This window comes from Formosa haliotis (genome assembly GCF_001685485.1).
Classification (GTDB): Bacteria; Bacteroidota; Bacteroidia; order Flavobacteriales; family Flavobacteriaceae; genus Formosa; species Formosa haliotis.
On record NZ_BDEL01000001.1, the window covers coordinates 346029 to 403699 of the forward strand.

Below are 57671 nucleotides of genomic sequence, written 5' to 3' on the forward strand. Positions count from 1 at the left end.
TGATGAAATTGTGGAAGCTAAAAAAGAAGCGTCTGATGATGATGCTCAGCCCACTTTATTTTAAAAAATAACATATTTATTTATAAAAGTATCGTATTAAAAACATTAGGTTTTTGATACGATACTTTTTTGCTTTACTATATTTCAATTTATAAGTCTTACCATAATTTGAATACGTAAAACTAGTTGTTTACACCTAAGCCGTGAGAAAACATTTATTGAAGCTATTTAAATGAAGATTCAAAGTTAATGCAGCTGTCTGCGAATGACTTAAAATTTAAAATCTCAGACACTGTAATCCAGATCGAAATTCTAATTATTCAGCACGTTTAGCCATGCCTTTTTGTTTTAAATCTTCGCCTACATAAGAATACTCAAAAGTATAAGAATCTGCTGTTGTGGTTAGTATTTTTAAATGGATATCTTTTCGTTCAACCCGATTTTTCGGATTAATAGTTTTAAAAATAACTTCGCAATCATTAATCCATCGTACTTCAGAAGAGTCTTTCTTACCTTGATAAGTTTCTATTTGTAAATCGTCTGTTCTGTTAAATTCAGACTTATAGATTTTTCCATCAATTTCAATCTCGCTATAAAAATGACCAGTTTTAAAGTCAGAGCAATTGCGCTCAACTTCGTAACAACTTACCATAGATGCAGCCAAAAGAAAAAGAATGAAGTATTTCATAGAGAGAATTAATTTGGCGTAAAAATACTAAAGTTATATCAATTAGATTTTAAAATATATTAGAATTAAACCGGAATAGTTGGAGTAATTCGAAATTCAATTGAAAGGGGTTTTGTGTTCCGTATTTTATTAGAAAATAGTGTCCGGTTTAAAATTACTTCGCATTTTCAAAATTTTTAAAGCTACCATCGGTATAAAAAATAACTATACGTTCTATTTGCTTAGATTCGTCTGTATTTAAAATCTGATTCGGAATTTGATTTGAGGGCGTTTCTTGGGGGTTACTCAATTTAGAAATAGGCTCGGAGGGATTAGAAAATAAATCTGGAGAATTCACTTTTTTCGATTCAGCAGGGAAGTTGCCTTTCCCATTTAGCAACCAATATAATTCTACTTCAGGAAAAGTAGATAATACTTTCATAACAAAATCTAAACTCGGTTTATTTCTTCCAGATAAAATGTGTGAGATAGATGAGCGCTGTACACCAATTTTTTCAGAGAAAGAAGAGGCTGATTCTCCGTAAAAATCGATAACCTTTTGTAGGCGTTTTGAGAATTCATCACTGTTTATCATTGTAAACTTAGTTTTAAATATTTATTGATTACAAATGTAACAAAAAGTACGATACATTTAACAATTAGTATGAAATTAACCAATAATTATATAATTTTAAGCTTTATATAATACTATTTAATGTACTGAAAACTTGTTATTTAAGCATTTTATATTTGGATTTGGATTAAACCCTAATTTTAAGAGTCATTTTTGATACAAAAGACTTAATGAATGTATATAAATGTATACAACTTTGTTGTAAAACCTTGTTTACATTTGTAAATATATAATTGTTTACATTTGTATCATAATAAAAAAAGCATGAATATTACAGATATTACTCAGCTCTATAATCGTAATAAGGAGCCATTATTAAACGGTCGTTATATAACCAATTCTCATATTAAACCTCTTCTAGAAAATTTAGAAGCGCCATTTGAAGTTTCAGAAATCGGAACTTCTGTTTTAGGGAAACCAATTTCTGCTATTAAAATTGGTCAAGGACAGAAACGGATCTTATTGTGGTCTCAAATGCACGGTAACGAATCGACAACAACCAAAGCTCTTTTCGATTTTATAAACGTTCTTAAAGATTCGAGTCAATCTTTGGCCTATATTACAGAAGTTTGTACGTTTTATATTATACCTATCTTAAATCCAGACGGTGCAGAAGCTTATACTAGATTAAATGCAACGCCTGTAGATTTAAATCGTGATGCTCAAACTTTATCTCAGCCAGAAAGTAAAGTGCTGAGAGCAGTTTATAACGACTTTAAACCTCATTATTGTTTTAATTTACATGGACAACGTACAATTTTTAGTGCGGGTTCTACAAACAAAACGGCTACCGTGTCGTTTTTATCGCCTGCACAAGACGAAAATAGATCGATTACCGATTCTAGAAAAATTGGAATGGATATTATTGCCGAAATGAATTCTACGCTTCAGCAGTTAATTCCAGGTAAGGTTGGGAGGTACGATGATTCTTTTAATATAAATTGTGTAGGAGACAGTTTTCAGTCCTTTAATGTGCCAACTATATTATTTGAAGCGGGACATTTTGAAAATGATTACGATAGAGATATTACCCGATTCTATATTTTTAGTTCGTATGTAACAGCTTTTAATTATATCGCAACATCAGATGTTTCTGGGGCTAATTACAATGAATATTTTAAAATTCCAGAAAACGATAAGTGCTTTTACGACATCATAATTCGTGATGCAAATGTAGGTACAGAAGAAAATCCGGAGATTTTAGATGTAGGTATCCTGTTTGTTGAAAAATTAATTAACAAAACTATTGCGTTTTCTGCAAAGGTTGAAACCATTGCATTATTATCAAAATTTTATGGTCATAAAGAGATTAATGCTAATAAAATGAGGGTGTTAGCACCTCATGAAGAAGCAGTGGTAGCAGGTGCCGAAATCGATTTCGTTACAATTGGGAATGGTAAATTTTTATTAAAATTGTGAAAACGTTAATAATTTGATAAGAATATTATATAAAAATGTATTATTTTTGCTGTAAAGAACAAAAAGTACAGATATGGCAAAATTTAAATTAGACGAAATAGATCATCAAATTCTTGATATGTTAATCGACAATACGAGAGTTCCTTTTACAGATATCGCAAAAAAATTATTGATTTCGGCGGGTACTGTGCATGTTAGAGTTAAGAAAATGGAAGATGCAGGTATTATACAAGGGTCTTCTTTAACTTTAGATTATAAGAAATTAGGATACTCTTTTATTGCTTATATAGGAGTGTATTTAAACAACACATCGCAAACAACATTTGTTTTAGAGCGTATAAACGAATTACCTTTTGTAACAGTAGCACATATTACTACTGGCAAATTTAATATTTTCTGTAAAATTAGAGCACGTAATACTGCACATGCCAAAGATGTTATCTTTATGATTGATGATATTGAAGGTGTTTACAGAACAGAAACAATGATTTCTTTAGAAGAAAGTATTAACGATAAAAAGCGTTTAATGCATTACATTTTTAAAGAACTTTAATGAGATCTTTATAGTTTATAAAAAAAGAGCCAATTGTTTAACAATTGGCTCTTTTTTATTCATCATCATCGGTACAAACTACATCTGCACTTAATGTGGTGTCTTCGTTATCTGGGTAATCTATAATGACGTGACCAAGACTATTAATTTCTAAATCTTCAGTATTGTCGAATTTCGCCATGGTGTAATGGAGTTTGCAACTCACTTTAACCAAATAAATGGCATCATCTGTTTTTACTTCTACAGCTTCAATGGTTTCATTTCTGTGGTTATCAAACTTTATAATATCATTATCACTATAACCATCAGGGAATTTTTCTGTTAGTGTAGATAGAATTTCTGGCGTTAGTTTTTTGTAATCAACAATAATTTTTTTCATCTTAAATAGATTTAGATGTTAAATAGTATTGCTAAAATTTGCTTTATTTTGGGTGTTTTAAATTTACAAATTATTTTTATTTAAAGCATCTCGTTATAATAATTTAACGCTTCAATTATTAAATCGTTAGGCACTAAACAATCGATTTGAGTATCTCCTATAGATTTTAGTAGTACAAAATTTACGTTACCGTGAGAATTCTTCTTGTCGTATTTTAAAAGTTCAATAATAGGTTCGTAATCCTCTTCATTAATCCTTACATCGTCGTATATGTTATTAATTACATCTTTAATTTCTGTGTTCTCGGCTTCACTTAAACCAGAAAGTTTAGAAGATATATAAGATTCTAAAATCATACCAATAGCAATCGCTTCGCCATGAAGTAAATCTTTTTTGTGAGGATGGCTTAAAAAATAAGATTCAACGGCATGCCCAAGGGTGTGTCCGTAATTTAAGGTTTTTCTTAAGCCATTTTCGTGAGGATCAATATCTACAACGTGTTTTTTAATTTGAATAGATTCGTAGATTAACTCGTCTAAATGTTCAACATTTAAATCGGACATTGATTTAAACTTGTCCCAATACAATTTATCTTGTATTAACCCGTGTTTAAGCATCTCTGCAAGCCCCGAACGCATTTCGGTTTGCGGTAATGTTTTTAAATATTCAGGATCTATAATAACCATTTGTGGCGTGTTAATAACTCCAATTTGGTTTTTTAATGCACCTAAATCTACACCGGTTTTTCCTCCAACAGAAGCATCAACCATGGATAATAGAGTAGTAGGTACGTTTATAAAAGCAATACCTCGTTTAAATGTAGAAGCTACAAAACCACCTAAATCTGTAATTACTCCACCTCCTAAATTAATAACTAAACTTTTTCTATCTGCACCTAGCTCGGAAAGTACATTCCAAACACCTACACAAGTTTCAATTGTTTTGTTTATTTCGCCAGATTCAATTTCAATAATTTCTATTGTAGCCGATGTATTTATCGATTCTAATAAATGTGGTAAGCAAAGTTCGTGTGTGTTTTCGTCTACGATTATAAAAATGCGAGAAGGATTGTTTTCTTTTATATACTCGTTTACAGCATGATATGCGCTTGAATTAAAGTGGATTTTATAGGTTTTCGTTTCGATAGTTTTCATAAAAAAAGTGTCATAAAAAATAGCCGTGAAAATAAGGAGATTTTTGGGAAAAAGTAAGTTTAGCTTGATTATATTTGCAAAAATTTTCAGATTTAATGATAGAGAACTCCATTTTTGATAATACTGAAATTGCTTTTGCATTAAAAAGCGATTCTGAATTGGAAAGAGCCTATTTTCTTTTCAAAATGATTTCAATAGAGCCTTTAGTGCGTATTGGAACGGCCGCGACTAATTTTGCTATTAAAGCAAAGTTACCTGTAGAAGGGTTAATAAGGGCAACAGTATTCGATCATTTTTGTGGTGGCGTTAATGAAGAGAATTGCTTGCCAGTTATCGATAAAATGTTCGAAAAAGGTGTAAGTTCTGTTTTAGATTATTCTGTTGAAGGAAAAGAAACTGAAGCCGAATTTGATAAAGCCCTAAACATTACTTTAAAAATTATAAGTTTTGTAGACGAACGTAAATCTATGCCTATTGCGGTTTTTAAACCGTCGGGATTTGGTAGAATTGCCTTGTACGAAAAGATTGGAAATAAAGAGACTTTAACGGCAAAAGAGGCAGAAGAGTGGGCTCGTGTTTTAAATCGATTTGAAACCGTTTGTGCAGCAGCAAAAAAGCATGATATAGAATTATTAATTGACGCCGAAGAGAGCTGGATGCAAGATGCTGCCGATGATTTAATTACCGATTTAATGCGAAAATTTAACACCGAAAAACCGGTGGTTTATAATACCCTACAAATGTATCGTCATGATCGGTTAGACTTTTTAAAGCAACAACATGCTTTAGCGAAAGCAGAAGGTTTTTATTTAGGATATAAGTTGGTTCGTGGAGCCTATATGGAGAAAGAAAATGAACGTGCTGAGAAATTGGGTTACCCAAGTCCGATTTGCGAAAGTAAAGAAGCAACCGATAATAATTTTAATGCAGCCGTTGTTTATATGTTAGATCATTTAGAAGATATGTCGCTCTTTAATGGTACGCATAATGAATACAGTTCATATTTATTAATGGATTTAATGAAACAAAAAGGAATTGCTAATTCCGATAATCGTGTTTGGTTTGGTCAGCTTTACGGGATGAGCGATCATATCAGTTTTAATTTATCTCATTTAGGTTATAATGTCGCTAAGTATGTGCCTTTTGGCCCCGTTAAAGATGTGATGCCATATCTTATTAGACGGGCAGAAGAAAACACTTCTGTAGCCGGGCAAACCGGACGTGAGTTGGCCTTGTTATCTAAAGAGAAAAAGAGAAGGAAAGCGGAACATTAATTTCTGCTTTTTCTATATTGATATTTATAAGAACGTCCCACATTTATATTAAAATGTGGGACGTTCTTCTTCTTATAAAATTTCAAACCTTTCTTTATGCTAGTGAATTATACGTAAAGTAAATAGTATTGGTCCGGTATTGATATTTCATAATCAGCTATATTTGTTTTTATTAACCAAATGAGTTGTTTTGAATATTATAATTATTCTGGGTATTATTTTTTTTCCACTAGTTTTTGCTCTATACTACTCTAAGAAGGAGAAAAAGCGAGATGAAAAAAAGATTATAAGAATAAGGCCTCATAGAGGGTACATGCTATTATTAATATTAGTCCAATTTTGTTGGTTTGCTATAGGAATGACTATTTTATTTTTTTCAGTAAAAGGAATAATTAAAATAGTACTTTATGATTACTCTTTGCCAACATTATTTGGGTTAATTATTCTGTCAATTCTGGCTTTCTTTAGTGTTTTTATGATTCCATTTTTTTTAGTGCTTGTAAATCATTTATGGGTCGATTTGAATAAAAATATGTATTACAACGTAGAAGAAAAAATACTAAACATTGATGGAAATGCAATTAATTTATTGTCGGACACTCTAAGAATTACTATTTACAAACCAACACTTTGGATTATTAATCCAATTGTATCCAATAATTTGCGATGGAAAAATTATGATCTGAATAGAAAAATTGAATTTTCAGATCATTTTAAAACTTTTGAAATATCAAAACTGAATTATATTCCTAATGACTTAAATCAAATGATTCTAAAGAATAAAAATTTGAAAATTATCCGAAAAAAATTTAATTGGATGAAGCCTGGACTTTAGAACTCCAATTTCTCACCCTGTTCAGGGAAAATTAAATTTAAACCCAAATCGTTTTGATCTTGTAATTGCTTTTTTATCGCTGTCATATTTTCAACAGGAAGTTTTAAATGCGTAATTATAGTATTAAAACCAGTTAGCGCTTTTTTACCTGTTAAATCCTGTAAGACTTTGAGTTCTTTATAAAACCAATTTGGGGTTAAGTGCCCAAATAAAGCGGTGTCTGCTTGATGATTCGGGAAAGAAACTTCAATAAACATGGCACGTAATTTTTTGCTTTTTATTAGTGGAGCAATCACTTTCCAAAGATTTTTAAGGTCGGCGCTTTTTTCAATGGCATCAGGGCCAGTATCTCCTAAATATAAAATATAATCCTCGTTTTTTCGAATTAAGAAAGCTGTGCTTCTAAACGGATTAACATGACTAAGAGGAAATGGGGTTACCCACATATCGGTATTTGAAATCGGAATTTCTTCTAAAAGATTTAAGGTTTTAAAATGATAGCGTTTAATTTGAAATCCAGGACCTTCATCTCCAAAATTAGCCCAAGTTTCGCCATTAAAATAATGATTTTGCATCATGGCCATGCATTCTTGTGTAGCATATATTGTTTTGGGTGAATCGGCAGGAGAATTAATAATAAGGCCAGACACATGATCTAAATGCGCATGTGAGATTAAATAACCTTTTATATAATCTTGTAAAACTGTAGATGTTGGAACATTGAAAACCTTGTTAGCAACCGACTTTTCAATGCCAGCATGAATTGTACCGGCATCTAAACATACATATTTTGAGGATTGAATAGGGGCGACTAAATATGCAGATAAATTACTCTCATCCACACCTCCTTTTACACCTAAAGGAACAACTTGAAATACTGGTGATTGTTGAGCGAAAAGGGTGTTGCAGCCAATAAAAAAACAACATAGGTAGTAAACAAAAGATTTCATTTAAGAATAAGTTTATAGTTTATCAATCCCTTAAACGGTACATTTAATCAAGTAGCTTAATATCTTCGATAGTAGCCGTTTCATCGCAGTTTTTTACAATTAATGCAATGGTTTTTTTGTTTAAAGTACCATCTAAATAATATGTTTTACATGGTGTAGTGTGTGTTTCACTTTTAGAGAAATTAACATCACCTTTTCTTAAAACATGATTAATTATAATAGTATCCAGCTGTTTTTCCTGAATTATGTGTTTAGCTGTCTCACTGTACTCAATATGTTTTGTGTTGATGTTTTTAATTACGCGAGCATCGAGACCATAACTACAGGAGGTTTTTTTTCCACTTAAAAAAAATGCTAATACTATAAATCCTATCGAAAATCCACCAAGGTAATATCCAAATCGTTGTAAAACTGTCATTTAAAAGATTAAAAGATTAATATCACTGTGTTTTAAGTTAAACCATTCTCCAACGGAGCGGTTTGTTAAAATACCGTGGTAAAAGTACAATCCATTTTTCAATCCTTTCTCAAATCTTAAAGAATTTTCTAATCCGCCTTCTTCGGCAATTTTTAATAGGTATGGAGTAAATATATTACTAATTGATACCGAGGCTGTTCTAGAAAATCGTGCTGGAATATTAGGGACACAATAATGTATAACCCCGTGTTTATTAAAGGTAGGAATTTTATGAGAAGTGACTTCGCTCGTTTCAAAACATCCGCCCATATCGATACTAACATCCATAATTACAGAGCCTTTTTTCATAGATTCTACCATGGTTTCGGTTACTATAATTGGAGATCTCGATTTTCCACGAACGGCACCAATAGCTACGTCGCAACGTTTTAAAGCTTTAGTTAAGTTTTTGGGCTGAAAAGTAGATGTATAAATGGGACGCCCCAAGTTGGTTTGAATCCTTCTTAATTTTGAAATAGAATTATCGAATACCTTAACATTGGCTCCAAGACCAATAGCACTTCGAGCAGCGAATTCTCCAACAGTTCCAGCTCCTAAAATCACAACTTCTACTGGTGGAACACCGCAAATATTACCAAACAATAAACCATTTCCTTGATTTATATTAGATAGCAATTCTGCTGCAATAATCACAGCTCCTGTACCTGCTATTTCACTTAAAGAACGTACAGCTGGGTAATGCCCGTCGTCGTCTCTAATAAATTCGAAAGCTAGGGCTGTGATACGTTTTGCTGCTAATGCTTCAAAATATTTTTTATGTTGCGTTTTTAATTGTAGCGCAGAAATTAAGATGGTTTGCGGGTTAATAAGATTGATTTGGTCTAGAGTAGGAGGTTCTACTTTTAATATCATAGGGCACGAAAAAACCTTTGCGGTATCTTTAGTGATTTCGGCACCTGCTTCGCTGTAATCGCGGTCCGTAAAATTAGATCCTAATCCAGCACCCGACTCCATTAAGACTCTGTGTCCGTTACTTATTAAGGCCGAAACAGCATCTGGCGTTAAACAAACACGTTTTTCTTGATATGCGGTTTCTTTAGGAATACCAATAAATAAATTGCCTTTATTTTTTAGAATCTCTAGTGTTTCTTCTTGTGGAATTAACTGCTGATACGTAAACGGAGAAAATGATTTAGACATATTTTAGACCCTCTTAGAAAGTAGTCAAATTACAAATAATATTTTGATTGCTTAAAAGTAATTTTAAAAATAATCTTTTAGTCTTTCCATAAATCCTTTAGGCGAAATTTTGAATTCATCTTCTAATTCTTGAAGAGATTGATCTACAGTATTTACTTTGTCAAAAATTTTAGCTCGTATTAAATAAATAGATGGAATGATTATCGCCATAATAGGAATTAAGTAAAAAATTTGATTACTATCGACATATTGTAAATCGTCATTTAATATGGTAAATATTTGAAAGCTGAACATAGCTATTGGAACAAGTAATACATGGTACCACCAATGACGGCACGTAAAAAACCAAACGAAAAATAATAATAATGGAATTATTTTACTTGTCAATGTCCACGCTACGACATAAATACTGCCATAAAATTTACTGTCATATGTAAATAAAAAAGTGTTCCAAACCTTAATGTCTGGAACACTTTCGTATAAATAAAAGAAATATGGAGTAGCAGCTATAAAAGTTGCAATAATACTCCCTATTATTAAACTTTTATTATCCGTGCGTTGGAACTTTGATTCTCCATCTTTCGATTTGTGGCGCTTGTTGGTCATCTAAATTAATAAGGTTTGATGCTTGAGCTGTAAATAACATGCCTCCAAAAATCGCCATGGCGATAACGTACTTTTTAGTTTTCATAATTTTAAGGGATTTAATTAATTAATGATTCAAATATATAGAATGCATTTATAAAAAAACGACCCAAATGTTAAAATTATGTTAAAATTAACTATTTTGGTGCAAGTGCATTACGGGAAAACCGTACTTCTTTAAGTTTTAGACTAAAAAGTCAACTTAAATACTGCTCAAGCGCTATATTTTCAATTTTTATTAAATGTTATTTTTCTAGTTTCAGTATCTAAACTTTCAATTTTTAAACGATTACAAGGCTCGTTAGATAATATATTTTTAACCTGATCTGGCCATTCTATAAATATCCATTCTTTAGAATCTAAATAATCTTCAATTCCAAAGTTGTATGCCTCTTCTTCATCCTTCAATCGGTAAAAGTCAAAATGATATACCAAACCTTCATTAATACTATATTCATTTACAATAGAAAAAGTAGGGCTACTAACATCGTCCTTGCAGCCTAGTAATTTAACTAAAGCTTTAATCAAGGTTGTTTTACCAGCTCCCATGTCTCCATAAAATAATATGGTTTTAGATGTTGCTGTTTCAAGTATTTGTTTGGCAACAACTTCTAAATCATTTATATGGTATTCTCGAGTATTTAACATAGTATATATGCAATTATAAGTAATAAAAACTAAAATTACTAATGATTTATTTAGATGATAATTGTATTAATAATTTCGCAAAGTAATTATTTTGGGTTTAAAACTACAAATGGAATTATCATTTCTTCTAATGAAACACCTCCATGCTGATAGGTGTTTCTGAAATAACTCACGTAGTGATTGTAGTTATTAGGATAAGCAAAAAACAAATCATTTTTAGCAAATATAAAAGAACTACTCATAGTTATACTTGGTAAATGTACCGATTTAGGATTTTTTATTTCCAAAACATCTTTAGATTCGTAAGTTAGGCTTCGTCCTGTTTTATAACGAAGATTTAAACTCGTATCGCGATCGCCAACCACCTTAGAAGGGTTTTTTACGTTTATTGTTCCGTGATCTGTAGTTAATATCAATTTAAATCCGAGTTGCTGCGCTTGTTGAATGATTTCGAATAATGGTGAGTTTTTAAACCAGCTTTGCGTTAAGGAACGGTAAGCCTTATCGTTCGAAGCCAATTCTTTTACAACATCCATTTCGGTTTTGGCGTGAGAAAGCATATCTACAAAATTATAAACAACCACAGTAAGATCGTTATCTTTCATCGATCTAAAATTATCTACAAGCTTTTTCCCAGTTTTTAAATTCGTGATTTTGTGATACTCTGTGACCAGATTTTGTAAGCCTAGACGTTTCATTTGGGCCTGTAAAAATTCGGCTTCAAATAAATTCTTTCCACCATCGTCGGTATCGTTTTTCCAATATTCAGGATGAAGTTTCTCCATATCACTTGGCATAAGCCCTGAGAAAATAGCATTTCTTGCGTATTGTGTTGCTGTTGGTAAAATGCTATAAAACGGAATTTCGGCTTCCTTTTTATAATGGTTTAATATAAAAGGTTCGAAGGCTTTCCATTGGTCGTACCTTAAATTATCTATAACAACGAGTAAGGTTGGCTGCTCTTTACTTAGTTGTGGAACAACTTTTTCTTTAAATAAGGTATGCGACATTATTGGAGCATCTGTACCAGCTTCGAACCAATTTTGATATTGTTTACCTATAAATTTGCCAAACAGAGCGTTGGCTTCGGTTTTTTGAGATTCTAAAATTTCGAACATGCCTGCATCTTCAATATTTTCAAGCTGAATTTCCCAATACACTAATTTTTGATAGAGGTTTGCCCAGTCTTCAAAAGTATTAACCATGGCTAAATCCATCGCAATTTTTCTGAATTCTTGCTGGTAGTTCGATGTGGTTTTTTCTGAAATTAATCGTGAATGATCTAAATTCTTTTTTAAACTTAAAAGAATCTGATTTGGGTTTACAGGCTTTATAAGGTAATCGGCAATTTTGTTACCAATAGCTTCTTCCATGATATATTCTTCCTCACTTTTAGTAATCATAACCACAGGTAAGGTATTGTCTAGCTCCTTAATTTCATTTAAAGTTTCTAAACCTGTTAAGCCTGGCATATTTTCATCAAGAAAAACAATGTCGAATTTTTTAGTTTCTAATACCTCAAGTGCTTCAGATCCGCTAGTACATTTTGTAACCGAATAATTTTTTTTCTCTAAAAATAGAATGTGTGGTTTAAGTAAATCAATTTCATCATCAACCCAAAGTATATTTATGTTATTCATATCGTTATATTTGTAATGTTTTTGTGATTTTTTAATATGTTTTTAGAAAATTATCTCAAGCAATTTTAAACTTACTAGATGAATAAACTTAAAATATTAAACGATCCAATTTACGGATTTATTACCATACCAAATTCGTTAATTTTCGATTTAATTGAACATAAATATTTTCAGCGTTTAAGACGAATCACCCAAATGGGAATGTCTTATTTGGTTTATCCAGGCGCCCATCACACACGATTTCATCACGCAATAGGTTGTATGCATTTAATGCAGAAGGCTATTAATGTACTTCGTTTTAAAGGTGTTAGCATTTCAGATGAAGAAGAAACGGCTTTAAATATAGCCATCCTTTTACACGATATTGGTCATGGTCCGTTTTCGCATGCCATGGAGCACAGTATAGTAAACAGTGTGTCTCACGAGCAGATTTCGCTGTTGTTTATGGAGCAATTAAACGATGAATTTAACGGAAGTTTAACGCTGGCCATTTCGATTTTTAAGGGTGAATACCACAGAAAATTTATGTATCAGTTAATTTCGTCACAATTAGATATGGATCGCGCCGATTATTTAAAACGCGATAGTTTTTATACAGGAGTTGCAGAAGGAAATATTAATAGTGAGCGTTTAATAACCATGTTAAGTGTGGTGAACGATGAATTGGTGGTGGAGTATAAAGGTATTTATAGCGTAGAAAAATTTCTTGTAGCCAGACGTTTAATGTATTGGCAAGTGTATTTACATAAAACGAGTGTGGTTGCCGAGCAATTGGTAATTCGTGTTTTAAAACGCGCTAAGGAATTATCGCATGATAAGGTAGAATTAAAAGCTAGTAGGGCATTATCATATTTTTTGACACACGAAATTAATGCTTCAAATTTTACTACAGAAACTTTAGACACCTTTTCTAAGTTAGATGATTACGATATTGTTTCGGCTATGAAAGAGTGGCAATATCACGACGATTTTGTATTGCGTAACCTGTGCGAAATGATTTTAAATCGCGATTTGTTGAAAATCAAGTTAAAAAAGAAAAAAATAGGAAAAGATATTTTAAAGTCGCACCTCACAGATTTAATCTCTAGATGTGATATTAGTCAAGAAGAAGCCGAATATTTTGTATTTACGGGCGAATTAACCAATCAGGCTTATCAGCAAAAAGGTAAACAAATAAAAATAGTTTATAAATCGGGAAAGATAGAGGATATCGTTAAGGCTTCAGATCAATTAAATTTGAAAGCACTTTCAAAACCAGTGACTAAATATTATATATGTTATCCTAAAGCTAAACTTTAGGACATTTTTCCTATTTTTGCGACGATGAAATTTACAGCAGAACAAATAGCAGGGATTTTAGAAGGAGAAGTGGTTGGTAATCCCAACGTAGAAGTTTCTACTTTATCTAAAATCGAAGAGGGTATTGAAGGTGCACTAACGTTTTTAGCAAATCCGAAATATACTTCATATATATATACAACAAAGGCATCTATTACGATTGTAAATAATACATTTAAGCCAGAACACGATATAAATACAACTCTAATAAAAGTGAATGATGCATACAAAGCATTTTCAAAATTATTAGAATTTTATAACTCTGTGAAATTAAGTAAAGAAGGGATAGAACAACCTTCGTTTATTTCAAATTCTGCTAAACATGGTGAACACATATATATAGGAGCATTTACATATATAGGAGAAAATGTAAAGTTAGGGGATAACGTAAAGTTGTTTCCAAACACCTATATAGGCGACAATGTAACGATAGGAAATAATACTACCATTTTTGCGGGATCTAAAGTGTATTCGGATTGTATTATAGGAAACGATTGTGTAATTCATTCCGGTTGCGTTATAGGTGCAGATGGTTTTGGATTTGCTCCAAATGAATTAGGTGAATATGAAAAAGTACCACAAATAGGAAATGTTATCTTAGAAGATTTCGTAGATATTGGTGCTGGTACAACTATAGATAGAGCTACATTAGGCTCTACAATTGTTAGACGTGGTGTGAAATTGGATAATCAAATTCAAATAGCACATAATGTTGAAATTGGAAAAAACACCGTTATTGCTGCACAAACGGGAATAGCAGGTTCTACCAAAATAGGCGAAAATTGTCAAATTGGTGGACAAGTTGGAATTGTTGGACATATTACAATTGGTAATCATGTTAAAATTCAGGCCCAATCTGGTATCAATAGAAATATAAAAGATTACGAAGTGCTTCAAGGCTCGCCCGCATTTAATTTGGGAGATTTTAGTAAATCTTATGTGCACTTTAAAAATTTGCCTAAACTAGTTAAAGAATTAAACGAAATAGAAAAAAATAATGGCGATAGTTAGTACAGAAATTAAACAAAAAACCATTAAAAACGATGTGTCTTTAAATGGCGTTGGACTGCATACAGGTAATAATGTGTCCTTAACTTTTAAGTCTGCACCTGATAATTTCGGTTTCGCTTTTAAACGATTGGATTTAGAAGGTACACCTATAATAGAAGCAGATGCAAACTATGTTACAAATACCGAACGAGGTACTTGTTTAGAAAAAAATGGTGTTATTATTCAAACCTGCGAGCATGTACTAGCTGCTTTAGTAGGTTTAGATTTAGATAATGTTTTAATCGAATTAAGCGCTGCAGAACCACCAATTATGGATGGGTCTTCAAAGTTTTTTGTTGAAGCTTTAGAGAAAGCAGGTATTGTAGAACAAGACGAATGTAGAGAAGAATATGTCGTTACCGACGTTATTTCGTATATGAATGAAGAAACGGGAAGCGAAATTCTATTAATGCCAGCCAAAGAATATCAAGTAACTACCATGGTAGATTTTGGTACTAAAGTATTAGGTACTCAAAATGCAACCTTGAATCAGATTTCCGATTTTAAGACAACCATTGCAGATTCTAGAACATTTAGTTTTTTACACGAAATAGAAACGCTTTTAGAGCATGGCCTAATAAAAGGAGGCGATTTAAATAATGCTATTGTTTATGTAGATAAAGAATTATCTCCAGAAACTATGGAGAAATTAAAAGTCGCATTTAAAAAGGATAAGATTGCTGTGAAGCCAAATGGAATTTTAGACAATCTTACTTTGCATCATCCTAATGAAGCAGCTAGACATAAATTATTAGATGTAATTGGAGATTTAGCTTTAATAGGAACTCGTATTAGAGGTAAAATTATAGCAAATAAACCAGGACATTTTGTAAACACGCAGTTTGCTAAAAAAATGTCTAAAATTATTAAAAACGAAAGACGTACTAACGTTCCTAATGTCGATTTAAATCAGGAGCCTTTAATGGATGTTAATCAAATAATGAATATGTTGCCGCACAGACAACCGTTCTTATTAATTGACAAAATTTTCGAATTATCTGCTACAGGTGTAATTGGTATGAAAAACGTTACCATGAACGAACCTTTCTTTGCAGGTCACTTTCCAGGAGCACCTGTAATGCCAGGTGTGTTAATTGTAGAAGCAATGGCACAAACTGGAGGGATTATGGTATTAAGTACAGTTCCAGATCCTGAAAATTATTTAACTTTTTTCATGAAAATTGATAAAGTTAAGTTTAAGCAAAAAGTGGTTCCTGGCGATACCTTAATTTTTAAATGTGATTTAATAACACCAATCCGAAGAGGGATTTGCCATATGCAAGGGTATGCCTACGCTAATGGAAAATTATGTGCAGAAGCCGAATTAATGGCGCAAATTTCAAAAGTAAAATAATACACATCACATGAATCAACCATTAGCATACGTTCATCCTGGAGCTAAAATTGCAAAAAATGTAGTTATAGACCCATTTACAACTATTCATAATAATGTAGTAATAGGTGAGGGAACCTGGATAGGAAGTAACGTAACCATTATGGAAGGTGCTCGTATTGGAAAAAATTGTAATATTTTTCCAGGTGCCGTAATTTCTGCCGTTCCACAAGACCTTAAATATAACGACGAAGATACCTTAACACTTATTGGCGACAATGTTACTATTAGAGAATGTGTTACCATAAATAGAGGAACCACAGACCGGATGAAAACGGTAATTGGCGATAATTGTTTAATTATGGCCTATTGTCATATTGCACACGATTGTATTGTAGGGAGAAATTGTATTTTTTCTAACAACAGTACTTTAGCAGGACATATAACGGTTGGCGATTATGTTGTTTTAGCAGGAATGACAGCAGTGCATCAATTTTGTTCTATAGGGAACCATGCGTTTGTAACGGGTGGATCTTTAGTACGAAAAGATGTTCCGCCTTTTGTAAAAGCAGCTAGAGAACCATTATCGTATGTAGGAATCAATTCGGTAGGATTACGTAGACGTGGATTTTCAACAGACAAAATAAGAGAAGTGCAGGATATTTATCGTGTATTGTATCAAAAAAATTATAATAATACCCAAGCTGTAGAAATTATTGAAGCAGAATGGGAAGCAACTCCAGAACGCGATGAAATTCTTCAATTTATAAGAGATTCACAACGCGGAATTATGAAAGGATATTTCAAATCAAACTAAAAATATAATGGCAACAACATCAGATATTAGAAACGGATTATGTATAAGATATAATCATGATATTTTTAAAGTAATTGAATTTTTACACGTTAAACCAGGAAAAGGGCCAGCGTTTGTAAGAACAAAATTAAAGAGTGTAACTACTGGTAAAGTTATAGATAATACATTTTCAGCAGGTCATAAATTAGAAGATGTACGTGTAGAAACGCATAAATTTCAATATTTATATCCAGAAGGTGATTTATATCACTTTATGAATGTAGAAGATTACAATCAAATTACTCTAAACGTAAACGCTTTAGATAATCCTGGCTTATTAAAAGAAGGTGAAGTGGTTACGGTTTTAATCAACTCTGAAGATAATGCACCACTTTCTGTAGATATGCCTGCAAGTGTTATTTTAGAAGTAACTGCTACAGAACCAGGAGTGAAAGGAAATACGGCGACAAATGCCACTAAACCTGCAACTGTAGAAACTGGAGCAACTATAAATGTACCTTTATTTATTAATGAAGGAGACAAAATTAAAGTTGAAACAGATAAAGGGACTTACAAAGAAAGAGTTAAAGAATAGGTTCTTGTGAAATTTCCAAACCCTTATACTTTAAAACAAATAGCCAATCTTATTGATTGCAAATTTGTGGGACAAGACGATTTTCCTGTTTTAGGCATGAATGAAATACATGTGGTAGAATCGGGAGATATTGTTTTTGTAGACCATCCAAAATATTACGACAAAGCTTTACAGTCTGCGGCAACTATTGTTTTAATTAATAAAGAAGTTGACTGTCCAGAAGGTAAAGCCTTGTTAATTTCCGACGATCCATTTCGAGATTTTAATAAGCTTACGCAGCATTTTAAGCCATTTCAAAGTGCATCCAAAAGTATTTCAGATTCAGTAACAGTTGGAGATAATACTATAATTCAGCCAAACTGTTTTATTGGACATAATGTAACCATTGGTGCCAATTGCATTATTCATTCTAATGTAAGTATTTACGATGATGCTGTCATTGGAGATAATGTAGTTATACATGCAGGAAGTGTTTTAGGCGCATCGGCTTTTTATTATAAAAATAGACCAGAAGGATTCGATCAGTTAAAATCTGGTGGTCGTGTTGTAATCGAAGATAATGTTCATATAGGTGCCTTATGTACCATAGATAAAGGTGTTACTGCCGATACTATAATTGGAGCAGGTTCTAAATTAGATAACCAAATTCAAGTTGGACACGATACAGTAATAGGTAAAAAATGTTTAATAGCTTCTCAAGTAGGTATTGCTGGTTGTGTAGTTATAGGAGACGAAGTTACCATTTGGGGACAAGCTGGAACAGCTAGTGGAATCACTATAGGAGCAAAAGCAATTATTTTAGGACAGACTGGGGTAACAAAATCTGTAGCCGGTGGAAAGACTTATTTTGGAACACCTATAGACGAATCTAGGAACAAACTTAAAGAGTTTGCAATGCTTAGGCAGCTTCCTAAATTAATCGAGAAATTAAAGGAACTTTAAGAAATTAACAGTAACCTTACTGAGAAAGAAAATAGTAGAATAAAAGTTAAAAAAATCTTTATAAATACTTGTTAAAACTTTACTTTTGTGAAGCTTTAAAAAAATAAACCATACATAAATGAGCGTTTTAGTAAACAAAAATTCAAAAATAATAGTTCAAGGATTTACTGGTAGTGAAGGGACTTTTCACGCCGGACAAATGATTGAATACGGAACAAATGTAGTAGGTGGAGTAACCCCTGGAAAAGGTGGTCAAACACATTTAGACAAACCAGTTTTCAATACAGTAAAAGATGCTGTAGAACAAGTAGGGGCAGATACCACTATCATTTTTGTACCACCAGCTTTTGCTGCTGATGCTATTATGGAAGCTGCAGATGCGGGTATAAAAGTAATTATTACAATTACAGAAGGTATTCCAGTTGCAGATATGATTAAAGCTTCAGATTATATTAAAGGTAAAGATTGCCGTTTAATTGGTCCTAACTGCCCAGGTGTAATTACGCCAGGTGAAGCTAAGGTTGGAATTATGCCAGGATTTGTATTTAAAAAAGGGAATGTAGGTATTGTTTCTAAATCGGGTACATTAACTTACGAAGCTGCAGACCAAGTTGTAAAACAAGGTTTAGGTATTACTACAGCTATTGGTATTGGAGGAGATCCAATTATTGGAACAACTACTAAAGAAGCTGTAGAACTTTTAATTAACGACCCAGAAACTGAAGCTGTTGTAATGATAGGTGAAATTGGAGGTCAGTTAGAAGCAGATGCTGCAAAATGGTATAAAGAAAGTGGTTCTAAAAAACCAGTTATTGGATTTATTGCTGGTGAAACAGCTCCTGCTGGACGTACTATGGGACATGCTGGTGCTATTGTTGGTGGAAGTGATGATACGGCTCAAGCTAAAAAAGCAATCATGAAAGAGTGCGGTATTCACGTTGTAGATTCTCCTGCAGAAATTGGTAAAAAAGTTGCTGAAGTATTAGGGTAATTCTTAATTGCTTTTAAAATATTAGAAAGAGGCTGTACAAAAGGTTTTAAATTCGTCATTCTGAATTTATTTCAGAATTTCATTATATAGATAACAAATATGTGAAAACCTGAATCAAGTTCAGGTTGACGAAAACTCAACTTTTTTGGGACAGCCTCTTTTTTATGCTTAATTTCCTTTATAATTTTATTTTGTGTTTTAAATGGTCGTCTAAAAATGTTATCATGGCTTTGTAAAAGTCGAAACGATTTTCTTCATTTCTAAAACCATGACCTTCATCTTCCTTAAGCATATATTCAACAGTTATTCCGTTTTTTCTAAGTGCTTCTACCATTTGATCGGATTCCGCCTGAGCAACACGTGGGTCGTTTGCACCTTGTGCGATAAATAGAGCAGATTTTATTTTGTCTACATGATACACCGGACTGTTGGCACGCATCATTATGCTATCATTAGTATTAGGGTTATTAGTGAAGCCATCTCTAGATATATTAGTAATAGGCAGCATAAGAGCCCTGTACCCTGGATTGATTCACGGACTTAAACCGGCCAAATGTTTTAGAGTTTCTGTGTCTTGGTCTAATATATAATAAGTCCTCTTGATTTGTCGTTCCCAAACCAAATAGATCATTAATATTTAAAAATTTATGCTATTTTACAATGAACTAAAAACCAATATTATGGTAAATAAAATTATGAAAGAATTTGAGATTGTAGAGTTGGAAGAGAGACTTAAAATGAAAGCTGAATGGAGAACCTCCTTGATTGCTTCAAATCAAAATGAAAGAACTGTTTCTGGAGAAGTTTTGGTTAATTTTTAAGCAATAATTTAATAGAAATGAAAATAATCAAATTCAAATTTTTTTGTTTTTTACTTCTGTTCTTTAATTTAATACACTCCCAAAATAGTATTAAAGGCATAGTGCAGGATTCTATAAGTAAAGAACGGATACCGTACGTTTCAATTAAGATTTCTGGAACGAATACAGGTACAATTACTAATGAAAATGGTGAGTTTTTTATTTCCAATTTACAATCTGAACAAAATCTAGGGTTAAATCATATCTCTTATAAGTTTAAAAATTTAAATTTTAACAATACAAGCGTAGATACTTCCTTTGTGATTAATTTAAGTCCCAGTATTGTAGAACTCCCAGAAGTTTATTTAAATTCGTTGGATATAAATGAAATCATTAATAAATCGTATGTAAATGGATTTAAAAACTCTAATTCTAAATATAAATCAGATTTATTTTATCGACAATTGACCACTACAAATAATTTGCCATCAGAATTTATTGAAGTATTTTATCATGGGGAAATTTCTACTATTAGAGTTGAACAAATGAAATTAATTCAAGGCAGATTTGCTCAGAAAGATAGGGAAGATAAACAATCCACTCCAAGTATAACAAATTTCTATTATTTTTCAACTGTTCCAATATTTCAAGAAGAAATTTATGACGTTATTTTTCCTCTCAACCAGAATTATGAAAATATTATAATTGCACTTTGAAAAAAATTATAAAAAAGGAAAATGAAAGTGGGGATATAGCAGTTATTCAATTCGAATCTAAAAACACTTTGGATAAAGCGATTTTTGAAGGCGAATTATATTTTAATCTAAAAAATTATAACCTTATAAAAATGAAAGGATATATAAAAAGTCTTCTCGGGTTAAATTTTAAGAATAAAGAATTTCGGCTATTAAATGCTATATATCATTATGACATAACATTTCAGAATAGTGTAGGTGATTACTCATTAATTAATAATATTGAAGTTGTACTTAATTTTGATTTAGTCAATAAAGACAATGTAAGTTCCAAAATAATGGTAAAGTCAAATTTAACGTCATACAATCTTAATGACAAATTCACTAGTAATACTACCAAAAAAGTAAAAGATAATTATAATTTAATTTCTCAAATAAATAAGAAGCACTATGATGCTGAATTTTGGGAAAACAATTCAGTAATTAAAAGATCTGCAGAAGATAAATTAGTAATTGATTCATTTAACAAACAAAGTCTTTTTATAATCAATCCAGAATCAAATTAAATATGAGTAGAAAGAAGTAAATGACATATAGATAACATGCTAAAAAATGGGAGATATAGATTCTATAATTTTTAAATGTAATAAAAAATGCCTTTATGGGATTATAAGCTTTTCAGAAACCCGAACTATTTAAATATACGAAATAATTTAGGATGGGTTTAATTGTGAAAGTTGAATATTTTTTGTGATAAAAATCAATCATTTTGTAGCTAAGAGCTCTTAAATTTTTGTAAGTTAAACTGTTAAAATTTATATAATACTAGTTTTATATTTAGTAGTAGCTATTATTTTGTTGAAAGATTTTTAAATCACTAAACTTATCCCTATGAAAAAACTAAAATTGCTCGGCGTGTTTTGCTTAATAGCCACGTTACATTCAAGTTGTAAAGAAGAACAAGCAGAAGTTGCTGAAGTTAAAACAGAAGAGAAGTCAGATGCTAACGGCTTTAGTTATCAAACGGTAACTAACGATCCAACAGGTTTGCGATTATACACTTTAGACAACGGATTGCAAGTGTATTTAAGTAAAAATACCGACGAACCTAAAATTCAAACTTATATTGCTGTTCGTGCGGGTTCTAATTACGATCCTAGTAATTCTACAGGATTGGCTCATTATTTAGAACATATGTTATTTAAAGGAACCGATAAAATAGGAACTTTAGATTGGGAAAAAGAACAAGCCTATATTAAAGAAATTTCAGATTTATATGAAGCACATCGTGCAGAAACAGATGCAGATAAAAAAGATGAAATTTACAAGAAAATAGATGAAGTGTCGCTGGAAGCTTCAAATTATGCTGTTGCCAACGAATATGATAAGTTGGTTAGCGGAATGGGAGCCACGGGCACAAATGCACATACTTGGTTTGAAGAAACCGTGTATAAAAACAAAATTCCAACCAACGAGTTAAATAAATGGTTAAACTTAGAGAGTGAGCGGTTTAGTAAATTAGTGCTTCGATTATTTCATACCGAATTGGAAGCCGTTTTCGAAGAATTCAATAGAAGCCAAGATAACGATGGTAGAAAAGTATATACGGCTATGTTGGATGGCTTATTTCCTAATCATCCATACGGTCAGCAACAAACTATTGGAACTGCAGATCATTTAAAAAATCCGTCATTAGTAGATATTAATAACTATTTCGATAAATATTACGTGCCTAATAATATGGCTATGGTGTTGGTGGGAGATATCGATTTTGATAAAACAATTAAGGAAGTTAATGACACCTTTGGAAAATTAAAAAATAAAGAAGTTACACATCCTACATTGCCAAAAGAAACCGCAATAACTTCGCCAATTGTAAAGGAGGTATTTGGTCCAACATCAGAAAGTGTGAGCATAGCATTTAGAAGTGAAGGCATTAATTCTGAAGAAGAAAAATATGTAACGCTTGCAGATATGATTTTTTCTAACGGAAAAGCGGGGTTAATAGATTTAAATCTTAATCAGAAACAAGAAGTGCAAGGTGCAGGAAGTTCTGTAATGTTTTTAAACGATTATGGATTACAGCAATTTTCTGGAAAACCTAGAGAAGGGCAGAGCCTGGACCAAGTGAAAGATTTATTATTTGGTGAAATTGAAAAATTAAAAAGTGGAGCTTTTGACGAGTGGATGATCGATGCTGTAATTAACGATTTAAAGTTAAAGCAAATTAAGCAGTACGAAAGCAGTACAGGTTTAGCCTCAGCGTATTATAATGCTTTTATTCATCATGAAAATTGGGCCGATAAAGTGAAGTTTATAGACGATTTAAAAAAGATTTCTAAACAAGAATTAGTCGATTTTGCAAATCGTTTTTATAAAGATAATTACGTTGTGGTTTATAAGCGAAAAGGTACAGATAGTACTATTGTTAAAGTACAAAACCCAGGCATAACACCTGTAAATTTAAACCGCGATAAAAGTTCGCAATATTTTAAAGATTTCAGTGCAGTAGAAGCAGAAGCCTTACAACCAAAATATGTAGATTATAAAGCAGCGATAAAAGAGCGCACTTTAGATAATGGCATTAAAGTATCTTATATAGAAAATGAAACCAACGATCTTTTTAATTTAAATTTCATTTTCGACATGGGAAGCGATAACGATAAAAAATTAAGTTTAGCTGTTGGGTACTTAGAGTATTTGGGTACAGAGACATTATCTGCCGAAGACGTTAAAAAGGAATTCTATAAATTAGGTATAAATTATAATGTAAGTGCTGGAAGCGATGTGTCTTACGTAGGTTTAAGTGGTTTAAAAGAAAACCTACCTAAGGGTTTAGAATTACTTGAAGACTTATGGAGCCATGCACAATCTAATCCAGAGGCTTATGCTAAATATGTCGATCAAATTTTAAAATCTAGACAAGATGGTAAAACTCAAAAAGGGAATATTTTATGGAGAGGTTTAGTTAGTTACGGACAGTATGGCGAGAATTCTCGTATGCGAAATATCATTAAAGCATCAGAATTAAAAGCTCAAGACCCTCAGGAGTTGGTAGATATTATTAAAGATTTAAAAGATTATAAGCAGCGTATTTTTTACTACGGAAAAGATGTAGATCAAGCCGTTGCTGCTCTAAATAAAGATCACAAATTAATAGATCAATTAAAAGATTACCCAGAAGAAACAACCTATATTGAAAAGGAAACAGGGGGCATGTGTATTTTGTAGACTACGATATGGTGCAATCTGAAATGGTGTTTTTAGCAAAAGGAAAACCATTCGATCCGGAAAACCTTGCGGCAGCAAGTTTATTTAACGCTTATTTTGGTAGTGGCTTATCTTCTATTGTATTTCAGGAAATTAGGGAATCTAAATCTTTGGCGTATTCGGCCTATTCTAAATACGACACTCCAGCAAGAAAAGACGAGTCTAATTACATTACTGCTTATATTGGTACCCAAGCAAATAAAATGGAGCAAGCTGTAAATGCCATGATGAGTTTAATGAGCGATATGCCAGAAGCAGAAAGACAATTTGAAGCGGCTAAAGATGCAGCTTTAAAGAAAATAGCTGCACAACGCATTACTAAATCTAATATCTTTTGGAGCTACGAACGTTTAAAGAAATTAGGTATCGATAACGATAATCGTGAAGCGATGTATAATACCATCAAAAATATGACGATGAGTGATTTACGTGATTTCTTTAACGAAAATATTAAAGGCGAAAACTATAATATTATGGTTGTGGGAAATAAAAAAGATATCGATTTTAAAGCTTTAAGCAAACTAGGAGAAATTCAAGAAATGGATATCGATTATTTATTTAATTATGATACAACAGACCAAGTTAAGATGTAATTCGCTTAATTTCTATAGTATATCACTAAAACCTCACAAATATGTGAGGTTTTTTTATATCGTCAGATTTGGAATTACTATCTTTGATGTTCAAAATTTTATTTAATTACACATGAAATTATTACAAGGAAAAACAGCAATTATTACAGGTGCAAGCCGTGGAATTGGTAAAGGAATTGCTCAAGTTTTTGCACAACATGGTGCAAATGTAGCATTTACTTATAGTTCGTCTGTAGAAGCTGCAAACGCTCTAGAAGCAGAATTACAAGGCTTAGGAATAAAAGCTAAAGGATACCAAAGTAATGCTGCCAATTTTAGTGAAGCTCAAACTCTAGCAGACGATGTAGTAAAAGAATTTGGTAGTATCGATATATTAGTAAATAACGCAGGAATAACTAAAGATAATTTATTAATGCGTATTAGTGAAGAAGATTTTGATTCGGTTATAGAAGTGAATTTAAAATCGGTTTTTAATATGACCAAAGCTGTACAACGAACCATGCTTAAACAACGTAAAGGCTCTATTATTAATATGAGTTCTGTAGTTGGGGTTAAGGGTAATGCTGGTCAAACAAATTATGCTGCTTCTAAAGCAGGTATTATCGGATTTTCAAAATCTGTTGCTTTAGAATTAGGTTCTAGAAACATTAGAAGCAACGTTGTTGCTCCAGGTTTTATAGAGACTGAAATGACTGCAAAATTAGACGAAAACACAGTAAAAGGATGGCGCGATGGTATTCCGTTAAAACGTGGAGGTACACCAAGTGATGTTGCCAATGTTTGTGTGTTTTTAGCAAGCGATATGAGTGCGTATGTTACAGGACAAACGCTAAATGTAGATGGCGGAATGTTAACATAATATATGCATACACAAACCGTATTATATATTATTCTAGCTGGAATTATAGCGCTTTTATTAGCTTTATTTCAGTATAAATATAAAGTGAAAAGCATGTCTAAATTGTACATGCTTTTCGCTTTTTTAAGGTTTGTAATACTTTTTTCTGTACTACTTCTATTAATTAACCCGAAGTTTGAACAATTACATTTAACTACAGAAAAGCCTAAACTTTTAGTGGCTATAGATAATTCCAATTCTATAGTGCAATTAGAGCAAAATGAAAAAGCTTTAAGCGCTATTAAAGCTTTTAAATCTAATACCGAACTAAACAATAAATTCGACATTGAATTTTATAATTTTGGTGCGGCTTTAAATAGCTCAGATACAATTACCTTTTCAGAAAAACAAACCGATATTTCTGCAGCTCTAGACGGGTTACAGGATATTTATAAAGACGCCATCGCACCAACCGTTTTAATTACAGATGGAAATCAGACTTTTGGTAATGATTATGAGTTTACACCTTATAAGCAGCCAGTATATCCTATTATTTTAGGAGACACCACGAGTTATTCCGACTTAAGTATTAGGCAACTTAATGTAAATAAGTATGCCTATTTAAAAAATAAATTTCCAGTAGAAACCATAGTTGTTTATAACGGAAAGAAAACCGTAAATACCACATTTACGATAACTTCAGGGAAACAAATGGTATATACCAAAAATATAACCTTTAATGCCGCTCATAATTCCGAAGTTATTCAGATTAATTTATCTGCAAACCATGTGGGTTTATCTACCTATAAAGCACATTTAACACCTCTAAATTCAGAAAAAAATACGGTTAATAACACGAAAAATTTTGCTGTTGAAGTGATCGATGAAAAGATGAAAATAGCGATTGTTTCAAGTTTTTATCATCCAGATTTAGGCGCTTTTAAAAAGAGTATCGAAAGTAATGAGCAACGCGAGGTATCTATTTTAAAACCTAATGAAATAAAATCAAAACTAAATGATTTTCATTTGATTATCTTATATCAACCAAATAATCAGTTTAAGTTTTTATTTGATGTAATACATTCCGAAAACCGCAATACTTTTATTGTTTCTGGTCCTAAAACAGATTGGTTTTTTCTAAACGAACAATCTAAAGTTTATGAACACGATATTACGACGCAAACCGAAATGTATCAAGGTGAGTTTAATTCTAATTTTTCAACATTTATAGTCGATGATTTAAATTTTGAATCCTTTCCACCATTACAATCTACTTTTGGAGAAATCACTTTTTTTGGCCCTTATGAAACCTTGCTGTATAAAAAGCTTGGAAGCCTAACTACAAAGCAACCACTATTGGCTACTTTCGAAACAAACGGAAGGCGAGAAGCGCTGCTTTTGGGAGAAAATATATGGCAATGGCGTGCTCAAAGTTTTTTAAATGAAAAGTCTTTTAACACCTTCGATAATTTTATTGGGAAGCTCGTGCAATATCTAGCCTCTACAAAACGAAAAACCCGATTGGTAGTCGATTTCGAATCCTTTTACGAAGGTGTAAATTCGGTGCTTATTAAGGCCCAATTTTTTAATAAAAACTACGAATTTGACGCTCGAGAAACACTGCAAATCAGTTTAAAAAATAAGGAAACTGGAGTAGTTACAGAAGTGCCTTTAGTTTTAAAAAACAACAATTATCAAGTCGATTTAAGTCATTTACCAGCCTCAAGTTACGATTTTACAGTACAGGCACTCGGAGAAAATATTTCGAAATCAGGAAGCTTTACTATTTTGGAATATAATGTGGAGCAACAATTTTTAAATGCCAATATAGATAAGATAAATACATTGGCTGCAAAAACAAATGGAACGTCTTATTTGATAGATGATTATGAGCCAATTTTTGAAGCATTAATTTCGGACAAATCATTTGCTACCATTCAAAAAAGCACCAAGACTACCAAAGGGTTAATAGATTGGAAATATGTGCTTGGATTGATAGTTTTCTGCCTATCTTTGGAATGGTTATTGAGAAAGTATAACGGATTAACTTAATAAATAAATAATGGATAAATTACCTAAAATTGCATTGCCTTTTATAATCGCTATTATAGCTTTAATAATTATTGTTTCTAAATCTGCTATAACCATCAATTCGGGTGAAGCCGGTGTGCTTTATAAGACTTTTGGTGGCGGGGTTGTTACAGACGAACCACCACTTGGTGAAGGGTTTCATATTGTAGCTCCTTGGAATAAAGTGTTTGTTTACGAAGTGAGACAACAAGAGCTTTACGAAAAAATGAATGTGTTATCTTCTAACGGATTGGATATTAAATTAGAGGCTTCTGCATGGTTTCAACCACAGTTTGAAAACTTAGGAAAATTACATCAAGAAAAAAGTGAAATGTACAAGGAACGTATTTTACTTCCTGCCATTCGTTCTGCTGCCAGAAGTGTTGTAGGACGTTATACACCTGAGCAATTGTACTCAAGTAAGCGTGATGCGATTCAGCAAGAAATTTTTGAAGAAACTAAAAGTATTGTAGATGACCAATACATTCAATTAAACGAAATTTTAGTGCGCGACGTTACTTTACCTGCAACAATTAAAGATGCTATTGAGCGTAAATTAAAGCAAGAGCAAGAATCTTTAGAATACGAATTTAGATTAGTTACAGCAACTAAAGAAGCCCAAAAACAAATTATTGAAGCACAAGGTAAAGCCGATGCGAATAGAATTTTAAGTGAGTCTTTAAATGATAAAATTTTACAAGATAAAGGGATAGAAGCAACAGTAAAATTATCGGAATCTCCAAACTCTAAAGTGATTGTAATTGGTTCTGGAGATAGCGGATTACCTATTATACTTGGGAATCAATAAATTTTTAACAAATATTAAAATAAAAGCTTGCATAAGTCTTTTTATTTTTTGAATATTTGCTGAGAACAAAAAAACAAAACATGACATTTATTCAAATTCATCATCATCATTTTCATACTTGCACTCAGGCGAGTTAAGGATGTATTGAATAAATTCAAAATATATTTTTAAACCCCGTTTGAGTAGATCAAATGGGGTTTTATTTTATCTACCCATGATTTACTCAAACCATATTAATCAATAAAATGAGTAAACTAAAAATTGCAGTTCAAAAATCAGGTCGACTTTACGACGAATCTATGGAAATCCTTAAAGACATAGGAATTTCTATAGACAATGGAAGAGATCAATTAAAAGCTTCTGCTAAGAATTTTCCAATCGAAGTGTTTTATTTACGCAACGGCGATATCCCTCAATATTTAAAAGATGGCGTTGTAGATGCCGCGATTATTGGAGAAAATGTTTTAATAGAAAAAGGAGGCGATATTCAAATTGTTCAAAAGTTAGGGTTTTCGTCTTGTAAAGTTTCTATTGCAGTGCCAAAAGCTGTAAAATATAATAGTATACAAGATTTAGAAGGTAAGCGTATAGCCACCTCGTATCCAAATACCGTGCAATTATTTTTAGATAAAAACAATGTTAATGCACAACTTCACATTATTAACGGCTCGGTAGAAATTGCTCCAAATATAGGTTTAGCAGATGCCATTGTAGATATTGTTTCTAGCGGAAGTACCTTATTTAAAAATGGTTTAAAAGAAGCGGAAGTATTGTTGAAATCTGAAGCTGTGTTGGCGTCTTCACCATTAATTTCAGAAGAAAATTTAGAACTTTTAAATAAAATAAAATTTAGAATTGATTCCGTTTTAAAAGGCAGACAATCTAAATATGTGCTCTTAAATGCGCCAAACGAAAAATTAAAAGAAATTATTGCCATTTTACCCGGTATGAAAAGTCCAACAGTATTACCTTTAGCACAAGAAGGTTGGAGCTCGGTTCATACCGTAATTAATAAAAATAAATTTTGGGAAATTATAGATGCTTTAAAAGCTCAAGGTGCCGAAGGTATATTAGTTTGCCCAATCGATAATATGGTTTTATAATTAAAGACAGTACGATGAAAATTATTGAAAATCCAGATAGATCAGATTGGTCAGAATTATTAAAGCGTCCTACGAAAACCGTGAATGATATTGAGAAAACGGTTACTCAAATTTTTGATGACGTAAAACGCAATGGGGATGAAGCAGTGGCTAAATACACATCGCTTTTTGATGGTGTATCCTTAGAAGAGAATGTGGTTACCGAAGAGGAAATTGCATATGCAAAATCGCAAGTTTCAGACGACTTAAAAGTAGCTATTCAAACAGCATATAAAAATATAGAGCGTTTTCACGGTGCCCAAAAAACCGATAAAGTTGAAGTAGAAACCATGGCTGGCGTTTCGTGCTGGCAAGAAAAACGCGCCATAGATAAAATAGGTTTATACATTCCAGGAGGAACAGCGCCTTTATTTTCAACCGTTTTAATGTTAGCGGTTCCGGCTAAAATTGCAGGATGTAAAGAGATTGTCTTATGTTCTCCACCAAGTACAACAGGAAAAATAGCTAACGAAATTTTATTCGCTGCCGATTTATGCGGTGTTTCTAAAATTATAAAAGTAGGCGGAATTCAAGCCATTGCCGGTTTAACTTTTGGTACAGAAAGTATTCCGCAAGTGTATAAAATTTTCGGACCAGGAAATCAATTTGTCACTGTTGCAAAGCAATTGGCTACAAAATATGGCGTGGCTATCGATATGCCCGCCGGACCAAGTGAATTGTTGGTGATGGCAGACGACTCTGCTAACGCTGAATTTGTAGCTTCCGATTTGTTGAGTCAAGCCGAACACGGTGCAGATAGTCAGGTGATTTTAGTGTCTACGTCAAAAGTATTGATTGATGCTGTTTTAAAAGCCATCGATGCTCAAATAGAAGCCTTACCTAGACAAACCATCGCTAAAAAAGCGATTGCTAATTCTAAATTAATTTATGTAGAAAGCGATGACATTGCGCTAGATTTAATTAATGAATATGCCCCAGAACACTTTATTATTTGTTCTAAAAATGAAGATTTATTTGTAAACGGTATTAGAAACGCCGGTTCGGTATTTATTGGAAATTATACTCCAGAAAGTGCTGGCGATTATGCTTCTGGTACTAACCACACGTTACCAACTAACGGATTTTGTAAAGCGTATTCTGGCGTAAATTTAGATAGTTTTTTAAAGAGTATTACGTTTCAGAAAATATCAGAAAAAGGCTTGTTAGGTATTGGTAATGTAATTGAGCAAATGGCGGCTGCCGAAGGTTTAGAAGCACACAAAAATGCTGTAACGCTTCGTTTAAACGATTTAAATAAGAACTAATGGCGAACGTTCAAGACTTATTAAGACCTTCAATAAAAGCATTAAAAGCATATTCGTCTGCACGCGACGAATTTCAAGAAGATACCAGCGATATGGTGTTTTTAGATGCTAATGAAAATCCGTTTAACAATGGAATAAATCGCTATCCAGACCCACAACAAAATGAGGTTAAGGATGTATTGTCCAGTTTAAAAGGCGTTCGTAAAAATCATATTTTATTAGGTAACGGAAGCGATGAAGTGCTCGATTTAATCGTACGTGCATTTTGCGAACCTAATCAGGATAACATCATTATTTTACCACCAACTTACGGCATGTACGAAGTATTGGCGAATTTAAATGCTGTGGCCATTAAGAAGGTTTTACTTACAGAAACTTTTCAGCCTCAAGTGGATCAGATTTTAGATGTTGCAGATGCCAATAGTAAAATTTTGTTTTTATGTTCTCCAAACAATCCGTCGGGAAATAGTTTTAACGATAATGAAGTGGAGACTTTATTAAAGAAATTTGAAGGCATTGTAGTAATCGATGAAGCTTATATCGATTTTTCAAATCAAGACAGTTGGTTAGGTCGTTTAGAAGAATTTCCAAATTTAATCATTACACAAACTTTATCTAAAGCGTATGGTATGGCCGGAATTCGATTGGGAATTTGTTATGCTTCAGAAGCGATTATTTCGGTTTTAAATACTATAAAGCCACCCTATAACATCAACGTATTAACTCAGAATAAAGCTGTAGAATTATTAAAGCAAACCGAATTGGTAAGCGATGAAATCGATTCTATTTTAATAGAACGCAGCAAATTAATGTCGGAGTTAAAATCTATTTCATATATAAATAAAATATATCCGTCAGACACCAATTTCGTTCTCGTTAAGCTAGACGATGCGACCAAGCGCTATAATCAATTAATAAAAGAAGGTGTTGTGGTAAGAAACCGTACCACCCAACCGTTATGCGAAAACTGTTTACGTTTAACCGTAGGAACCCCTTCCGAAAATATAACACTAATAACCGCACTTACCAAGTTACAATGAAACAAAAAGTATTATTTATAGATCGTGATGGAACGATAATTAAAGAGCCAGCAGACGAGCAAATTGATGGTTTCGACAAATTAGAATTTTATCCGAAAGTTTTTCAATATTTAAGTAAAATTGCCAAAGAACTCGATTACGAAATCGTAATGATTACCAACCAAGATGGTTTAGGAACCGAAGCTTTTCCTGAAGATACTTTTTGGCCAGTTCATAATTTTATTCTTGAAGCTTTTAAAAATGAAGGTGTAGAATTTAAAGAACAATTTATAGATAGAACCTTCGCGAAAGACAATGCGCCAACGCGTAAACCAAATACGGGCTTGCTAACAAAATATTTTTCTGAAGACTATGATTTAGCGAATTCTTATGTAATTGGTGACCGATTAACAGATATAGAGCTTGCTAAAAACTTAGGTGCTAAAGGTATTTTTATTAATGATAATACTAATCTTGGTACCGATGAAATTACTGTAAAACGTGATGCTTTAAATAGCTTTATTGCATTAGAATCTAATGATTGGGAAGAAATCTATAAACATTTAAAAGTTGAAGATCGTACGGGAAGCATCGAGCGTAATACCAATGAAACTAAAATTAAAATCGATTTAAATTTAGATGGAACGGGTAAAAGTAATATTGAAACGGGAATTGCATTTTTCGACCATATGTTAGATCAAATTGCGCGTCACGGACAGTTAGATTTAAATATAAAAGTGGATGGCGATTTAGACGTCGATGAACACCACACTATTGAAGATACAGCCATTGCTCTGGGTGAATTATTTAATACCGTTTTAGGAAACAAATTAGGAATAGAGCGCTACGGGTTTTACTTACCTATGGACGATTGTTTAGCTTCGGCAGGCATTGATTTTGGCGGTAGAAACTGGTTAGTTTGGGAAGCTGATTTTAAACGTGAAATGGTTGGAAAAATGCCAACAGAAATGTTTTATCACTTTTTTAAATCGTTTACAGACGGGGCCAAATGTAATTTAAACATCAAAGCAGAAGGGACCAACGAACATCATAAAATTGAAGCTATTTTTAAAGCTTTTGCTAAAGCGATTAAAATGGCCGTAAAACGCGATGTAGAAAAAATGATTTTACCTTCAACAAAAGGTATGTTGTAAACGCCCATCTTAATCTTCCTAAAAAGAAGAGTCTCTCTTGTATTTGTAGAGAGTGAAAAGCAAAAAGAATATGAGTTTAAATAAAGAAAAGTTAAAGGATACACCTACGAGTTCGTCTTCTAAGACCGCGAATGGCATTAAGGTCGTAATCATAGATTATGGCGCCGGAAATATAAAAAGCATACAATTTGCCTTTAAACGTTTAGGATACGATGCGATTTTGTCTAACGATCCAGAAGTTATTAAACAAGCCGATCGCGTAATTTTTCCAGGAGTAGGCGAAGCAAGTTCAGCTTTAAAAATGCTAAAGAATACGAAATTAGACAAATTAATTCCTACCTTAACACAACCTGTTTTAGGCATTTGTTTAGGTATGCAATTGTTGTGTAAAACCACAGAGGAAGGGAATACCGAAGGTTTGGGTATTTTTCAAGTGGACGTAAAACGTTTCCCGAATACGGTTAAAGTGCCACAAATGGGATGGAATACCATAACAGATTTAAAATCAGATTTATTTGAAGGCATTCCCGAAGCATCGTTTATGTACTTAGTACATAGTTATTATGCCGAAAATTGTAAAGAAGCTATTGCTTTAACAAATTATAATGGCAATTATGCATCAGCATTACAGCACAATAATTTTTATGGGGTTCAATTTCATCCTGAAAAAAGTAGTGTGGCGGGCGCAAAACTACTTGAGAATTTTTTAAATCTAAAATCATAAATTGATCAATACCTAACCAATGAGAATTATACCAGCCATAGATATTATAGATGGAAAATGCGTCCGATTAACCAAGGGCGATTACGATACCAAGAAAATTTACAACGAAAATCCCTTAGAAGTCGCTAAAAGTTTTGAAGATGCAGGTGTAGAATATTTACATTTAGTCGATTTAGATGGCGCAAAAGCAGGAACTATTATAAATTATAAGGTTTTAGAGCAGTTAACCTCTAAAACCAACTTAAAAATAGATTTTGGTGGCGGATTAAAAACTAACGAAGATTTGTATGTGGCCTTTAATTCGGGAGCCAAACAAATAACTGGTGGGAGTATCGCTGTTAAAAATAGAGTCATGTTCGAGAGCTGGATTCAAAAATACGGGAGTCAGAAAATTATTTTAGGAGCAGATGCTAAAAACGAAAAAGTAGCTATTAGTGGCTGGTTGGAAGAAAGTAGTTTAGAAGTGGCTCCGTTTATCAAAGGGTATATGAGCAAAGGGATACAGTATGTTATTTGCACAGATATTTCTAAAGACGGGATGCTTGAAGGCCCTTCATTAGATTTATACAAAAAGATAATCACAGAAAATCCTAATATAAAATTAATTGCTTCTGGTGGAATTTCTTGTATGGACGAGCTTCCTAAACTAAAAGCATTGGGTTGTGAAGGGGTGATTATAGGAAAAGCGATTTACGAAAATAAAATCAGTTTAAAAGATTTAGAAAGACTGGTTGTAAACTCTCAATAAGGTAATATGCTTACAAAACGAATAATTCCATGTTTGGATATTAAAAACGGAAGAACCGTAAAAGGGGTAAATTTTGTCGATTTAATCGATGCGGGAGATCCTGTAGAATTGGCCAAGCAATATGCATTAAAAGGAGCAGACGAGTTGGTGTTTTTAGATATTTCGGCCACGTTAGAAGGAAGAGGAACCACGCTAGACATGGTTTTACATGTTGCAGAGCAAGTTAATATACCATTTACTGTTGGTGGAGGTATCTCTTCAATAGAACATGTTGATGCTTTATTACAATGCGGGGCAGATAAAATTTCTGTAAATTCATCTGCAGTAAAACGACCAGAATTAGTTAAAGAATTGGCCGATAAATTTGGGAGTCAGTGTGTTGTTGTGGCGATTGATGCCAAGCAAGTAGACGGCCAGTGGAAAGTGCATTTAGCAGGAGGTAGTATTCCTACAGATATCGATTTATTTGAATGGGCGAAGCAAGTTGAAGAATTGGGTGCAGGTGAAATTTTATTCACTTCTATGAACCACGATGGTACTAAAAATGGATTCGCAAATGAGGCTTTAGCGAAATTGTCAGATCTGTTAAATATTCCAATTATCGCTTCAGGAGGCGCCGGAACCATGCAACATTTTGTAGATACTTTTAAAGTAGGAAAAGCTGATGCTGCACTTGCGGCTAGCGTATTTCACTTTGGAGAAATTCCTATTTCAGAATTAAAAGAAGAATTAAAGAATAATAATATAGCAGTAAGATTGTAAAATTTTACGTTTCAAAATACGAGTAATGACCATAGATTTTAATAAAAATAACGACGGATTAGTACCAGCAATTATCCAAGATGCAACAACAAAAAATGTGTTGATGCTAGGGTATATGAATGCCGAAGCCTTAGAAAAAACCAAAGCAACCAAATTAGTAACCTTTTTTAGTAGAACAAAAAATAGACTTTGGACCAAAGGTGAAGAAAGTGGGAATGTGTTGCACTTAGTCGATATAAAAGTAGATTGCGATAACGACACCTTATTGGTTTCTGTAAATCCTAACGGGCCAACATGCCATAAAGGAACAGATACGTGTTGGGGAGAAGCTAATGAGGCTTCTTATGGTTTTATTTCGAAATTAGAAGGTGTTATAGAAGACAGACGTTTAAACTACGGGCCAAAGGAATCTTATGTGTCTTCATTATTTGCAAAGGGCATTAACAAAGTGGCTCAAAAAGTAGGTGAGGAGGCCGTAGAAGTTGTGATTGAAGCTAAAGACAACGACGACAACTTGTTTTTAAATGAAAGTGCCGATTTGCTGTTTCATTATTTAATGTTACTACAAGCGAAAGGCTTTACTATTAAGGATGTTGTGGATATTTTAAAAGGAAGAGAAAAATAAAGTACTCTCAAATTAAAGCATAAAAAAAGCGGTTTCAAATTTAGTTTTGAAACCGCTTTTTTATATTAAAGAAAAAAGGATTATTTCTTCTTTTCTAATGCCTTCATTATCTTTTCAGAATACTCTTTAGCATTTTTGCTCATGCTTTGAGGGTCTTCTATTTTTGTTGTTACCACAGCAATAAGTTGTTTCCCATCTGGCTCGTCTAAATTGTAAGTTACTGTTTCTAAAACATAATCTTTTACAATTCTTGTAGACGATGTCATAGGTGTATAAACACCTGTACCTACATAACCAATTGGGTGACTGTAGTATCCTCCGAAACCACCGTAGTAACCAGGATAAAGTCCGCCCCAGCCATAACCACCGTAAGTACCACCAGCATAATAACCACCATCTGTAGTGGTTTGTGTAGATTCTTGGTAATCTTTAATAACACTTAAAACAACAGCATTATAACCTTCTCTTTTTATAGTAGCAGCAAGATTTTTAGTTTCCTCTTCACTTAACTTACGATCTGGATCTATATGTGGTAATTCTTTAAAACTTTCGGTAGCTTTTAAGCCTTTTGCACGTAGTTGAGCAGAAATTTCTTGTTCGAAAGCAATTCTTGCTTGATTGTTTGCAGTTCTGGCAATTACAAGAATATTTTTATTTTTAATAGTACTTACATTGTCTCCAGTCCAAGAGTCTACAACTTTTACACCTGAACAGCTACTTACTATAAAAGCCATTACAAGAATTAAAATTGAAAAATTTGATGTTTTCATAAGATATGGTATTAATGAATTAATTTTAATATTAGATTCAAATGTATATGGTTAAAAGTTGATTTAAAAGAAAAAACTTAATTTAGTTCTGTTTTTATTCAATAAACCTAGATTTCAGTGCTTTTGTCGGTATCATACAAGCCGTCTTTTTTCCGTACCATTTATATCTGTTTTTAGCAATATAATCGTAAACAACATCTCTTAAAGGCTTAGGTACGATTAAAAATACAGCCATTAAATTAATAGGAAAATTTAATTTCGATGCTATTCTTAATGCCGCAGATGATTTTGTATACAGCTTGTTGTTAGGTGTTAATAGTAAAATAGAATCGGTGTCGCTTGGGTTTATTTTAAATTTTTCAATAATAGATTTCCCCGTTTCTCCTTGCAACGTGGTAAAGGAAAAATGATTGTTTTTATCGTGTTTTATAACAAATTGCACAGATGAATCGCATAAATTACATATGCCATCAAATAAGACGAGATTTGTGTTTACACCGATGTTTTTCATTTAAAATGTATAACCTATAGCAATTCCGTATCGAAATGACAAGGCTGAAAATTTAGAACTATTATCTATTTTCGAAAATCTAAAATCAGAATTTATCAAATCTAAGATGCTGTAATCTTCAAGCAGATTGTTTAAATCGTCGTAAAATTCATCAGGTAAGTCTTGGGAGTTTTTAAATCTAAAATTATAATGTCCAGTTCCCGGACCAGCAATTAAAAAATCGATATTAAAATGTTTAGAAAGTGGTAATTTATATCCCACCATAAATCCAATTGAAGTAATATCAACACCCATTTCGAAAGCTAAATCGTAATGTGTATTATCTGAACTTGTATAGTGACCATTTAAATCGCTATTATAATTTGAATATTTTAAATAGGCTCCAAAGTAAAATCCACTTAAAGTTCTATCGGTTGTTTTTCTTAAATAATATCGAACTTCAGGAATAATTTGATACCCTGTATAGAAAATTTCACCGGTTTGAATGTTTCTTCCGTCAAGTTCAGAGATTCTAAAAAGCCCTTCTTTACCTTTATATCCGAAACCTAAAGAGGCGGTAAAGTTATTCCAGATATATCGTTCATAGGTGATTTGATACAAGCCATTAATTAGCTGTAAAGTTTCTAAAGAAAGCTCATTCTTAAAATTCGTTTGGTCTGTACCAAAATTAGAATTTGAATTTTGGCTATATCCAAATTGAGAGTAAAGACAGATTATTATAATGATATAAAAGTGTTTCATAGTTAAAAGATTTAGAACATTAATTTACAAAAAATCAAGGGTTATAAATTAAAATTAGGCCTGTGTTTCTAATTTAGAGGTGTTAAAGTTTTATTTTACCCGTTCTACTAGCTCTAATTGATCTAGGTTAACATTGGTTGTAAAAATACCATAATTAACATTAGCCTTGTTTTTTTCAATACTGTCAATACTTCCAACGGCCTTACCATCTATCAATCTAACGCGATCTCCAACTTTTAATGCTACTTTTGGCTTTGGTGCTAGTACTTCTTTTTGTTTGGCTTCTTTCTTTTTTTGACGAATAATTTCAACCTTCTTTTCGGCTTCTTTAACAACCTTTTCTTCTTTGGCTTTTTTTACCTTTTTCTGTTTAGCAGAAATACGTTTGCGCTTCGAGTTTTCAATTTGAACGACTTTAAAAAGCTCGTCTAACATGTCCTTTTTACGCTTGTTTTCAAAATATTTTTCCGAAATATCATTTAGCTTTTGTCCTAAATAAATGAGTCGTTGATTGCTATCGTATAGTTCTTGATAGCTTTCTAGTTTTTTCTGAATTTTAGTGTTTATTTCTTCTAATTTTTCAGCTTCCGAAAGTTTTTTCTGTTCATTTACTTTTAAAGAACGCTCGGTTTTTTCGAGCTTATTTCGTTCCTTTTGAAGTTTAGCAATTGTGGCATCAAAACGTACTTTGCTACCTTCAATCTTCTTTTTTGCCTTGTTTATTAAACTATAAGGAATTCCATTTTTTTGTGCAACTTCAAACGTAAATGAGCTTCCTGCTTGTCCTAATACCAATTTAAAAATAGGTTCTAAGGTTTTATTATTGAATTGCATGTTTGCATTTTGCATATACGGCAATTCGTTTGCTAGAATTTTTAAATTAGAGTAGTGCGTTGTAATGATTCCGAAGGCTTCCCGTTCGTAAAATTCTTCTAAAAAGGTTTCTGCCAAAGCACCACCTAATTCGGGGTCGGAACCGGTTCCAAATTCATCAATTAAAAATAGTGTTCTACTATTACACTTTTTTAAAAAATAATTCATTTGTTTTAAGCGGTAACTATAGGTGCTTAGATGGTTTTCGATAGATTGATTATCGCCAATATCACTTAAAACTCGTTGAAAAATATAGGTTTTACTGCGTTCGTGAACCGGTATTAACATCCCACTTTGTAACATTACTTGCAATAAACCTACCGTTTTTAAGGTAATACTTTTTCCTCCTGCGTTAGGCCCAGAAATAACAATAATCCTATTGTCTTCATTTAAAGTTATAGTTTGCGGATAGGTTGCTTTTCCTTTTTTAGAGTTTGTTAAATACAATAATGGGTGGTAAGCATCTCGTAAAAACATGCTGCGTTCCTCGGTAATTTCGGGAAGAATAGCATTCAAAGATTTTGCATACTGCGATTTAGCAGCAATAACATCTAATCGAATTAAAAAGTTCTGATAATCGTGTAATAATTCAATAAACGGGCGAATAAAATTGGTTAAATCTTTTAAAATTCTTGTGATTTCTTCTTTCTCCTCGTATTGTAAGTTGTGTAGTTCTCTGGTATATTTTAAAGTGGCTTCTGGCTCAATAAACACAATACTACCCGTTTTACTGCTTCCCATTATAGAGCCTTTAACTTTACGTCTATACATTGCTTTTACAGCCAAAACACGCTTGTTTTCTATAACTGATTCCCGAATATCGTCTAAATATTCTAAGCCCTGATACATGTTTAAAGCGGTCGTAAAACTTTGATTTATTTGCCCTTTTAACTTGTTCATAGACTGCCTTAATTCAGAAAGTAAAGGCGAAGCACTGTTTTTAATATCTCCAAATCGATCTACAATGGCGTTAATGTTTTCGATAAGGGCTTTTGTAACTTCTATATGCGAAGCACTTTCATATAAATTAGGATAATATTCTTGGAATTTTTTCAGGAAAACAATAATCTCATTTGTTGTTTGCGAAATAGAGACAATCTTTTTTAAACTGTGAACTTCTAAATAGGAGTTTTCAATTTTTAGTAATTTAATTTCTTTAGAAATATCGTCGAACCCGTGATTTGGAATTCGGTTATCGTTATCGAAAGAAGACACATATTCATGTGTTAATTGAAGTTCGTATAATACGTCTTCCTGCGTTTTAAATGGTAGAATTTCTAACGCCGCTTGGTGTCCTAATGCCGTTATGCAATATTCACTAACTTGTTCTAATACGGTCTGAAATTCTAAATCTTGTAAGGTCTTTTTATGAATGTTTATCATCCTAAATGTTGAAACTTTTTAAAAGAAGCAAATTTAAGGAAATAAATAGGTTAAACCGGTTAAATATAGACCGAAATTGTTAATACAATCATTAGGAAAATAAGCAAAATTCCAACCAAAGGCATTACAAACCGAATCCATTTATCGAAGCCTATTTTAACAATAGCTAAGGAGGCTAAAATTAAGCCGGTAGGATTTATAAACGCAAAAATTCCCATTCCAAATTGATAGGCATTTACGATAAGATCGCGACCAATACCAACCCCATCGGCTAATGGTGCCATAATAGGCATGGTTAAAACGGCCATTCCTGAAGACGATGGAATAAAAAAGGACAAGGCGCTATAAATATAAAGCATGGCATTTATAAAAATGCCTTTATTCATGCCATCGGTTAATGTGCTGGCGTAAAATAATAAGGAGTCGCTAATTAATCCGTCTTCCATTAAAACGGTAACACCTCGTGCTATACCAATTATAAAAGCTACACCTAGTAAATCGTTAGCACCTTTAATAAAAGTGTCTACAAATGTTGCTTCCTTAATTCGCGCAATACAGCCAATTAAAATGGAACCTACAAGAAATACGGTTGTCATTTCTAAAAACCACCAATCTAGTTGCGATACACCATAAATCATAACTACAAAACATAATGTAAACAAGGTTAAAATGAGTTTGTATTTAGCCGTTAAAGTGGTTGCTATATCTGATTTTTTTAACGGAAATTGCTGTTCTATAGCTTCCTTTTGGTCGAAAATTATAGATTTTGACGGATCGTTTTTTACTTTTTGTGCATAGCGGATAATGTAAACTAAGCAAATAAGAAGTCCTAAAAAGAAAACAATGAGTCGTGTTGTTAGTCCTGTAGTCCAATTTATTCCAGCAGCATCTGAAGCAATAATGGTACAAAACGGATTTACTGTAGAGGCCAATGTACCAATACAAGAACCGATATAAATACATGCTAACGCTACCATAGCATCGTATTTGGCAGCAAGAAATACGGGAATTAAAATAGGGTAGAAGGCGATTGTTTCTTCGGCCAAACCAAAAGTTGTACCGCCAATAGCAATTAAAAACGTTATCACTATAATTAATATGTATTCTCGACCATATAAGGTTTTGGCGAGTGATGATATGCCGGCTTCAAAAGCACCACTAAAATTCATAATTCCAATAAATCCACCAATAATCAATACAAAAAGAATAACATCTATTGCTTCCATTATTCCTCGAATAGGCGATTGAATAAAGGCCATAATACCTTGCGGTTTAGACGCTACAGTATAGTACGTATCCGGAATTCCTATGGGTTTCCAGATATCTCCATTTTTGAATTTTTCTATAGGAATTTTTATATTGAAATCGTCTAAAGTCTTTTGTGTAGCTGCTAAGTTTAGAGTTTCAGATTTTTTTACTTGTGTAAATGTATTGGAATCTTTATTATACGTTAAACGTTCATATTTTCCTGCAGGAATTATCCAAGTCATTACAGCAACTATGGCTGCAATAATTAATAAAACGGTTAAGGCAGTTGGGAATTTAATGGCTTTCATAAAAGTCATTTTTTATACATTATAGTTAGCGGAAAGATAATACTATTTTTAAATTTGAACTTTTAAGCAAAGAAATTATGTTGAAAATGATTGACAAAAGTTGGTTACCCTTGTTGGAACCCGAATTTAATAAACCGTATTTTAAATCGTTGTGGCATTTTGTTGAAGAAGAATATGAAACAGGAGTTTGTTATCCGCCAAAATCAGACATTTTTAATGCGTTTAATTCTTGTGCTTTCCAAGATGTTAAGGTTGTTATTTTAGGTCAGGATCCTTATCATGGGGAGGGGCAAGCTAATGGACTATGTTTTTCGGTTGCCGATGGTATTCCGCATCCACCTTCATTAAAAAATATTTTTAAAGAAATAGAAAGTGATTTAGGAACCACATATCCTGTAAGTGGTAATTTAGAACGTTGGGCAAAACAAGGGGTTTTATTATTAAATGCCACTTTAACGGTTCGAGAACATATGGCGGGAAGTCATCAAAAAAAAGGATGGGAAACTTTTACCGACCATGTCATTTCACTTATAAATTCGGAAAAAGAGGGTGTGGTTTTTTTATTATGGGGCGGATTTGCCAAGAAAAAATCAAAATTGATAGATGCGAATAAACATCACATATTAACATCAGGGCATCCTTCACCCTTAAGTGCCAATAGAGGTTATTGGTTTGGAAATAAAAATTTTAGTGCAACTAACTTCCTGTTGGCGCAAAATAAACGTCCTGTGGTTGAATGGTAGTTTCCTTTTCCATTTTTTCTACTTTTTGAATATCTAGATGTTTAGATTCAGTAGTACTATTACAACTAAATATCAGTAAAAAGATATTTAGCACAACAAGAGACGCTAATATTAACGAAATTGTAAATAGCATGTTATTCTAATCGGTTAGTTAGTTGGTTATAAGTATTTATAAACTTAACAATAAGTTAATTATTATACAAATAAATCTACTCTATTCTATAGGTGAAAATTGAGAGATTATGTGTTTAGGTTGCTGTTTTTAATTGATTTTTTATCTTACAACGTAAAATATTGCGAAATATTGTATAATATTTTAATTTAATTTTAAAATACGAGTTAAGGTATAACGAATTAATCGTTCTACTAATAATCCTGGGTCTTTACTGAATTGGCCGGTTGCGCGATTGGCGATAATAGCATTTAAAGATAGGGCACGATGACCTAAAAGTGCAGAAAGGCCATAAATTGCAGCAGTTTCCATCTCGTAATTAATGACTTTTGTGTTTTTAAAATTGAAAGTATGTATTTTATCATTTAACGCAGGATCCTCTGTATTCAATCTAAGAATGCGCCCTTGCGGACCGTAAAATCCACTTGCTGTTGCGGTAACTCCAGATTTAGTTTCTTCTGAAGTAAATACATCCTCTAACAATTTGCTATTAGGCATTAAAACCGGATACGATTTATTAGCATTCCATTGAGTATGGGTTACAAATGCCTCTTCAAAAGGTTTGTTTCTAAAATTTTCAATATTGTAAAAGTGAAGCATGCCCGAGAAATCTAATCCTGCAGCACTTAAAGCAAAAGAATCAACTGGTACTTCTTTTTGAAGAGATCCCGATGTTCCTACGCGAATAATATTTAAAGTAGTAATTTCTGTTTTTAGGGTTCGAGTTTCAAAATTAATGTTCGCTAAGGCGTCTAATTCGTTTAATACTATATCGATGTTATCGCAACCAATACCTGTAGAAATAACACTAAGTCGTTTACCCTTATATACACCAGTTTCTGTTTTGAATTCTCTTTTTTGTATGGAGTATTCTATCGTATCGAAATGCTTAGTTATTTTGGTTACTCGATCTTGATCGCCAACTAAAATAATAGTCTGGGCAATATGTTCGGGTTTTAAATTGAGATGATAAATACTACCATCTGGATTTAAAATTAATTCAGAATCTTTAATCGCCATATTTGGTAGATTTTACTAACTTATTTTCTTTTGTGCTAAAATTAAAAGCGTTCTTTTTTACGCCTCCAAAAACCATGTCATCTACTAAATCCTCTTCAAAATTAGCTTCAAAATTTAAAGCTTTAAGTCCGGCTTCATTTAAGGTTAAACTATGTTCAGATTCGGTGTAAAAAATACTTAATCGGTTTATAAGACGTTCAAATTGCAAATCGCCATATCCATAAAATCCTTGATAATTTAAACCATATCCTAATAAATGATTTTTAGAATGTATTTCGCTACAATTAATAATTTTTAGAATATTTAATTCTAACTCGTTTAAACCATTTTTAGAATTAGGAAAGCGTTGTAAATGTGCTTTTAAACAATTGCTTAAATACTCGAAAGAGGAGTTTTGTACAATATATGGTTTTATTAAATTATGATCTTTACCATTGTATAATTGCCACAAAGTTCGCGATAATTCTAAATCCTCTTTTGTTAATCTCACGCGAGATTCGTAGTGATCTGTAAGCTGGGTTGAGCTTAATTCTGAAAGGGCTTTAAGTTCGTTTATACCATGAATTCTACCACTACAAACAAGATATATAGGAAGTTTTATTTTCTTTTGAAGTAATAAATTAATTACGGCTATTAGGTTAATATGGCAAAATAAATCATATTCAAACCAGAGTATAATTTCGGTAAACTTATCGATGTTATCTAATATAGCAACGTCGTGTTTTATCTTAACAATATCGGCTTCGATTTGATAAAAGTCTTGCAAAAATTTTTGTCTTACTTCTATAAATTCATCGGAGTTTATATGTTCTATTGTAGGGCCTTCACAAAGCATTTCATGCCAAGTTAAGATGGTGCCTTCCATTTGTAGCTCGTCTAAGTAATTAGTAAGCGAACTTCCGTTTGTAATGTGTAGTGTTTGTATCCCCATAATTATCCGCCTACACGTTTAACATTAAACCCTTTGTTTTTTAATATGGTCATAATTTTATCGCGATAGTCGCCTTGTATAATTATTTTATCATCCTTAAAACTTCCACCCACACTAAGCTCTTTTTTTAAATCTTTAGCAAGTTGTTTAAAATCTTCAATCGCACCCGTATATCCCTCTAAAATGGTAATAGGTTTTCCTTTTCGTTTTTCGTATTTACAAAGAATAGGTTCGTCTTGAAGCCATAATGTAGAATCTGAATTTACAGTTTCCTCTGGTTGTTCTTCATGATCTGGAAACAAATTTTTTAGTTGATCTTTTAAATCCATAGCAAGGATACTGTTTAATTTTTTATTAGGCCTAAATCTACTAATCGTTCATGTAAATAGTCGCCAGCAGTAATATCTTCAAATTGTTTTGGGTGATTTGCATCTATACAATTTTCTAAAACATCTAATTTCATTTCACTTATAGGATGCATAAAAAATGGAATAGAATATCTAGATGTTCCCCATAATTCTTTAGGCGGATTCACCACACGGTGAATGGTAGATTTTAGTTTGTTATTGGTATGTCGCGAAAGCATATCGCCAACATTTATCATTAATTCGTCGGCTTTGGCTATGGCGTCTATCCATTCGCCAGCATTGTTTTGTACTTGTAAACCACGACCTTGAGCCCCCATTAATAAGGTAATTAAATTAATGTCGCCATGGGCGGCTGCACGCACCGCATTTTTAGGCTCAGTTTGTATTGGTGGGTAGTGTATAGGTCTTAAAATTGAATTTCCGTTATGTATATAGGCATCAAAATAAGTTTCTTCCAAATTTAAATAGAGAGCCAAAGCCCGTAGCACATATTGCGCTGTTTTTTCTAACATTTTATAGGCTTCTTTTCCAACAGTATTAAACTTCGGAAGTTCTGTTACCATCACATTTTGTGGATATTCGGCTTCGCGTTTAGGATCATCTTCTACATATTGTCCAAAATGCCAAAACTCTTTTAAATCGCCTTCCTTTTTCCCTTTAGCATGTTCCTTTCCAAAAGATGTATAGCCACGCTGACCGCCAAGACCATCAATTTCATATTTCGATTTTACAGCTTCGGGTAAATCGAAAAACTGTTTAATCTCAGAATATAAATCTGTAATCAATTGCTCGTTTAAAAAATGTCCTTTTAGGGCTACAAATCCGATGTCCTCATAAGCTTTACCGATTTGGTCTACAAATTGTTGCTTTTTTATAGGGTCGTTAGAAATAAAATCGTTTAAATCTACGCTTGGAATGCTATTCATATTTCTTGATTTTACTAAGCTTTTAATACAAATGTACAAAAAACAATGCTAGAAAATTGGATTGATTTTTAGGTAATTCGCAATTTTTTAAAGGTTTAATTGCAATATATTTTATTTATATCTGTTTGCCAATAGAATCTCTTGGTTACGTTAAAATAGAGACCCTTTTAAATCTACCTTGTTTTTGTATTACGGCTTAAGAATTTAAACGGGTAGTAAAGTAAGACATAAGGTTTTACGCAGTAAGAGTTATAATTTATGACTATAAAATGAATTAAAAACCTTAACAATTTTTAGGAATGATTTTTGCGTCTTTTAAAAATTAAAAATTAATTTTGGACAGTATTAAGTAATATATGAAGTACCTATTTCTTTTCGTAACATTTTTTATTTTTTCAAGTACAGCTTGGTCTCAAATCGATGCTCGCCAGCAATCTTCTGCCATCATACCAGCTATAGAAAGTGAAGCAGGTGAGGCGACAGAAACACATAGTTTAAATATAGAACCTTTAGAAGCACCTAGTTTAGATGAGCCAGAGGCATCTAATAAAGTGAATGGATTAACAGTAACTAAACGAGAAGATTTAAATGTAAAAGAAGAATTTTCGATGTTTAATAAAAAAACTTTCGGAAATCCTGCCGAACTTTATGAAGAACGCTTAAAAAGACAATTAAAAATGCCTGAGTCTGAAGCGGCTAATCCAGATGCTATTGGGAGTTTAGTAGATGAATATTACGGAGATTTTAAAACCAAATCTGGTAAGGTAAATGTGATTTACAGAGACCATCAAGCTTTTGATGGTGATAGGATTATGGTGCTTGTAAACGACGATATTATACAGCACAATGTGCTGTTAACAAATGGTTTTAGCGGTTTTGAATTTGAATTACAGCCAGGACTAAACAAAATAGACTTTAAAGCGTTAAACACAGGATCTTCTGGACCCAATACGGCAGAGTTTAAAGTTTTAGACGATGACGGAAATGTTATATCGGGAAATACCTGGAATCTTGCCAAAGGCGTAAAAGGCTCTATTATTATCGTAAAAGAATAAATTATAGGGTATTCTAAGTGCCTTAAAACGATAAATTACTAAAGACTTAACTATTTATTATCAATAGTTTTCCTAGTAGTTTTAATCAAATCCAAATACTTACATTATATTTGTATAGATTTGAATATATTTTAGGCTTTCTACCAAAAAAAGCAAGCCGTATTCTTATCAATAAATATAATCTTCAATTTAAAACAAATAGTAATTTATGGCTAAGTCTCAACAGACGTACAATAAAATCGAAAAAGAAAAAGCACGTCAAAAAAAGCGTGAAGAAAAATTAAAGAAAAAAGAAGCTCGTAAAGCAGAGTCTAAAGACAGTCAAGGCATACAATTTGCCTATGTAGATCAGTACGGAAATTTAACCGATACGCCACCAGATCCAGCAGATAAAATTAAAGTAGATGCAGAAGATATTGTTATTGGAATTCCTAAAAAGGACGATAGTGATATTGAGGAAGTAGATCCAATCCGTAAAGGGAAAGTATCATTTTTTGATAGCTCTAAAGGTTTCGGATTTATAATTGATGCTGAAAATTCTGAAAAATATTTCTGTCACGTTAGTGGTTTAATTGATACTATTATTGAAAACGATAAAGTTCAATTTGAATTAGAACGCGGAATGAAAGGTATGAATGCGGTACGAGTTAAGAAAATTTAACCCATCCCGCACTTTTTTATTAAAAAATCTTTCTTTTTTCAAACCAACGACCAGCTAAACTAATATTTAGTGTTAGCATATGGTAGTTTTCTTGAATAAGACCTTCAAAAACTTGACCTTTTTTTCCGTACGAATAGGCTACGTTTAACATCGATAAGCCATCGTGTCTTAACGGAATTCCTAAACCAAGATTAAGGGCATAATTTCTAATTTTTGTGTCGTTAATTTCTAAATTACCACTATCGTAATTTAGTCCGGCACGATATTGTAAGGTGTTCCAAAATTTTAAAGGGTTTGCATTCGGAGAGAATTCAACACCTAAACCCAAAATATCCTGATCAACAAAAGTACCTAGTTGATCAGTTTGATTGGTGTTTGCCCAATACTTCTTTTTGTAGTCTACAGATACATCTACTTGATCTAAAAAGCGTGTTTGTACACCAAAACCTAGCTCTAAAGGAAGTTTAAAATCGTCTATATCTTGCTCAGAGTTTATATCGCTTTCATAAAGCTGCGATACTTTTCTATCCTGAATTCCGCTTAAACTAGTTGGTAAAGTTACAACCGAACCTAAGGTTATATTTTTAATCGGGCTATACTGTATTCCGGCTCCAAATTGTAGTCCAGAATAACTATTAGCATTATAAATATTTAATACGTTTTCGCCTATATAATCGATTTCATTTTCTATAATTTGTCCGAATAAAACCGAGCCAGTTACCCCAACACTTAGGTTGTTTAGGATGGCGTAACCATAATTTAATTTTAAATCGTTTAAGCCTCCAGAACCATTAATATCGCTATAAAAGGAAGAGGTAGAGCCTTCAATATCGGTTTCCATATTAGTAACGTTATACCCCACATTTGTATAGGGAATAAGTGTTAAACTTAATCCAGATTTTTTGTTAATGGGAAATCCAAACGCCACATTAGAAAAGTTTGCAACGAGTTTAGATTCTTGTACACTGCCATCGACTTGTAAACCATATTCAGACTTAAATCCGACATCGAAAAAAAAGGTATTTAAAGGAATGCTAGACATAGAAGCCGGATTTAAATTATTAATAAATTCTGAAGAATTATTGGCTATTCCCGTATTTCCAAGGGCTGTAGATCCTCCTGTGTTGGTGGTGTTAAAGGTTCCTAAACCATAGAGCGAGTAGGGCGAACTGGATAAAGAGTTCGTTTGCGACATGGCATAAATGGAACTCAATAATCCTATGGTTGTTATTAAATATATTCTATTCATCATCGTATAAAGCGTAGGTTAGTTCTAAAGTTGTTTTTAAATCGTTTTCTGTTGAAGCTTCTCCTTCTAAAACATAGCGATCTACAGATTCATTAAATCCTTGCGATGTAATTCCGAGCGCTAAATTTGAAGCATTCACCGCATTGAGTTTTAAATCGACAAAATATTTTACGGGAATGTTGTAAGTGATTATATCTGAATCGAATTCATTTACAGATTTTATTCCGTAAACACTAGTACCAGAGTAATCTGTAAGTTGTGTAGAAATGGCTAGCGTTTGATCGATTAAGTAGATGTTGAGAGAATCTCGAATGGTTAAATTTTTGGTATTCGAATTTTGTTTTAAAGATATTTTTAAGTTGGCATCCATGATAGATCCGGAACCGTTTATGGTGTAGATGCGTTCTAGATATGGAATATTAACTTTGGTTACTAAGCCGCTACCAGCTTGTATAAAACTTAAATTATCGGCTATTTTACTTGCAACTTCATCGGTTTGTTCAACCAAAGATTTAAAATGTGTATTGTTATAATTTGTGGATATATTATGGAAGCTGTTTGATGTATTTATCGATAAATCGTAATAATAGGTTTCTGTTTCAACTTCATTTTTAATAGAATAATAAAGGCGTAATTTAGAGCTCGTTCCTATTCCTAATACCGTCGTATTGGCATCGTCTGCTTCTAACATAATACCTTGGTATTGCTGAGTTAATTCATCTAAACTAGATATATCTTTATCTTGAATCGCTTGAAATAGATTTTTCCCAAAATCTGAATTTAAAGGAATATGAATGGAGTCGGAGGATTTTGGAGTTGGGCTAAAAGTTAATTCACCTATGTGTTCGGGGTTTGTTTTAAAGCTACTGGTATTATAAAAATAATCTTCTGTAGGTGTTATGGTCTCTAAAACTTCAAAAACATTTAGTGTTTGCTTAGGAATGGTGTCGTTATAATAGTATCCCGAATAATCTAAAAGTAAGGCTACAGAATCGAATTTGGCTTCGGTATCTAAATAATATTCATAACTATATAATTGAAAATACGGACTAGCTTTAACATGTCCAAATATAGGGTCGGTATACCCACCAAGTAAATAGCGGCTTGTATTACCAGTTACAATAGAATCGAATTTATAAGTAGAAGTTGCGACAGTAAACGTATCTATATAAAATACTTTGGTTCCGTTGTTAATCCAATTTTCGCCAACTACAGCTGTAGTATCTGTTTCGCAAGACACTAAGAGTGTAACAAAACAAAAGGCTCCAAAGAGCGCTTTAAAACAAATTGAGTTCATGGTTCATTATTTTTTCAAACGAACTTACTATGGTACATCTTACAATTAAAAAGAGTTAGACCAAAACGGGCTTTATCTCTTCGAATGCGGTATAACAGTCGATTATTTTTTAAAGTAGCATTCATCGATAAAGCCACCCTGTTGGTATAGAGATTTTCATAGGCTATCTACTATATTTTCTAGAACATGACAAACCCTGTAGTTTTGAAATCGAATTTAAAAATTGATGTATACAAAAATCAAATCAACATAAACCCTTAATAAATGATTTTAAATATGATTACAAATATGATTACAAATGCTTCAAAAATATTAGTCTTAGGTGTATTAACCTTAAGTTTGTTTAATTGTTCTAGCGACGATGATGATGGCGATAGAGGAAATTGGAAACAACGATCTGTATTTGATGGTGTTCCCCGAAGTAATGTTGTTGGTTTTGTTTTAGATAATATGGGGTATATGGGAACAGGTTATGATGGTGATGATTATTTAAATGATTTCTGGGAGTATAATATTGAAGGCGATTACTGGGTGCAAAAAGCAGATTTTCCGGGTACAGCAAGAAGTTCTGCATCGGGGTTTCAAATTGATGGCACTGGATATTTGGGCATTGGTTATGACGGGACAGATGAATTAAGCGATTTTTGGTCTTATAATAAATCGTCTAATACATGGACACAAAAAGCAGATTTTATTGGTGGACCTAGACGTTCTGCAATTGCTTTTGCTGCAAATAGTACCGGATATTTAGGTACCGGTTACGACGGAGATAACGATAGAAAAGATTTTTATAAATATAACCCTACTACCGATGAGTGGTCGGAACTTGTAGGTTTTGGTGGAGAAAAGCGTCGTTTTGCAACATCGTTTACTATAGGAGACAAGGTGTATATTGGTACTGGTGTAAGTAATGGTATTTATAAAACCGATTTCTGGGAATTCGATCCTGTGACAGAAGTATTTACAAGAAAAAATGATTTAGATTACGATGACGATTATGCCATTACGAGATCGAATGCTGTAGCGTTTACTTTAGATGGATTAGGTTATGTATGCACCGGCTACAATACAGGTGTTCTAAGTTCTACTTGGGAGTATAACCCTGGAACAGATGCTTGGACACAGATTACAAGTATAGAAGCCTCTTCTCGTCAAGATGCACTTGCATTCTCTAACGGCAGCAAAGGTTTTGTGCTGTTAGGCCGAACAGGAAGTTTATATTTAGATGATAATTACGAATTGTTTCCGCAGGAAACTTATAGTGATGAAGATTAATAGATTGATTTGTTTTAATACAACGGTTATCCGTTGAGTATTTAGTTAGTTACTTAGTTTGTTTCAATCCCAAGGTATAATTTTTAAAACCTTGGGATTTTATTAAAATCTTATGAAAAAAGCCATATTAATTGTATTAGTTTTGAGCATTGTAAGTGCTGTAGGTGTTTTGTTTTTTTCGCTTAAAAATGAAAAAATATCCAAGTATAAGGCAAACATCTATACTGTTAACTCCGGTTACGGTTATAATATTAGTAAGGACAATAAAATTGTTATAAAACAAGAGGTTATACCTGCCGTGCAAAACAATCTTACATTTTGTTCAGAATCTGATGCCAAAACCATTGCCAATTTGGTCATAGAAAAACTAGAACACAAAACAAATCCGAATATTACTATTAAAGAATTAGAGTCTAATTCTATTGCCTTAAACTGTAATAATTAGATCAATAATTAAAATGAAAGGAGTACAACCAATCTTTGAAAACCTTAAAAAGGAAAGTCTGATTCATCTTGTAATTTGGGCCTTTTTTATATTTGTGTTTTTTCTTCAGATTTATTTTAATACAGGAAGATTACCGATTCCTTTTTAATTATTTTACTTGTTGGAGTAGTTGTTTTCTACATAAATTATTTAGTGTTGGTTCCTAAATTTTTATTACAAAAACAAAATTTTAAATACTTTGTGTTTGTGGCCTTGCTATTAATTTCTACCTTGTTTTTGTTGGAGTATGCGTTTCCAAGACCAGAGTTTGGTCCGAATTTACCGCGACCAAATAGGCCTGGAAATCCACCAGAATTTACAGGCTTTAAACTCGGTTTTCCTAGTTTTTTTATTATTGTTTTATTGGTGATTGGTACCGCAGTTAAAATGTATTTGGAATGGGATAATAATATACAACTACAAAAGGATATTGAAGCTCAAAAATCTTCAGCAGAATTACATTTTTTAAAAAATCAATTAAGTCCGCATTTCCTTTTTAATTCATTAAACAGTATTTATTCATTAACCAATAAAAAATCTAATGATGCGCCAGAAGCGGTTATTACCTTATCGGAACTAATGCGTTATATGCTCTATCAAGCCGATAACGACTTTGTTTTGCTTCAAGACGAATTAGATTATGTACAAAATTATTTAAAATTACAACGCTTAAGAATTGCTAATAACCAGGATGTAACGCTTCAAATTAGAGGGCCTATTGGGCAACAAAAAATAAGACCTTTACTTTTAATTCCTTTTATTGAAAATGCCTTTAAGTATGGTACCGATTATAAAGGGAATACCTTAGTGCATATTCAAATCGTAGTGAACGAATTCAATTTAAAATTTAAATGTGTGAATTTAATAGGGAACCAGAAACAAGATCCTAACAATTCGGGTATTGGTTTGCAGAACACCAAAGAGCGCTTACAATTATTATATCCTAACCAGCATACACTCGAAATTGAAGAATTAGATAATCAATTTATTGTGCAGTTAAATTTAAATGTATCCTAATGAAATGTATTATTATAGATGACGAGCCTTTAGCCATAGATGTTGTTGAATCGTATTTAAAGCAAATAGGAGGGATAGATATTGTTGCAAAATGCACAAATCCGCTTGAAGCGATTACCTTGTTGAGTAAAAAGCAAGTCGATTTGGTGTTTTTAGATATAGAAATGCCCAATTTAAGTGGTATCGACTTGGTTAAATCTATTGAAAATTTACCTCAATTTATATTTACAACGGCTTATCCGCAATATGCGTTAGACGGATTTAATTTAAACGCCACAGATTATTTAGTAAAACCCATTCCTTTTCATCGCTTTATTAAAGCAGTAGCGCGTGCAAAGGAAAAATACGAATTAGAACATATGCAAACGGCAAATGTAGTATCCTCTATAGGAACCATATCTCAACCAGAAAACAATTTTATTTTTGTTAAATCTGAATACGAAAACATCAAAATTAAAACCGACGATATCACTTATATTCAAGGCCTAAAAGATTATATTAAAATATACGACATCCATTCAAGTAAGGCTATAATAACCTTGCTTAGTTTTAAGGATATGCTAAGCAAATTACCTACTAATAATCAGTTTTTTAGAGTGCATAAATCGTTTATTGTAAATGTTAATTATATAAAGGCTTTACAAAAAACTAAAATTGTATTACAAAACGATATGCGTATTCCTATAGGTGAAACGTTTAAGAAAGATGTTCTAGAGCGTTTGGGGGTTTAATTCAGCTTTTAAATTAGAAATTTCAATGGCATTCCCAGGATTTAAATCATCTAAATATATGGCGCCAACTCGAATACGAACTAATCGTAAGGTAGGAAATCCAACCGCAGAAGTCATTTTTCTAACTTGTCTAAATTTACCTTCATTTAAAGTAATAGACACCCATGAGGTTGGTCCGTGACGTTCATCTCTTATTTTTTTTGTGCGCTCAGGAAAATTGGGTGGCGCATTCAGTTTAAAGACTTGGCAGGGTTTGGTGGTGTATTTTTTTCCAGACAAACCAATTTCTACACCTTGTTGTAATTCTGTAATTTCAGCTTCTGTAATAAGGCCATCTACTTGAGCGTAGTATTCCTTATCTACTTTAGAACTGTTTACAAAATCACTCATTTTACCATCTGTGGTTAAAAGTAATAAGCCTTCAGATTTTTCATCTAAACGACCAATAGACATCGTGCCTTCTGGGAAATCTCCAAGTTCCCCAAGTAGTTTTTTGCGGTTTTGTTTTTGTCCGTTATTAATAAACTGACTTAAATATCCGTAAGGTTTATAGATTTTAAAATGCTGATGCATAACGTTATGTGGCTGATTTTAAAATACTAAAAACCAATTCCTTTGTTAGTTTTTGTCCTTTAGACTGTTCTCGAATGACATCGAATGGAACTTTAAAATCGCATCCCGACTTAAAGGCACTACAACCATATGCCGTTTTACCCTTAACTACGGTTCCTGTTTTACATTTCGGACATGTTAATACATCTGGAACGGTGTCTGGTTTAGATGGTTCTGGCGTAGTTCTTTTAGGTTCTAACACCAATTTAAAAGCATCATCAAAACGTAGTAAACCTTCCACAGTTCCGGTTTCTGTTTTAAATCCTTTTAAATTAACTGTCGACCCTTTATGTAGTAATCTGATATATTGTTTCTCTGAAATCTTTTTATCATTAAAACTAAACGGTAACACAAAGTCGCACCCCGATTTAAATTGACTGCAACCATAAGCCGATTTTCCTTTTATTAAAGTGCCTTGTTTACATTTTGGGCAGGTTTCTGCTAAGATGCCTGCTTGTTGTTTGGCTTCAACCTTTGCAGCTTTCTTTTTAGCTGTGACGGCATGAGAAATATTGGCGCGTTTAGTTTCGCTACGCACTTCGTAAACCAATTGGTCTACCATACGTTTCATGTTTTTTATAAACGTTCCCGCGTTATACTCGCCTTTTTCTATATCCTTTAATTGTTTCTCCCAAAGCCCGGTTAATTCTGCCGATTTCAATAATTCGTTTTGTATGGTGTCAATCAGCTGTATTCCTGTTGTGGTAGGTAGAACTTGTTTTTTATTTCTAACTATGTATTTACGCTTAAATAAGGTTTCAATAATATTGGCTCTAGTAGAGGGCCTTCCAATACCATTTTCCTTCATCAATTCCCGTAAATCATCATCATCTACTTGTTTCCCTGCGGTTTCCATAGCACGTAGGAGCGAGGCTTCTGTAAACTGATTTGGCGGTTTGGTTTGCTTTTCTAAAACGAAGGTTCGTGAGGACCTTTTTCTCCTTTGGTAAACGTTGGTAAAATTCCTGTTTCTTTCTTTTCTTTTTCAGGCGATTCAAACACAACGCGCCATCCTTTTTAAGAATTTCTTTTCCTGTGGTTTTAAAATTTACTTCGGCCGCTTTACCAATAACGGTGGTGTTAGACACCGAGCAATCCTCGTAAAAAACAGCAATAAATCGTTTTACAATAATATCGTAAACTTGTTGCTGGTTGTATTGTAAATTAATTTGAATTCCCGTTGGAATAATGGCGTGGTGATCGGTTACTTTTTTATCGTTAAAAACCCGAGATGACTTCTTAATTTTCTTGCCTAATAACGGTTCGGTTAAGGGACTGTAATTCGTTAATTTTTGAAGTATGCCCGGTACTTTTGGATAAATGTCTGTTGGTAAAAAGGTGGTATCTACTCTAGGGTACGTTACTACTTTTTGCTCGTATAGCTTTTGTACTATTTTCAAGGTTTCATCTGCCGAAAAGCCAAATTTTGTATTACAATATACTTGTAATCCTGTTAAATCGAATAGTTTAGGCGCGTATTCTGTACCTTTCTTTTTGGTGATAGAAACAATTTCAAAATCGTCTTCTTTAACTTTATTGGCCAGAATTTCACCATCTTCCATTTTTAAAAACCGACCTTCTTCATAACTAAATAGTGTATCTCGGTAAAGGGTTTGTAGTTCCCAATACGGTTGCGGCTTAAAGTTTTCTATCTCTTTAAATCGGTTAACAACCATAGCCAAGGTTGGGGTTTGTACACGCCCTACAGACAATACTTGCTTATAACCACCGTGTTTTAAGGTGTATAAGCGTGTGGCATTCATACCCAAAATCCAATCGCCAATAGCGCGAGAAAACCCAGCATAATATAAATTATCGTAATTTTTAGACGGTTTTAAGTGCTCGAAGCCTTCCTTTATCGCTTCTGTGGTTAACGAAGAAATCCAAAGGCGTTGTACTTCGCCTTTATATTCTGCCTGATCTAAAACCCAACGCTGAATGAGTTCTCCTTCTTGCCCGGCATCACCACAGTTTATAACGACATCGGCTTTTTCAAATAATCCTTTTACAATTTTAAACTGTTTCTGAATACCAGAATCTGCTGTTACTTTAGTTTTAAATTTATCCGGAAGCATGGGTAAATTATTCAAATCCCAGCTTTTCCAATGTGGTTTGTAATCGTTAGGTTCGCATAAGGTACACAAATGTCCAAAAGTGTAGGTTACGGCATATCCATTGCCTTCATAATACCCATCGTGCTTCGTATTAGCACCTAATACAGATGCAATTTCTCGGGCAACACTGGGCTTTTCAGCAATACATACTTTCATTTTATTTCTTTAAATAACAGACCGCAAAATAAAACTTTTACCGAGTAAAAGGAAGTAGAGTTATCAGGAGTTATCAACGAAATTAGTCTTCAAAATTTAGGTGTTTAAGGGTTTAAAGTATAATTGCGGTTTAATAATTGTTTCTGTAAAATCAATTCTTTTCAATAAAAACAAATAAAAACACTAATTGTAATGTGTTGATTTTGAAATAATTGTCATATATTTAAAAGCCTTGCCATGTCTCCACACCCACATGTTATACTTCGTTTAATTTTTAATTTGGTAATTATGATAAAATCCACAACCACCAGAGACCTTGTATCTATTTTAATTGTATTGTTTTTCTGTGCTTCTTGCAAAGACACTCCAAAAGAATCAGATATAAAAACACCCGATCAATCTGAAGCTATTAATACATGGTTTAATGACAAGTATGAGGAACTATTACAAATGAGTCCTATTGAATTAACGTTGCAAGGTCGAAAGGATTTGTACGATCAAATTGATGATTTTAGCATTGATGCTGAAAATAAAAAATTAGCTTGGTATACTACAACTACTAAGGAACTTCAAGACACATTTGATTATGATGCTTTAAATGATGAAGATAAAATGTCTTACGACATATGGGTTTACCAGTATGAGTTATTGAAAGAAAAAAAGATGTATCAGAAAATGACTTATGTGTTTGACCAAATGACAGCAATACATACTTTTATACCCAATTTTTTAATTAATTATCATAAGGTTGATAGTATGTCAGATATGTCGGCTTATATCTCTAGGGTAGATGCAACTCAACGAATAGTAAATCAATTGCTAGAACGTGCAAAGGAACAAGCAGATTTAGGTGTGTTACCTCCGAAATTTACTTTTGAAACGGTGATTTCACAAACAGAAGGCCTTATAGATGGACAGCCTTTAATAAATGATATGAATCGGAAAATTGACACGCTTTTAGGGTCTCAATCCATAACTCTTAAGGTCGCAGACTCCCTTAAAGCAGCATCTAAAAATGTGATTAAATCCTCTTTTACTCCCGCTTATCAAGA

General features: G+C 32.7%; 58 protein-coding genes and 2 pseudogenes (2 of these 60 cut by a window edge). 35 read left to right on the forward strand and 25 right to left on the reverse strand.

What is annotated here, in order from left to right:
- Positions 1-64, forward strand: partial view of a DNA gyrase/topoisomerase IV subunit A gene (locus A9D35_RS01360; RefSeq protein WP_066218004.1) — the final stretch only. 2546 nt of this gene lie to the left of the window's left edge; the window shows 64 of its 2610 coding nt (coding positions 2547-2610); its start codon lies off the left edge, out of view; it ends in the stop codon at positions 62-64.
- A 252-nt stretch (positions 65-316) separates the two neighbouring features.
- On the opposite strand, the gene A9D35_RS01365 is transcribed toward A9D35_RS01360, so the two are convergent.
- Together A9D35_RS01365 and A9D35_RS01370 are read right to left on the reverse strand one after the other, a co-directional pair.
- A complete protein-coding gene (locus A9D35_RS01365) occupies positions 317-688 on the reverse strand; it encodes a DNA topoisomerase IV (RefSeq protein WP_066218005.1) in 372 nt (123 codons plus the stop codon).
- Between the two features lie 154 nt (positions 689-842).
- Positions 843-1262: a helix-turn-helix domain-containing protein gene (locus A9D35_RS01370; RefSeq protein ID WP_066218007.1), complete on the reverse strand. Its 420-nt coding sequence runs from the start codon at positions 1260-1262 to the stop codon at positions 843-845.
- A 303-nt stretch (positions 1263-1565) separates the two neighbouring features.
- Between A9D35_RS01370 and A9D35_RS01375 the strand changes: the two genes are divergently transcribed.
- Together A9D35_RS01375 and A9D35_RS01380 are read left to right on the forward strand one after the other, a co-directional pair.
- Positions 1566-2720 (forward strand): M14 family metallopeptidase, encoded by a 1155-nt coding sequence (locus tag A9D35_RS01375; protein WP_066218009.1) that lies wholly within the window; start codon positions 1566-1568, stop codon positions 2718-2720.
- A 73-nt stretch (positions 2721-2793) separates the two neighbouring features.
- On the forward strand, positions 2794-3273 hold the full coding sequence (locus A9D35_RS01380; RefSeq protein WP_066218011.1) for an Lrp/AsnC family transcriptional regulator: 480 nt from the start codon (positions 2794-2796) through the stop codon (positions 3271-3273).
- Between the two features lie 55 nt (positions 3274-3328).
- On the opposite strand, the gene A9D35_RS01385 is transcribed toward A9D35_RS01380, so the two are convergent.
- Both A9D35_RS01385 and aroB read right to left on the reverse strand, forming a co-directional pair.
- A complete protein-coding gene (locus A9D35_RS01385; protein WP_066218013.1) occupies positions 3329-3652 on the reverse strand; it encodes a hypothetical protein in 324 nt (107 codons plus the stop codon).
- 80 nt (positions 3653-3732) lie between these two features.
- Entirely contained in the window at positions 3733-4806 is a 1074-nt protein-coding gene (aroB, locus tag A9D35_RS01390) for a 3-dehydroquinate synthase (protein ID WP_066218015.1), read from the reverse strand.
- A gap of 95 nt (positions 4807-4901) precedes the next feature.
- Between aroB and A9D35_RS01395 the strand changes: the two genes are divergently transcribed.
- Positions 4902-6080: a proline dehydrogenase family protein gene (locus tag A9D35_RS01395; RefSeq protein ID WP_066218016.1), complete on the forward strand. Its 1179-nt coding sequence runs from the start codon at positions 4902-4904 to the stop codon at positions 6078-6080.
- A 190-nt stretch (positions 6081-6270) separates the two neighbouring features.
- Entirely contained in the window at positions 6271-6915 is a 645-nt protein-coding gene (locus A9D35_RS01400) for a hypothetical protein (RefSeq protein WP_066218018.1), read from the forward strand.
- Here A9D35_RS01400 and A9D35_RS01405 read toward each other — a convergent pair.
- From A9D35_RS01405 to porX, 6 genes are all read right to left on the reverse strand, one after another.
- Positions 6912-7865 (reverse strand): MBL fold metallo-hydrolase, encoded by a 954-nt coding sequence (locus tag A9D35_RS01405; protein ID WP_066218019.1) that lies wholly within the window; start codon positions 7863-7865, stop codon positions 6912-6914. The genes A9D35_RS01400 and A9D35_RS01405 overlap by 4 nt on opposite strands.
- Positions 7866-7908: 43 nt before the next feature.
- Positions 7909-8283 (reverse strand): DUF4258 domain-containing protein, encoded by a 375-nt coding sequence (locus A9D35_RS01410; RefSeq protein ID WP_066218020.1) that lies wholly within the window; start codon positions 8281-8283, stop codon positions 7909-7911.
- Positions 8284-9483: an alanine dehydrogenase gene (locus tag A9D35_RS01415; protein ID WP_066218022.1), complete on the reverse strand. Its 1200-nt coding sequence runs from the start codon at positions 9481-9483 to the stop codon at positions 8284-8286. It lies immediately after the preceding gene.
- Positions 9484-9546: 63 nt separating this feature from the next.
- Complete coding sequence (locus tag A9D35_RS01420; protein WP_066218024.1) at positions 9547-10089, reverse strand: hypothetical protein; 543 nt, start codon at positions 10087-10089, stop codon at positions 9547-9549.
- 267 nt (positions 10090-10356) lie between these two features.
- Positions 10357-10776, reverse strand: coding sequence for a tRNA (adenosine(37)-N6)-threonylcarbamoyltransferase complex ATPase subunit type 1 TsaE (gene tsaE, locus A9D35_RS01425; RefSeq protein ID WP_066218026.1), 420 nt, complete (start codon positions 10774-10776; stop codon positions 10357-10359).
- A gap of 86 nt (positions 10777-10862) precedes the next feature.
- Positions 10863-12416 (reverse strand): T9SS response regulator signal transducer PorX, encoded by a 1554-nt coding sequence (gene porX, locus A9D35_RS01430; protein WP_066218028.1) that lies wholly within the window; start codon positions 12414-12416, stop codon positions 10863-10865.
- A 78-nt stretch (positions 12417-12494) separates the two neighbouring features.
- Between porX and A9D35_RS01435 the strand changes: the two genes are divergently transcribed.
- The 7 genes from A9D35_RS01435 to sucD all read left to right on the forward strand — a co-directional run bounded on the left by A9D35_RS01435 (position 12495) and on the right by sucD (position 19461).
- A complete protein-coding gene (locus A9D35_RS01435) occupies positions 12495-13715 on the forward strand; it encodes an HD domain-containing protein (RefSeq protein WP_066218030.1) in 1221 nt (406 codons plus the stop codon).
- Positions 13716-13739: 24 nt separating this feature from the next.
- Positions 13740-14765 carry a UDP-3-O-(3-hydroxymyristoyl)glucosamine N-acyltransferase gene (gene lpxD / locus A9D35_RS01440; protein WP_066218032.1) on the forward strand — a complete coding sequence of 342 codons (1026 nt, stop codon included), beginning with the start codon at positions 13740-13742 and terminating at the stop codon, positions 14763-14765.
- Positions 14752-16158: a bifunctional UDP-3-O-[3-hydroxymyristoyl] N-acetylglucosamine deacetylase/3-hydroxyacyl-ACP dehydratase gene (locus A9D35_RS01445; RefSeq protein ID WP_066218034.1), complete on the forward strand. Its 1407-nt coding sequence runs from the start codon at positions 14752-14754 to the stop codon at positions 16156-16158. The genes lpxD and A9D35_RS01445 overlap by 14 nt, the downstream gene beginning before the upstream one ends.
- Positions 16159-16168: 10 nt before the next feature.
- Positions 16169-16954: an acyl-ACP--UDP-N-acetylglucosamine O-acyltransferase gene (gene lpxA / locus A9D35_RS01450; RefSeq protein ID WP_066218036.1), complete on the forward strand. Its 786-nt coding sequence runs from the start codon at positions 16169-16171 to the stop codon at positions 16952-16954.
- Between the two features lie 7 nt (positions 16955-16961).
- Positions 16962-17528: an elongation factor P gene (gene efp, locus A9D35_RS01455; RefSeq protein ID WP_066218039.1), complete on the forward strand. Its 567-nt coding sequence runs from the start codon at positions 16962-16964 to the stop codon at positions 17526-17528.
- A gap of 6 nt (positions 17529-17534) precedes the next feature.
- Positions 17535-18470, forward strand: coding sequence for a UDP-3-O-(3-hydroxymyristoyl)glucosamine N-acyltransferase (locus tag A9D35_RS01460; protein ID WP_066218041.1), 936 nt, complete (start codon positions 17535-17537; stop codon positions 18468-18470).
- 118 nt (positions 18471-18588) lie between these two features.
- On the forward strand, positions 18589-19461 hold the full coding sequence (gene sucD, locus A9D35_RS01465) for a succinate--CoA ligase subunit alpha (protein WP_066218044.1): 873 nt from the start codon (positions 18589-18591) through the stop codon (positions 19459-19461).
- 178 nt (positions 19462-19639) lie between these two features.
- On the opposite strand, the gene A9D35_RS01470 is transcribed toward sucD, so the two are convergent.
- The gene (locus A9D35_RS01470) at positions 19640-19969 is read right to left on the reverse strand and encodes an alpha/beta hydrolase family protein (RefSeq protein WP_066218045.1); all 330 of its coding nucleotides are present in this window, start codon (positions 19967-19969) and stop codon (positions 19640-19642) included.
- Between the two features lie 172 nt (positions 19970-20141).
- On the opposite strand from A9D35_RS01470, the gene A9D35_RS18635 reads away from it, so the two are divergent.
- From A9D35_RS18635 to hisIE, 15 genes and pseudogenes are all read left to right on the forward strand, one after another.
- Complete coding sequence (locus A9D35_RS18635) at positions 20142-20282, forward strand: hypothetical protein (protein ID WP_159427031.1); 141 nt, start codon at positions 20142-20144, stop codon at positions 20280-20282.
- Positions 20283-20299: 17 nt separating this feature from the next.
- Complete coding sequence (locus A9D35_RS01475) at positions 20300-20977, forward strand: carboxypeptidase-like regulatory domain-containing protein (protein ID WP_083191578.1); 678 nt, start codon at positions 20300-20302, stop codon at positions 20975-20977.
- Positions 20974-21522, forward strand: a complete 549-nt coding sequence (locus A9D35_RS01480; RefSeq protein ID WP_066218049.1) for a hypothetical protein — start codon at positions 20974-20976, stop codon at positions 21520-21522. Before A9D35_RS01475 ends, A9D35_RS01480 begins: the two co-directional genes overlap by 4 nt.
- Before the next feature lie 325 nt (positions 21523-21847).
- Positions 21848-24819: pseudogene (locus A9D35_RS01485) on the forward strand (M16 family metallopeptidase).
- Between the two features lie 112 nt (positions 24820-24931).
- The gene (gene fabG, locus A9D35_RS01490; protein WP_066218050.1) at positions 24932-25678 is read left to right on the forward strand and encodes a 3-oxoacyl-[acyl-carrier-protein] reductase; all 747 of its coding nucleotides are present in this window, start codon (positions 24932-24934) and stop codon (positions 25676-25678) included.
- Positions 25679-25681: 3 nt separating this feature from the next.
- Positions 25682-27709 carry a hypothetical protein gene (locus tag A9D35_RS01495; RefSeq protein WP_066218053.1) on the forward strand — a complete coding sequence of 676 codons (2028 nt, stop codon included), beginning with the start codon at positions 25682-25684 and terminating at the stop codon, positions 27707-27709.
- A gap of 10 nt (positions 27710-27719) precedes the next feature.
- A complete protein-coding gene (locus tag A9D35_RS01500; protein WP_066218055.1) occupies positions 27720-28535 on the forward strand; it encodes a prohibitin family protein in 816 nt (271 codons plus the stop codon).
- Positions 28536-28780: 245 nt separating this feature from the next.
- Entirely contained in the window at positions 28781-29638 is an 858-nt protein-coding gene (hisG, locus tag A9D35_RS01505; protein WP_066218059.1) for an ATP phosphoribosyltransferase, read from the forward strand.
- Between the two features lie 14 nt (positions 29639-29652).
- On the forward strand, positions 29653-30942 hold the full coding sequence (gene hisD, locus A9D35_RS01510; protein WP_066218061.1) for a histidinol dehydrogenase: 1290 nt from the start codon (positions 29653-29655) through the stop codon (positions 30940-30942).
- The gene (gene hisC / locus A9D35_RS01515; protein ID WP_066218063.1) at positions 30942-31982 is read left to right on the forward strand and encodes a histidinol-phosphate transaminase; all 1041 of its coding nucleotides are present in this window, start codon (positions 30942-30944) and stop codon (positions 31980-31982) included. Before hisD ends, hisC begins: the two co-directional genes overlap by 1 nt.
- Positions 31979-33115, forward strand: a complete 1137-nt coding sequence (gene hisB, locus A9D35_RS01520) for a bifunctional histidinol-phosphatase/imidazoleglycerol-phosphate dehydratase HisB (RefSeq protein ID WP_066218066.1) — start codon at positions 31979-31981, stop codon at positions 33113-33115. Before hisC ends, hisB begins: the two co-directional genes overlap by 4 nt.
- Before the next feature lie 136 nt (positions 33116-33251).
- Entirely contained in the window at positions 33252-33839 is a 588-nt protein-coding gene (gene hisH / locus A9D35_RS01525) for an imidazole glycerol phosphate synthase subunit HisH (RefSeq protein ID WP_066225686.1), read from the forward strand.
- Between the two features lie 19 nt (positions 33840-33858).
- Positions 33859-34587: a 1-(5-phosphoribosyl)-5-[(5-phosphoribosylamino)methylideneamino]imidazole-4-carboxamide isomerase gene (hisA, locus tag A9D35_RS01530; protein ID WP_066218067.1), complete on the forward strand. Its 729-nt coding sequence runs from the start codon at positions 33859-33861 to the stop codon at positions 34585-34587.
- A gap of 6 nt (positions 34588-34593) precedes the next feature.
- On the forward strand, positions 34594-35349 hold the full coding sequence (hisF, locus tag A9D35_RS01535) for an imidazole glycerol phosphate synthase subunit HisF (RefSeq protein ID WP_066218070.1): 756 nt from the start codon (positions 34594-34596) through the stop codon (positions 35347-35349).
- Between the two features lie 25 nt (positions 35350-35374).
- Positions 35375-35974 carry a bifunctional phosphoribosyl-AMP cyclohydrolase/phosphoribosyl-ATP diphosphatase HisIE gene (gene hisIE / locus A9D35_RS01540; RefSeq protein ID WP_066218072.1) on the forward strand — a complete coding sequence of 200 codons (600 nt, stop codon included), beginning with the start codon at positions 35375-35377 and terminating at the stop codon, positions 35972-35974.
- An 80-nt stretch (positions 35975-36054) separates the two neighbouring features.
- Here the strand turns inward: hisIE and A9D35_RS01545 are convergent, their stop codons facing one another.
- The 5 genes from A9D35_RS01545 to A9D35_RS01565 form a co-directional block, all read right to left on the reverse strand.
- Entirely contained in the window at positions 36055-36744 is a 690-nt protein-coding gene (locus tag A9D35_RS01545; RefSeq protein WP_066218073.1) for a hypothetical protein, read from the reverse strand.
- Between the two features lie 94 nt (positions 36745-36838).
- On the reverse strand, positions 36839-37255 hold the full coding sequence (locus A9D35_RS01550) for a thiol-disulfide oxidoreductase DCC family protein (protein ID WP_066218075.1): 417 nt from the start codon (positions 37253-37255) through the stop codon (positions 36839-36841).
- Positions 37256-37996, reverse strand: a complete 741-nt coding sequence (locus A9D35_RS01555) for a DUF3575 domain-containing protein (RefSeq protein WP_066218077.1) — start codon at positions 37994-37996, stop codon at positions 37256-37258.
- Positions 37997-38086: 90 nt separating this feature from the next.
- Positions 38087-40252 (reverse strand): endonuclease MutS2, encoded by a 2166-nt coding sequence (locus A9D35_RS01560; protein WP_066218079.1) that lies wholly within the window; start codon positions 40250-40252, stop codon positions 38087-38089.
- Positions 40253-40311: 59 nt separating this feature from the next.
- Positions 40312-41808 carry a YfcC family protein gene (locus tag A9D35_RS01565; RefSeq protein WP_066218082.1) on the reverse strand — a complete coding sequence of 499 codons (1497 nt, stop codon included), beginning with the start codon at positions 41806-41808 and terminating at the stop codon, positions 40312-40314.
- Positions 41809-41885: 77 nt separating this feature from the next.
- On the opposite strand from A9D35_RS01565, the gene ung reads away from it, so the two are divergent.
- Positions 41886-42551, forward strand: coding sequence for a uracil-DNA glycosylase (ung, locus tag A9D35_RS01570; protein ID WP_066218084.1), 666 nt, complete (start codon positions 41886-41888; stop codon positions 42549-42551).
- Between the two features lie 316 nt (positions 42552-42867).
- On the opposite strand, the gene A9D35_RS01575 is transcribed toward ung, so the two are convergent.
- From A9D35_RS01575 to A9D35_RS01590, 4 genes are read right to left on the reverse strand one after another with little or no spacing between them, the layout of a single operon-like run.
- Positions 42868-43743 (reverse strand): nucleoside phosphorylase, encoded by an 876-nt coding sequence (locus A9D35_RS01575; RefSeq protein ID WP_066218087.1) that lies wholly within the window; start codon positions 43741-43743, stop codon positions 42868-42870.
- Positions 43733-44674 (reverse strand): DUF1835 domain-containing protein, encoded by a 942-nt coding sequence (locus A9D35_RS01580; RefSeq protein ID WP_066218090.1) that lies wholly within the window; start codon positions 44672-44674, stop codon positions 43733-43735. The genes A9D35_RS01575 and A9D35_RS01580 overlap by 11 nt, the downstream gene beginning before the upstream one ends.
- A gap of 2 nt (positions 44675-44676) precedes the next feature.
- Entirely contained in the window at positions 44677-45003 is a 327-nt protein-coding gene (locus tag A9D35_RS01585) for a translation initiation factor (protein ID WP_066218093.1), read from the reverse strand.
- A 14-nt stretch (positions 45004-45017) separates the two neighbouring features.
- Positions 45018-45968, reverse strand: coding sequence for an isopenicillin N synthase family dioxygenase (locus A9D35_RS01590; RefSeq protein WP_066218095.1), 951 nt, complete (start codon positions 45966-45968; stop codon positions 45018-45020).
- Between the two features lie 356 nt (positions 45969-46324).
- On the opposite strand from A9D35_RS01590, the gene A9D35_RS01595 reads away from it, so the two are divergent.
- Both A9D35_RS01595 and A9D35_RS01600 read left to right on the forward strand, forming a co-directional pair.
- A complete protein-coding gene (locus A9D35_RS01595) occupies positions 46325-47023 on the forward strand; it encodes a hypothetical protein (protein ID WP_066218098.1) in 699 nt (232 codons plus the stop codon).
- A 208-nt stretch (positions 47024-47231) separates the two neighbouring features.
- A complete protein-coding gene (locus A9D35_RS01600; RefSeq protein WP_066218100.1) occupies positions 47232-47684 on the forward strand; it encodes a cold-shock protein in 453 nt (150 codons plus the stop codon).
- 19 nt (positions 47685-47703) lie between these two features.
- Here A9D35_RS01600 and bamG read toward each other — a convergent pair whose 3' ends face one another.
- Positions 47704-48936, reverse strand: a complete 1233-nt coding sequence (gene bamG / locus A9D35_RS01605; protein ID WP_141675454.1) for a BamG family beta-barrel-assembly machinery protein — start codon at positions 48934-48936, stop codon at positions 47704-47706.
- The gene (locus tag A9D35_RS01610) at positions 48926-50230 is read right to left on the reverse strand and encodes a DUF4270 family protein (protein WP_066218106.1); all 1305 of its coding nucleotides are present in this window, start codon (positions 50228-50230) and stop codon (positions 48926-48928) included. The genes bamG and A9D35_RS01610 overlap by 11 nt, the downstream gene beginning before the upstream one ends.
- A 264-nt stretch (positions 50231-50494) precedes the next feature.
- Between A9D35_RS01610 and A9D35_RS01615 the strand changes: the two genes are divergently transcribed.
- The 4 genes from A9D35_RS01615 (at position 50495) to A9D35_RS01630 (ending at position 53737) form a co-directional block, all read left to right on the forward strand.
- Positions 50495-51505 carry a Kelch repeat-containing protein gene (locus A9D35_RS01615; RefSeq protein ID WP_083191579.1) on the forward strand — a complete coding sequence of 337 codons (1011 nt, stop codon included), beginning with the start codon at positions 50495-50497 and terminating at the stop codon, positions 51503-51505.
- Between the two features lie 112 nt (positions 51506-51617).
- Positions 51618-51950, forward strand: coding sequence for a DUF4907 domain-containing protein (locus A9D35_RS01620; RefSeq protein ID WP_066218109.1), 333 nt, complete (start codon positions 51618-51620; stop codon positions 51948-51950).
- A 246-nt stretch (positions 51951-52196) separates the two neighbouring features.
- Positions 52197-53006, forward strand: a complete 810-nt coding sequence (locus A9D35_RS01625; protein ID WP_141675455.1) for a sensor histidine kinase — start codon at positions 52197-52199, stop codon at positions 53004-53006.
- Complete coding sequence (locus tag A9D35_RS01630; protein WP_066218112.1) at positions 53006-53737, forward strand: LytR/AlgR family response regulator transcription factor; 732 nt, start codon at positions 53006-53008, stop codon at positions 53735-53737. The genes A9D35_RS01625 and A9D35_RS01630 overlap by 1 nt, the downstream gene beginning before the upstream one ends.
- Here the strand turns inward: A9D35_RS01630 and A9D35_RS01635 are convergent.
- The 3 genes and pseudogenes from A9D35_RS01635 to A9D35_RS19370 form a co-directional block, all read right to left on the reverse strand.
- Positions 53717-54310, reverse strand: coding sequence for a pseudouridine synthase (locus tag A9D35_RS01635; protein WP_066218115.1), 594 nt, complete (start codon positions 54308-54310; stop codon positions 53717-53719). The genes A9D35_RS01630 and A9D35_RS01635 overlap by 21 nt on opposite strands.
- A gap of 4 nt (positions 54311-54314) precedes the next feature.
- A pseudogene (locus A9D35_RS19365) lies at positions 54315-55211 on the reverse strand (topoisomerase C-terminal repeat-containing protein); the annotation flags it as partial.
- Positions 55177-56619 carry a DNA topoisomerase gene (locus A9D35_RS19370; protein ID WP_262487472.1) on the reverse strand — a complete coding sequence of 481 codons (1443 nt, stop codon included), beginning with the start codon at positions 56617-56619 and terminating at the stop codon, positions 55177-55179. The gene A9D35_RS19370 and the pseudogene A9D35_RS19365, both read right to left, overlap by 35 nt.
- Positions 56620-56907: 288 nt before the next feature.
- Here A9D35_RS19370 and A9D35_RS01645 point away from each other — a divergent pair, with 288 nt between their 5' ends.
- A protein-coding gene (locus tag A9D35_RS01645; RefSeq protein ID WP_066225690.1) for a DUF885 domain-containing protein crosses the window boundary here: on the forward strand, positions 56908-57671 show its 5' end (the start). It continues 1063 nt past the right edge of the window; 764 of the gene's 1827 nt are visible here — the first part of the coding sequence; the start codon lies at positions 56908-56910; its stop codon lies off the right edge, out of view.

Excerpts from the sequence above, each read along its gene's own strand:
- A9D35_RS01365 (WP_066218005.1), bottom strand. The coding sequence starts at position 688 with ATGAAATACTTCATTCTTTTTCTTTTGGCTGCATCTATGGTAAGTTGT.
- A9D35_RS01370 (WP_066218007.1), bottom strand. The coding sequence starts at position 1,262 with ATGATAAACAGTGATGAATTCTCAAAACGCCTACAAAAGGTTATCGAT.
- A9D35_RS01375 (WP_066218009.1), top strand. The coding sequence starts at position 1,566 with ATGAATATTACAGATATTACTCAGCTCTATAATCGTAATAAGGAGCCA.
- A9D35_RS01380 (WP_066218011.1), top strand. The coding sequence starts at position 2,794 with ATGGCAAAATTTAAATTAGACGAAATAGATCATCAAATTCTTGATATG.
- A9D35_RS01385 (WP_066218013.1), bottom strand. The coding sequence starts at position 3,652 with ATGAAAAAAATTATTGTTGATTACAAAAAACTAACGCCAGAAATTCTA.
- aroB (WP_066218015.1), bottom strand. The coding sequence starts at position 4,806 with ATGAAAACTATCGAAACGAAAACCTATAAAATCCACTTTAATTCAAGC.
- A9D35_RS01395 (WP_066218016.1), top strand. The coding sequence starts at position 4,902 with ATGATAGAGAACTCCATTTTTGATAATACTGAAATTGCTTTTGCATTA.
- A9D35_RS01405 (WP_066218019.1), bottom strand. The coding sequence starts at position 7,865 with ATGAAATCTTTTGTTTACTACCTATGTTGTTTTTTTATTGGCTGCAAC.
- A9D35_RS01410 (WP_066218020.1), bottom strand. The coding sequence starts at position 8,283 with ATGACAGTTTTACAACGATTTGGATATTACCTTGGTGGATTTTCGATA.
- A9D35_RS01415 (WP_066218022.1), bottom strand. The coding sequence starts at position 9,483 with ATGTCTAAATCATTTTCTCCGTTTACGTATCAGCAGTTAATTCCACAA.
- A9D35_RS01420 (WP_066218024.1), bottom strand. The coding sequence starts at position 10,089 with ATGACCAACAAGCGCCACAAATCGAAAGATGGAGAATCAAAGTTCCAA.
- tsaE (WP_066218026.1), bottom strand. The coding sequence starts at position 10,776 with ATGTTAAATACTCGAGAATACCATATAAATGATTTAGAAGTTGTTGCC.
- porX (WP_066218028.1), bottom strand. The coding sequence starts at position 12,416 with ATGAATAACATAAATATACTTTGGGTTGATGATGAAATTGATTTACTT.
- A9D35_RS01435 (WP_066218030.1), top strand. The coding sequence starts at position 12,495 with ATGAATAAACTTAAAATATTAAACGATCCAATTTACGGATTTATTACC.
- lpxD (WP_066218032.1), top strand. The coding sequence starts at position 13,740 with ATGAAATTTACAGCAGAACAAATAGCAGGGATTTTAGAAGGAGAAGTG.
- A9D35_RS01445 (WP_066218034.1), top strand. The coding sequence starts at position 14,752 with ATGGCGATAGTTAGTACAGAAATTAAACAAAAAACCATTAAAAACGAT.
- lpxA (WP_066218036.1), top strand. The coding sequence starts at position 16,169 with ATGAATCAACCATTAGCATACGTTCATCCTGGAGCTAAAATTGCAAAA.
- efp (WP_066218039.1), top strand. The coding sequence starts at position 16,962 with ATGGCAACAACATCAGATATTAGAAACGGATTATGTATAAGATATAAT.
- sucD (WP_066218044.1), top strand. The coding sequence starts at position 18,589 with ATGAGCGTTTTAGTAAACAAAAATTCAAAAATAATAGTTCAAGGATTT.
- A9D35_RS01470 (WP_066218045.1), bottom strand. The coding sequence starts at position 19,969 with ATGCTGCCTATTACTAATATATCTAGAGATGGCTTCACTAATAACCCT.
- A9D35_RS18635 (WP_159427031.1), top strand. The coding sequence starts at position 20,142 with ATGGTAAATAAAATTATGAAAGAATTTGAGATTGTAGAGTTGGAAGAG.
- A9D35_RS01475 (WP_083191578.1), top strand. The coding sequence starts at position 20,300 with ATGAAAATAATCAAATTCAAATTTTTTTGTTTTTTACTTCTGTTCTTT.
- fabG (WP_066218050.1), top strand. The coding sequence starts at position 24,932 with ATGAAATTATTACAAGGAAAAACAGCAATTATTACAGGTGCAAGCCGT.
- A9D35_RS01495 (WP_066218053.1), top strand. The coding sequence starts at position 25,682 with ATGCATACACAAACCGTATTATATATTATTCTAGCTGGAATTATAGCG.
- A9D35_RS01500 (WP_066218055.1), top strand. The coding sequence starts at position 27,720 with ATGGATAAATTACCTAAAATTGCATTGCCTTTTATAATCGCTATTATA.
- hisG (WP_066218059.1), top strand. The coding sequence starts at position 28,781 with ATGAGTAAACTAAAAATTGCAGTTCAAAAATCAGGTCGACTTTACGAC.
- hisD (WP_066218061.1), top strand. The coding sequence starts at position 29,653 with ATGAAAATTATTGAAAATCCAGATAGATCAGATTGGTCAGAATTATTA.
- hisC (WP_066218063.1), top strand. The coding sequence starts at position 30,942 with ATGGCGAACGTTCAAGACTTATTAAGACCTTCAATAAAAGCATTAAAA.
- hisB (WP_066218066.1), top strand. The coding sequence starts at position 31,979 with ATGAAACAAAAAGTATTATTTATAGATCGTGATGGAACGATAATTAAA.
- hisA (WP_066218067.1), top strand. The coding sequence starts at position 33,859 with ATGAGAATTATACCAGCCATAGATATTATAGATGGAAAATGCGTCCGA.
- hisF (WP_066218070.1), top strand. The coding sequence starts at position 34,594 with ATGCTTACAAAACGAATAATTCCATGTTTGGATATTAAAAACGGAAGA.
- hisIE (WP_066218072.1), top strand. The coding sequence starts at position 35,375 with ATGACCATAGATTTTAATAAAAATAACGACGGATTAGTACCAGCAATT.
- A9D35_RS01545 (WP_066218073.1), bottom strand. The coding sequence starts at position 36,744 with ATGAAAACATCAAATTTTTCAATTTTAATTCTTGTAATGGCTTTTATA.
- A9D35_RS01550 (WP_066218075.1), bottom strand. The coding sequence starts at position 37,255 with ATGAAAAACATCGGTGTAAACACAAATCTCGTCTTATTTGATGGCATA.
- A9D35_RS01555 (WP_066218077.1), bottom strand. The coding sequence starts at position 37,996 with ATGAAACACTTTTATATCATTATAATAATCTGTCTTTACTCTCAATTT.
- A9D35_RS01560 (WP_066218079.1), bottom strand. The coding sequence starts at position 40,252 with ATGATAAACATTCATAAAAAGACCTTACAAGATTTAGAATTTCAGACC.
- A9D35_RS01565 (WP_066218082.1), bottom strand. The coding sequence starts at position 41,808 with ATGAAAGCCATTAAATTCCCAACTGCCTTAACCGTTTTATTAATTATT.
- ung (WP_066218084.1), top strand. The coding sequence starts at position 41,886 with ATGTTGAAAATGATTGACAAAAGTTGGTTACCCTTGTTGGAACCCGAA.
- A9D35_RS01575 (WP_066218087.1), bottom strand. The coding sequence starts at position 43,743 with ATGGCGATTAAAGATTCTGAATTAATTTTAAATCCAGATGGTAGTATT.
- A9D35_RS01580 (WP_066218090.1), bottom strand. The coding sequence starts at position 44,674 with ATGGGGATACAAACACTACACATTACAAACGGAAGTTCGCTTACTAAT.
- A9D35_RS01585 (WP_066218093.1), bottom strand. The coding sequence starts at position 45,003 with ATGGATTTAAAAGATCAACTAAAAAATTTGTTTCCAGATCATGAAGAA.
- A9D35_RS01590 (WP_066218095.1), bottom strand. The coding sequence starts at position 45,968 with ATGAATAGCATTCCAAGCGTAGATTTAAACGATTTTATTTCTAACGAC.
- A9D35_RS01595 (WP_066218098.1), top strand. The coding sequence starts at position 46,325 with ATGAAGTACCTATTTCTTTTCGTAACATTTTTTATTTTTTCAAGTACA.
- A9D35_RS01600 (WP_066218100.1), top strand. The coding sequence starts at position 47,232 with ATGGCTAAGTCTCAACAGACGTACAATAAAATCGAAAAAGAAAAAGCA.
- bamG (WP_141675454.1), bottom strand. The coding sequence starts at position 48,936 with ATGATGAATAGAATATATTTAATAACAACCATAGGATTATTGAGTTCC.
- A9D35_RS01610 (WP_066218106.1), bottom strand. The coding sequence starts at position 50,230 with ATGAACTCAATTTGTTTTAAAGCGCTCTTTGGAGCCTTTTGTTTTGTT.
- A9D35_RS01615 (WP_083191579.1), top strand. The coding sequence starts at position 50,495 with ATGATTTTAAATATGATTACAAATATGATTACAAATGCTTCAAAAATA.
- A9D35_RS01620 (WP_066218109.1), top strand. The coding sequence starts at position 51,618 with ATGAAAAAAGCCATATTAATTGTATTAGTTTTGAGCATTGTAAGTGCT.
- A9D35_RS01630 (WP_066218112.1), top strand. The coding sequence starts at position 53,006 with ATGAAATGTATTATTATAGATGACGAGCCTTTAGCCATAGATGTTGTT.
- A9D35_RS01635 (WP_066218115.1), bottom strand. The coding sequence starts at position 54,310 with ATGCATCAGCATTTTAAAATCTATAAACCTTACGGATATTTAAGTCAG.
- A9D35_RS19370 (WP_262487472.1), bottom strand. The coding sequence starts at position 56,619 with ATGAAAGTATGTATTGCTGAAAAGCCCAGTGTTGCCCGAGAAATTGCA.